The organism is Streptomyces sp. NPDC037410, assembly GCF_055602235.1.
Genome location: NZ_JBVJWR010000001.1, coordinates 156932 through 211902 on the forward strand (window position 1 = coordinate 156932; position 54971 = coordinate 211902).

55 protein-coding genes, 1 tRNA gene, 2 pseudogenes and 1 riboswitch (1 of these 59 cut by a window edge) are annotated in these 54971 nt (G+C 72.2%); of the genes and pseudogenes, 33 read left to right on the plus strand and 25 right to left on the minus strand.

Features of this window, described 5'->3' with window-relative positions; translation table 11 throughout:
- Positions 1 to 256: 256 nt before the first annotated feature.
- The 3 genes from ACZ7HT_RS00720 (at position 257) to ACZ7HT_RS00730 (ending at position 3288) form a co-directional block, all read left to right on the plus strand.
- Positions 257 to 1177, plus strand: a complete 921-nt coding sequence (locus ACZ7HT_RS00720; RefSeq protein ID WP_471158299.1) for an N-acetylmuramoyl-L-alanine amidase — start codon at positions 257 to 259, stop codon at positions 1175 to 1177.
- Between the two features lie 107 nt (positions 1178 to 1284).
- Positions 1285 to 2160, plus strand: coding sequence for a hypothetical protein (locus tag ACZ7HT_RS00725; RefSeq protein ID WP_471158301.1), 876 nt, complete (start codon positions 1285 to 1287; stop codon positions 2158 to 2160).
- Between the two features lie 117 nt (positions 2161 to 2277).
- On the plus strand, positions 2278 to 3288 hold the full coding sequence (locus tag ACZ7HT_RS00730) for an LLM class F420-dependent oxidoreductase (protein ID WP_471158303.1): 1011 nt from the start codon (positions 2278 to 2280) through the stop codon (positions 3286 to 3288).
- On the opposite strand, the gene ACZ7HT_RS00735 is transcribed toward ACZ7HT_RS00730, so the two are convergent.
- A complete protein-coding gene (locus ACZ7HT_RS00735; protein WP_471158305.1) occupies positions 3285 to 3833 on the minus strand; it encodes a hypothetical protein in 549 nt (182 codons plus the stop codon). The genes ACZ7HT_RS00730 and ACZ7HT_RS00735 overlap by 4 nt on opposite strands.
- 239 nt (positions 3834 to 4072) lie before the next feature.
- Between ACZ7HT_RS00735 and ACZ7HT_RS00740 the strand changes: the two genes are divergently transcribed.
- The 4 genes from ACZ7HT_RS00740 to ACZ7HT_RS00755 all read left to right on the plus strand — a co-directional run bounded on the left by ACZ7HT_RS00740 (position 4073) and on the right by ACZ7HT_RS00755 (position 6940).
- Complete coding sequence (locus tag ACZ7HT_RS00740) at positions 4073 to 4927, plus strand: helix-turn-helix domain-containing protein (protein ID WP_471158307.1); 855 nt, start codon at positions 4073 to 4075, stop codon at positions 4925 to 4927.
- Between the two features lie 113 nt (positions 4928 to 5040).
- Complete coding sequence (locus tag ACZ7HT_RS00745; RefSeq protein ID WP_471158309.1) at positions 5041 to 5475, plus strand: hypothetical protein; 435 nt, start codon at positions 5041 to 5043, stop codon at positions 5473 to 5475.
- An 86-nt stretch (positions 5476 to 5561) separates the two neighbouring features.
- The gene (locus tag ACZ7HT_RS00750; protein ID WP_471158311.1) at positions 5562 to 6032 is read left to right on the plus strand and encodes a hypothetical protein; all 471 of its coding nucleotides are present in this window, start codon (positions 5562 to 5564) and stop codon (positions 6030 to 6032) included.
- Entirely contained in the window at positions 6032 to 6940 is a 909-nt protein-coding gene (locus ACZ7HT_RS00755; protein WP_471158313.1) for a hypothetical protein, read from the plus strand. The genes ACZ7HT_RS00750 and ACZ7HT_RS00755 overlap by 1 nt, the downstream gene beginning before the upstream one ends.
- Here the strand turns inward: ACZ7HT_RS00755 and ACZ7HT_RS00760 are convergent.
- The 4 genes from ACZ7HT_RS00760 to ACZ7HT_RS00775 form a co-directional block, all read right to left on the minus strand.
- Positions 6906 to 7742, minus strand: a complete 837-nt coding sequence (locus ACZ7HT_RS00760) for a helix-turn-helix domain-containing protein (RefSeq protein WP_471158315.1) — start codon at positions 7740 to 7742, stop codon at positions 6906 to 6908. The genes ACZ7HT_RS00755 and ACZ7HT_RS00760 overlap by 35 nt on opposite strands.
- 133 nt (positions 7743 to 7875) lie before the next feature.
- Positions 7876 to 8964, minus strand: a complete 1089-nt coding sequence (locus ACZ7HT_RS00765) for a prenyltransferase (protein ID WP_471158317.1) — start codon at positions 8962 to 8964, stop codon at positions 7876 to 7878.
- On the minus strand, positions 8961 to 9722 hold the full coding sequence (locus ACZ7HT_RS00770; RefSeq protein ID WP_471158319.1) for a class I SAM-dependent methyltransferase: 762 nt from the start codon (positions 9720 to 9722) through the stop codon (positions 8961 to 8963). Before ACZ7HT_RS00770 ends, ACZ7HT_RS00765 begins: the two co-directional genes overlap by 4 nt.
- A 136-nt stretch (positions 9723 to 9858) precedes the next feature.
- Positions 9859 to 11178: a glycosyltransferase family 4 protein gene (locus tag ACZ7HT_RS00775; RefSeq protein WP_471158321.1), complete on the minus strand. Its 1320-nt coding sequence runs from the start codon at positions 11176 to 11178 to the stop codon at positions 9859 to 9861.
- Between the two features lie 217 nt (positions 11179 to 11395).
- Between ACZ7HT_RS00775 and ACZ7HT_RS00780 the strand changes: the two genes are divergently transcribed.
- Positions 11396 to 12028: a TetR family transcriptional regulator gene (locus tag ACZ7HT_RS00780; protein WP_471158323.1), complete on the plus strand. Its 633-nt coding sequence runs from the start codon at positions 11396 to 11398 to the stop codon at positions 12026 to 12028.
- A gap of 260 nt (positions 12029 to 12288) precedes the next feature.
- Here ACZ7HT_RS00780 and ACZ7HT_RS00785 read toward each other — a convergent pair whose 3' ends face one another.
- The 3 genes from ACZ7HT_RS00785 to ACZ7HT_RS00795 all read right to left on the minus strand — a co-directional run bounded on the left by ACZ7HT_RS00785 (position 12289) and on the right by ACZ7HT_RS00795 (position 14631).
- Entirely contained in the window at positions 12289 to 12837 is a 549-nt protein-coding gene (locus ACZ7HT_RS00785) for a hypothetical protein (RefSeq protein WP_471158325.1), read from the minus strand.
- Positions 12838 to 12937: 100 nt separating this feature from the next.
- Positions 12938 to 13171 carry a ferredoxin gene (locus ACZ7HT_RS00790; protein ID WP_189802039.1) on the minus strand — a complete coding sequence of 78 codons (234 nt, stop codon included), beginning with the start codon at positions 13169 to 13171 and terminating at the stop codon, positions 12938 to 12940.
- On the minus strand, positions 13171 to 14631 hold the full coding sequence (locus ACZ7HT_RS00795) for an aldehyde dehydrogenase (RefSeq protein WP_471158328.1): 1461 nt from the start codon (positions 14629 to 14631) through the stop codon (positions 13171 to 13173). Before ACZ7HT_RS00795 ends, ACZ7HT_RS00790 begins: the two co-directional genes overlap by 1 nt.
- 355 nt (positions 14632 to 14986) lie before the next feature.
- Between ACZ7HT_RS00795 and ACZ7HT_RS00800 the strand changes: the two genes are divergently transcribed.
- The gene (locus ACZ7HT_RS00800; RefSeq protein ID WP_471158329.1) at positions 14987 to 15859 is read left to right on the plus strand and encodes a hypothetical protein; all 873 of its coding nucleotides are present in this window, start codon (positions 14987 to 14989) and stop codon (positions 15857 to 15859) included.
- A 90-nt stretch (positions 15860 to 15949) separates the two neighbouring features.
- Here the strand turns inward: ACZ7HT_RS00800 and ACZ7HT_RS00805 are convergent, their stop codons facing one another.
- Positions 15950 to 16402: a hypothetical protein gene (locus ACZ7HT_RS00805; protein ID WP_471158331.1), complete on the minus strand. Its 453-nt coding sequence runs from the start codon at positions 16400 to 16402 to the stop codon at positions 15950 to 15952.
- A 219-nt stretch (positions 16403 to 16621) separates the two neighbouring features.
- Here ACZ7HT_RS00805 and ACZ7HT_RS00810 point away from each other — a divergent pair, with 219 nt between their 5' ends.
- From ACZ7HT_RS00810 to ACZ7HT_RS00840, 7 genes are all read left to right on the plus strand, one after another.
- Entirely contained in the window at positions 16622 to 17698 is a 1077-nt protein-coding gene (locus ACZ7HT_RS00810) for an MBL fold metallo-hydrolase (protein WP_471158333.1), read from the plus strand.
- A 212-nt stretch (positions 17699 to 17910) separates the two neighbouring features.
- Positions 17911 to 17987, plus strand: a riboswitch (cobalamin riboswitch).
- Between the two features lie 94 nt (positions 17988 to 18081).
- Complete coding sequence (locus ACZ7HT_RS00815; RefSeq protein WP_471158335.1) at positions 18082 to 19326, plus strand: prenyltransferase/squalene oxidase repeat-containing protein; 1245 nt, start codon at positions 18082 to 18084, stop codon at positions 19324 to 19326.
- On the plus strand, positions 19323 to 20000 hold the full coding sequence (locus ACZ7HT_RS00820) for an SCO2322 family protein (protein WP_471158337.1): 678 nt from the start codon (positions 19323 to 19325) through the stop codon (positions 19998 to 20000). The genes ACZ7HT_RS00815 and ACZ7HT_RS00820 overlap by 4 nt, the downstream gene beginning before the upstream one ends.
- Positions 19997 to 21127: an energy-coupling factor transporter transmembrane component T family protein gene (locus tag ACZ7HT_RS00825; protein WP_471158339.1), complete on the plus strand. Its 1131-nt coding sequence runs from the start codon at positions 19997 to 19999 to the stop codon at positions 21125 to 21127. The genes ACZ7HT_RS00820 and ACZ7HT_RS00825 overlap by 4 nt, the downstream gene beginning before the upstream one ends.
- Entirely contained in the window at positions 21124 to 22824 is a 1701-nt protein-coding gene (locus tag ACZ7HT_RS00830) for an ABC transporter ATP-binding protein (RefSeq protein ID WP_471158341.1), read from the plus strand. Before ACZ7HT_RS00825 ends, ACZ7HT_RS00830 begins: the two co-directional genes overlap by 4 nt.
- A 62-nt stretch (positions 22825 to 22886) precedes the next feature.
- Positions 22887 to 23783 carry an ECF transporter S component gene (locus tag ACZ7HT_RS00835; RefSeq protein WP_471159016.1) on the plus strand — a complete coding sequence of 299 codons (897 nt, stop codon included), beginning with the start codon at positions 22887 to 22889 and terminating at the stop codon, positions 23781 to 23783.
- Between the two features lie 298 nt (positions 23784 to 24081).
- The gene (locus ACZ7HT_RS00840; RefSeq protein WP_471159018.1) at positions 24082 to 24483 is read left to right on the plus strand and encodes an aggregation-promoting factor C-terminal-like domain-containing protein; all 402 of its coding nucleotides are present in this window, start codon (positions 24082 to 24084) and stop codon (positions 24481 to 24483) included.
- A gap of 188 nt (positions 24484 to 24671) precedes the next feature.
- On the opposite strand, the gene ACZ7HT_RS00845 is transcribed toward ACZ7HT_RS00840, so the two are convergent.
- Positions 24672 to 25841, minus strand: a complete 1170-nt coding sequence (locus tag ACZ7HT_RS00845; protein WP_471158343.1) for a steroid 3-ketoacyl-CoA thiolase — start codon at positions 25839 to 25841, stop codon at positions 24672 to 24674.
- A gap of 228 nt (positions 25842 to 26069) precedes the next feature.
- Here ACZ7HT_RS00845 and ACZ7HT_RS00850 point away from each other — a divergent pair, with 228 nt between their 5' ends.
- The 3 genes from ACZ7HT_RS00850 to ACZ7HT_RS00860 all read left to right on the plus strand — a co-directional run bounded on the left by ACZ7HT_RS00850 (position 26070) and on the right by ACZ7HT_RS00860 (position 29207).
- Positions 26070 to 27356 carry a cytochrome P450 gene (locus tag ACZ7HT_RS00850; protein ID WP_471158345.1) on the plus strand — a complete coding sequence of 429 codons (1287 nt, stop codon included), beginning with the start codon at positions 26070 to 26072 and terminating at the stop codon, positions 27354 to 27356.
- A gap of 88 nt (positions 27357 to 27444) precedes the next feature.
- Positions 27445 to 28542, plus strand: coding sequence for a DUF2330 domain-containing protein (locus tag ACZ7HT_RS00855; RefSeq protein ID WP_471158346.1), 1098 nt, complete (start codon positions 27445 to 27447; stop codon positions 28540 to 28542).
- Positions 28539 to 29207: an O-methyltransferase gene (locus tag ACZ7HT_RS00860; protein ID WP_471158347.1), complete on the plus strand. Its 669-nt coding sequence runs from the start codon at positions 28539 to 28541 to the stop codon at positions 29205 to 29207. Before ACZ7HT_RS00855 ends, ACZ7HT_RS00860 begins: the two co-directional genes overlap by 4 nt.
- A 12-nt stretch (positions 29208 to 29219) precedes the next feature.
- Here the strand turns inward: ACZ7HT_RS00860 and ACZ7HT_RS00865 are convergent, their stop codons facing one another.
- The 3 genes and pseudogenes from ACZ7HT_RS00865 to ACZ7HT_RS00875 form a co-directional block, all read right to left on the minus strand.
- Positions 29220 to 29624 carry a hypothetical protein gene (locus ACZ7HT_RS00865; RefSeq protein ID WP_471158348.1) on the minus strand — a complete coding sequence of 135 codons (405 nt, stop codon included), beginning with the start codon at positions 29622 to 29624 and terminating at the stop codon, positions 29220 to 29222.
- Between the two features lie 57 nt (positions 29625 to 29681).
- Complete coding sequence (locus ACZ7HT_RS00870) at positions 29682 to 30881, minus strand: serpin family protein (protein WP_471158349.1); 1200 nt, start codon at positions 30879 to 30881, stop codon at positions 29682 to 29684.
- Between the two features lie 43 nt (positions 30882 to 30924).
- Positions 30925 to 31871, minus strand: a pseudogene (locus ACZ7HT_RS00875) (RNA-guided endonuclease InsQ/TnpB family protein); the annotation flags it as partial.
- Between the two features lie 5 nt (positions 31872 to 31876).
- Between ACZ7HT_RS00875 and ACZ7HT_RS00880 the strand changes: the two are divergent.
- From ACZ7HT_RS00880 to ACZ7HT_RS00890, 3 genes and pseudogenes are all read left to right on the plus strand, one after another.
- Positions 31877 to 32086: pseudogene (locus ACZ7HT_RS00880) on the plus strand (NUDIX hydrolase); the annotation flags it as partial.
- A 53-nt stretch (positions 32087 to 32139) separates the two neighbouring features.
- Positions 32140 to 32454: an antibiotic biosynthesis monooxygenase family protein gene (locus ACZ7HT_RS00885; protein WP_471158350.1), complete on the plus strand. Its 315-nt coding sequence runs from the start codon at positions 32140 to 32142 to the stop codon at positions 32452 to 32454.
- Between the two features lie 54 nt (positions 32455 to 32508).
- A complete protein-coding gene (locus ACZ7HT_RS00890) occupies positions 32509 to 32994 on the plus strand; it encodes a GNAT family N-acetyltransferase (RefSeq protein ID WP_471158351.1) in 486 nt (161 codons plus the stop codon).
- A gap of 10 nt (positions 32995 to 33004) precedes the next feature.
- On the opposite strand, the gene ACZ7HT_RS00895 is transcribed toward ACZ7HT_RS00890, so the two are convergent.
- Positions 33005 to 35020: an MDR family MFS transporter gene (locus tag ACZ7HT_RS00895; RefSeq protein ID WP_471159020.1), complete on the minus strand. Its 2016-nt coding sequence runs from the start codon at positions 35018 to 35020 to the stop codon at positions 33005 to 33007.
- Between the two features lie 240 nt (positions 35021 to 35260).
- Here ACZ7HT_RS00895 and ACZ7HT_RS00900 point away from each other — a divergent pair, with 240 nt between their 5' ends.
- The 5 genes from ACZ7HT_RS00900 (at position 35261) to ACZ7HT_RS00920 (ending at position 39923) form a co-directional block, all read left to right on the plus strand.
- Positions 35261 to 36481 (plus strand): peptidoglycan-binding domain-containing protein, encoded by a 1221-nt coding sequence (locus ACZ7HT_RS00900; protein WP_471158352.1) that lies wholly within the window; start codon positions 35261 to 35263, stop codon positions 36479 to 36481.
- Between the two features lie 129 nt (positions 36482 to 36610).
- A complete protein-coding gene (locus tag ACZ7HT_RS00905) occupies positions 36611 to 37279 on the plus strand; it encodes an HAD-IA family hydrolase (RefSeq protein WP_471158353.1) in 669 nt (222 codons plus the stop codon).
- A 264-nt stretch (positions 37280 to 37543) separates the two neighbouring features.
- On the plus strand, positions 37544 to 38194 hold the full coding sequence (locus ACZ7HT_RS00910; protein WP_471158355.1) for an HNH endonuclease family protein: 651 nt from the start codon (positions 37544 to 37546) through the stop codon (positions 38192 to 38194).
- 326 nt (positions 38195 to 38520) lie between these two features.
- Complete coding sequence (locus ACZ7HT_RS00915) at positions 38521 to 38949, plus strand: DoxX family protein (RefSeq protein WP_471159022.1); 429 nt, start codon at positions 38521 to 38523, stop codon at positions 38947 to 38949.
- Between the two features lie 344 nt (positions 38950 to 39293).
- Complete coding sequence (locus ACZ7HT_RS00920) at positions 39294 to 39923, plus strand: DedA family protein (RefSeq protein ID WP_471158357.1); 630 nt, start codon at positions 39294 to 39296, stop codon at positions 39921 to 39923.
- 145 nt (positions 39924 to 40068) lie between these two features.
- Here the strand turns inward: ACZ7HT_RS00920 and ACZ7HT_RS00925 are convergent, their stop codons facing one another.
- Together ACZ7HT_RS00925 and ACZ7HT_RS00930 are read right to left on the minus strand one after the other, a co-directional pair.
- Positions 40069 to 40326, minus strand: coding sequence for a DUF2277 domain-containing protein (locus ACZ7HT_RS00925; RefSeq protein WP_471158359.1), 258 nt, complete (start codon positions 40324 to 40326; stop codon positions 40069 to 40071).
- A gap of 96 nt (positions 40327 to 40422) precedes the next feature.
- Positions 40423 to 40647: a hypothetical protein gene (locus ACZ7HT_RS00930; protein ID WP_116161233.1), complete on the minus strand. Its 225-nt coding sequence runs from the start codon at positions 40645 to 40647 to the stop codon at positions 40423 to 40425.
- A gap of 187 nt (positions 40648 to 40834) precedes the next feature.
- Here ACZ7HT_RS00930 and ACZ7HT_RS00935 point away from each other — a divergent pair, with 187 nt between their 5' ends.
- Positions 40835 to 41593, plus strand: coding sequence for a GntR family transcriptional regulator (locus ACZ7HT_RS00935; RefSeq protein ID WP_471158361.1), 759 nt, complete (start codon positions 40835 to 40837; stop codon positions 41591 to 41593).
- Between the two features lie 115 nt (positions 41594 to 41708).
- Here ACZ7HT_RS00935 and ACZ7HT_RS00940 read toward each other — a convergent pair whose 3' ends face one another.
- On the minus strand, positions 41709 to 42467 hold the full coding sequence (locus ACZ7HT_RS00940; RefSeq protein WP_471158363.1) for an MBL fold metallo-hydrolase: 759 nt from the start codon (positions 42465 to 42467) through the stop codon (positions 41709 to 41711).
- A 138-nt stretch (positions 42468 to 42605) separates the two neighbouring features.
- On the opposite strand from ACZ7HT_RS00940, the gene ACZ7HT_RS00945 reads away from it, so the two are divergent.
- Positions 42606 to 43055, plus strand: a complete 450-nt coding sequence (locus ACZ7HT_RS00945; protein WP_471158365.1) for a lamin tail domain-containing protein — start codon at positions 42606 to 42608, stop codon at positions 43053 to 43055.
- Between the two features lie 51 nt (positions 43056 to 43106).
- On the opposite strand, the gene ACZ7HT_RS00950 is transcribed toward ACZ7HT_RS00945, so the two are convergent.
- From ACZ7HT_RS00950 to ACZ7HT_RS00960, 3 genes are all read right to left on the minus strand, one after another.
- Positions 43107 to 43613, minus strand: coding sequence for a DUF4231 domain-containing protein (locus ACZ7HT_RS00950; RefSeq protein ID WP_471158366.1), 507 nt, complete (start codon positions 43611 to 43613; stop codon positions 43107 to 43109).
- Between the two features lie 85 nt (positions 43614 to 43698).
- The gene (locus ACZ7HT_RS00955) at positions 43699 to 44238 is read right to left on the minus strand and encodes a flavoprotein (protein ID WP_471158368.1); all 540 of its coding nucleotides are present in this window, start codon (positions 44236 to 44238) and stop codon (positions 43699 to 43701) included.
- A 170-nt stretch (positions 44239 to 44408) separates the two neighbouring features.
- Positions 44409 to 44483: transfer RNA gene (locus tag ACZ7HT_RS00960), tRNA-Val, on the minus strand.
- Between the two features lie 257 nt (positions 44484 to 44740).
- Here ACZ7HT_RS00960 and ACZ7HT_RS00965 point away from each other — a divergent pair.
- The 3 genes from ACZ7HT_RS00965 (at position 44741) to ACZ7HT_RS00975 (ending at position 47458) form a co-directional block, all read left to right on the plus strand.
- Positions 44741 to 45403, plus strand: a complete 663-nt coding sequence (locus ACZ7HT_RS00965) for a DUF4097 family beta strand repeat-containing protein (protein WP_471158370.1) — start codon at positions 44741 to 44743, stop codon at positions 45401 to 45403.
- Positions 45404 to 45437: 34 nt separating this feature from the next.
- Positions 45438 to 46841, plus strand: coding sequence for a hypothetical protein (locus ACZ7HT_RS00970; protein ID WP_471158372.1), 1404 nt, complete (start codon positions 45438 to 45440; stop codon positions 46839 to 46841).
- Between the two features lie 407 nt (positions 46842 to 47248).
- Positions 47249 to 47458 carry an FmdB family zinc ribbon protein gene (locus tag ACZ7HT_RS00975; protein WP_471158374.1) on the plus strand — a complete coding sequence of 70 codons (210 nt, stop codon included), beginning with the start codon at positions 47249 to 47251 and terminating at the stop codon, positions 47456 to 47458.
- Here ACZ7HT_RS00975 and ACZ7HT_RS00980 read toward each other — a convergent pair.
- From ACZ7HT_RS00980 to ACZ7HT_RS00990, 3 genes are read right to left on the minus strand one after another with little or no spacing between them, the layout of a single operon-like run.
- Complete coding sequence (locus ACZ7HT_RS00980; protein ID WP_471158376.1) at positions 47455 to 48279, minus strand: HAD family hydrolase; 825 nt, start codon at positions 48277 to 48279, stop codon at positions 47455 to 47457. The genes ACZ7HT_RS00975 and ACZ7HT_RS00980 overlap by 4 nt on opposite strands.
- The gene (locus ACZ7HT_RS00985; RefSeq protein WP_471158378.1) at positions 48276 to 50882 is read right to left on the minus strand and encodes a phosphoribosyltransferase; all 2607 of its coding nucleotides are present in this window, start codon (positions 50880 to 50882) and stop codon (positions 48276 to 48278) included. The genes ACZ7HT_RS00980 and ACZ7HT_RS00985 overlap by 4 nt, the downstream gene beginning before the upstream one ends.
- An 18-nt stretch (positions 50883 to 50900) precedes the next feature.
- On the minus strand, positions 50901 to 52085 hold the full coding sequence (locus tag ACZ7HT_RS00990; protein ID WP_471158380.1) for an HpcH/HpaI aldolase/citrate lyase family protein: 1185 nt from the start codon (positions 52083 to 52085) through the stop codon (positions 50901 to 50903).
- Between the two features lie 176 nt (positions 52086 to 52261).
- On the opposite strand from ACZ7HT_RS00990, the gene ACZ7HT_RS00995 reads away from it, so the two are divergent.
- On the plus strand, positions 52262 to 53206 hold the full coding sequence (locus tag ACZ7HT_RS00995; protein ID WP_471159024.1) for a TerD family protein: 945 nt from the start codon (positions 52262 to 52264) through the stop codon (positions 53204 to 53206).
- Between the two features lie 36 nt (positions 53207 to 53242).
- Here ACZ7HT_RS00995 and ACZ7HT_RS01000 read toward each other — a convergent pair whose 3' ends face one another.
- Positions 53243 to 53980, minus strand: a complete 738-nt coding sequence (locus ACZ7HT_RS01000; protein WP_471158382.1) for a TerD family protein — start codon at positions 53978 to 53980, stop codon at positions 53243 to 53245.
- A 118-nt stretch (positions 53981 to 54098) separates the two neighbouring features.
- Positions 54099 to 54971, minus strand: partial view of a DUF475 domain-containing protein gene (locus ACZ7HT_RS01005; protein WP_471158384.1) — the 3' portion only. Its footprint extends 270 nt past the window's final position; only the last 873 of its 1143 coding nucleotides appear in the window; the start codon falls outside the window, past its right edge; the stop codon is at positions 54099 to 54101.

The following is a 54971-nucleotide window of genomic DNA, read 5'->3' on the forward strand; positions in this document are numbered from 1 at the left end:
GGGCCCGGCGCCCCGCTCCCCTTCTCCAAGCCCCCGTCCCCCGGCGGCCTGTCGTTCGGTTCGGGACGTGCGTCGTTCGGTTCTTCCCCCACCACGGTTCCCCCTCGTGGTCCTTGCGCGGTGACTCCCCACCGCCGCCCTACTCCCCTACCCTTCACGCCCCGCCCACACGCGTCCACCGTTTCCGCGCCGCCGGTGACGAACCTGCGACGAACCCCTGCGGCATTTCGCCCCGCCCAGGGCCTAAAGTCGCGGGGTGCCGTACGACCACCGGAACACCGCCCGCCGTACCCTCGCCCTCGCCCTCGCCGCCGCGGGCTGCTGCGCCGCGCTCGCCGGGTGCGCGGCCTCACAGGCCTCGCCGCCGCCCAGCGGGAAGGCCCAGGGAGCCCAAGGAACCCGGGCGCCCGAGAGCGAGAGCGGAGCCCAGTCGCGGCCGCCGTTCGCCTCGCCCTCCGTCGCCCCCCTCCCCACCCGCTCGCCGGTCGCCGCCCAGGCAGGCCGCTCGCTCGCCGGGAAGACCGTCGTCATCGACCCCGGCCACAACTCCGGCAATTTCAGCCATTCCACTGAAATCAACCAAAAGGTCAATATCGGGACGACCCGCAAGGAGTGCGACACCACCGGCACCTCCACCAACGCCGGTTACACCGAGGCCTCCTTCACCCTCGACGTCTCCCGCCGGCTGCGGGACCTCCTCACCGCGCGCGGCGCCAAGGTGGTCTTCACCCATGACGGCGACCGCCCCTGGGGGCCCTGCATCGACGAGCGGGCCCGGATCGGGAACGCGGCGCACGCCGACGCCGTCGTCTCCGTCCACGGGGACGGTTCGGCCGCGGGCAACCGCGGCTTCCATGTGATCCTTCCCGCAAAGGTGCGCGCGGGCGCCGCCGACACCGCGGAGATCGTCGCCCCGTCCCGTACCCTCGGCGAGGGAATCGTGAAGACCTTCGCGCGCGCCACCGGCACCTCGCCCGCCAACTACATCGGCGACGGTACGGGGTTGGACGTCCGGGACGACCTCGGCGGGCTCAACCTCTCGACCGTCCCCAAGGTCTTCGTCGAGTGCGGCAACATGCGTGACCCGAAGGACGCACAGCTGTTCACGTCGTCGACGTGGCGGCAGAAGGCGGCCCAGGGGCTTGCGGACGGCATCGCCACCTACCTCAAGGGGTAGTACCGACGGGCGATAGATTCGCTCCGTACGATGGGGCCGCCCCCCGTGTCATGAACCTGAGCGCCACCCCCGATGCGACGACCGACGAACCGACGAAGGACTCTTACGTGAATATCCGCTCCCTCACCCGAGGCGATGGCGTGCTGATCGGTGCAGCGGTGGTGCTGTTCATCGCCTCGTTCCTCGACATCTCCGGCTGCGACGCCAGTGCCGACATCTGCTCCAAGGTTCCCACCGTGAACTCGTGGGAGGTCTCGTACCTCGGCTGGGGCTCCTTCTTCGTCGGCATCGCCGGCGCCGCCCTCGTCGTCGTCTCCCGCTCCCTGCCGGAGCCGCGCAAGGTGGTCGGCCTGGAGCTCGGTCAGGTCGGTGCCGCGTTCAGCATCGCGTCCGCCTGGACCCTGCTCATGTGGATCTTCGAGTCGAACAACGCCGGCGCCGGCCTGATCCTCGGCCTCATCGCCGCCCTCGCCGTGGCCGGTGCGGCCGTCGCCGGTCCGCTGGTCCCCGCCCTCAGGGCCCCGCTCGTCGCCGCGCCGAAGCCGCAGGCCCCGTCGCCGTACGGCATGCAGCACGGCCAGCCGGGCCAGCCGGGCCAGCCGGGCGTCCCCGGCGGCTACGGCTACCCGGGTGCCCAGCAGCAGCCGTTCGACCCCTCGCAGGGCGCGGGCCAGCCGTTCGGCGCGCAGGCCGCCGCCCCGCAGCCGCAGGCCGTGCACCAGCCCGAGCCGCAGGCGGCCGCCCCGGCGCCGCAGGCGGCCGCCCCGGCGCCGCAGCCGGCCGGGGACTTCACGCCGTTCTGGTTCGCGGTCCCGGTCGCCCGTCCGCTGTACGCGGAGGACGGCTCGCAGGCGCCGATCGCCGAGCTGGCCCCGGGTACCTGGTACCTCGCGGTCGAGCAGCGCGGTCCGGCCCTGGTGGCCCAGACGCAGGACGGCCGCCGCGGCGTCCTCCAGGACACCACGGGCATCCAGCGCGGCTGACACCCGCGGCACCACCCCGTACACGGCCCCCCGCCCGGAATCCCTTCCGGGCGGGGGGCCGTTGCCGTACAGTCCCGGCAACACGTATCTGACGAAGCGTCAGAAAGGATGCGGGGCATGCGACTCGGACTCGCCCTCGGCTACTGGGGCCGCGGCCCCTCCCCCGCCCACCTCGACCTCGCCCGCGAGGCCGAGCGGCTCGGCTACGACTCCGTGTGGACCGCCGAGGCCTGGGGCTCCGACGCCTTCACCGCGCTGACCTGGATCGCCGCGCACACCAGCCGCATCCGGCTCGGCACCGCCGTCGCGCAGATGGCCGCCCGCGCGCCCACCACCACCGCGATGCACGCGCTCACCCTCGACCACCTCTCCGGCGGGCGCGTGCTGCTCGGGCTCGGCCTGTCCGGGCCGCAGGTCGTCGAGGGCTGGTACGGGCGCCCCTTCCCCCGCTCCCCGCTGACCGCGACCCGCGAGTACGTGGACGTGGTCCGCCAGGTGCTGCGCCGCGAGGCCCCCGTACACCTCGACGGACGCCACCACTCCCACCCGTACACCGGCCCCGACGGCACCGGCCTCGGCAAGGCCCTCAAGCCGATCACGCACCCGCTGCGCGCGGACGTCCCCGTCCTGCTCGGCGCCGAGGGCCCCAAGAACATCGCGCAGACCCTCGCCATCGCCGACGGCTGGCTGCCCCTCTACTGGACGCCCGACCGCTGGGCGGAGGTGTACGCCCTGCCCGACACCCTCCCGGAAGGCTTCCTGGTCGCCCCCATGGTCCGGGCCCGGCTCTGTGAGGACGTGGCGGCCGGGCTCCTCCCCGTCAAGGCGATGCTCGGCTTCTACATCGGCGGCATGGGGCACGCGGCGCGGAACTTCCACGCCGACCTGATGGGACGCATGGGGTACGAGAAGGAGGCCCGCCGCATCCAGGAGCTGTTCGCGGCCGGGCGGTGCGAGGAGGCCGTGCTCGCCGTACCGGACGCCTTCGCGGACGAGATCTCGCTCGTCGGCCCCCGGAAGCGGATCGCGGAGCGCCTGGAGAAATGGCGGCGGGGCCCGGTGACGGACCTGCTGGTCACGGCACCGGACCCCGCCACACTCCGGCTGCTCGCGAAGCTCAGCTCCTAGCTTCCACCGCTCAGCTGGGACGTACTGGGCACCTGGTCCACGACCTCGGCGCCGGCGCTCTTGCCCGCGTCCTTCACGCTGTTGATGACGTTCTCGAAGGCGCCGACGTCCGCGTCGCCCACCTCGCCCTTGCGGAGCTTCGTCCCCAGGCCCTTCAGCGACTCGATGCCCGCGGTGAGCGGCGCGACGGCCTTCGAGAGCAGCGGGTCGCCCTTGGCGTTGTTCAGCGCCGCCTTGAGCCTGTTGTACGTGAACGCGCCCGCGAGGCCCGCCTTCACCAGGGCGAAGGTCCGCCCGTCCGCGCCCTTCTTGAACGTGCCCGCGCGGTACGGCTTCACGATCCACTGGTACGTGGCGCCCGCGGCCAGACCGGCGTTGGCCACGAACCGCGTCTTCGCCAGCTTCTGCTGCTCGAAGCTCGCCGAGGCCGACGGGGTCGCGGCGCCGCCGGTGCTCTTCGTGTCGTCGTTGCACGCGGCGGTGGTCAGGAGCAGGGTGCAGGAGAGCAGCAGCGCCACGACTCCACGCGAAACACCTCTGGGCACGACGGGACCTCCCTGACGACGGTCCCGCCAGCCTCACCCGGGCCCGGAACGTCCGCCACCGGTGCGGCTCCGTACGGGTTCCGCCATCCCCATCCCTCGACATCTCCGCAGGTCAAAGCCGGGGGACGTCCCTCCGTATCCCTGGGACACCGTCACCCCTGGCACCGCCCCCAGGCCCTCCGGACAGTGGATCTCCGGCCCGGGACGGATCCGGGCGCGGGAGGTCAGAGGAGTCGATGGTGAGACGCCGCGTGTGTACGGGGGGCGGCAGGTGCCAGTGGTACTACGGGAGGCCGGACGCCCGGCTGGGGCCGGGCATCGGCACCTACCGGGGGTTCCGCTCGACGGCGGGCGTACCGCAGGAGCGGCTCGTGGTGCCGAGCGGGCGGGTGTCGCTGCTCATCGGTTTCGGCAGCGAGATGCGGCTCGGCCGGACGGGTCGCGGCGAGGCGGGGGCCGCGGTGCCCTCCCACACGTCGGTCGTGTCCGGTCTGCACACCCGGGCCAGGGTGCTGGGGCACCAGGGAGACCTGCACGGGGTGGAGCTCTCCCTCGCCCCCTGGGCGGCGTACCGGCTCTTCGGCACCTCCCTGGGGGAGCTCGCGGACACCGTCACGGACCCGGCGGACGTCCTGGGCGGCCGGGTCCGTGAGCTCGGCGTGGCCCTGGAGGCGGCCCCGGGGTGGCGGGAGCGGTTCGCCCTGCTCGACGAGGCCCTGCTGCGCTGGACGACCGGGGCCGTGCCGTCCCGTGAGCCGTCCCCCGCCGTCCTGGAGGCGTGGCGGCTCCTCGGCCGTACGGCCGGTTCGCTGCCGATCGGCGAGCTGGCCGCCAGGACGGGCTGGGGCGTGCGGCACCTGGAGAACCGCTTCCGCGAACAGATCGGCCTCACCCCGAAGCGCCTGGCCCGCGTCCTGCGGCTGAACCGTGCGATCCGGCTGCTGGCCACGGGTGGCACGGCCGCCGACGTCGCCGTCGCCTGCGGGTTCTACGACCAGGCCCACCTGAGCCGCGACTTCACGGCGATGACGGGAATGCCGCCGGGCCGCTTCCTGGCGGCCAGGAGGGGGACGAGCGCGTGGCTGGCCGGTTGAACGGGCGACTGCGAGCGGTGCGTTTTTGTCCAATACGAGGCCGCGCGGCGGGTGTCAGCCTGTCTGCGCGCGCGACCCGCCGGGTCGCCCACGGCAGGAAGGTGGATCAGATCATGAGCAGCACCGCTGGGTTCCGCAAGCGGGCCGCGGCCGTCCTCGGCGCGACGGCGCTCCTCGTCGCAGGTGGCGTCGCCACGGCGGCCCCGTCCTGGGCAGGGGCCTACTGCGACCCGGGCTACCACTGCGTCTTCTACTCCGGCATGGGGCCCGACGCCTTCCGGAAGTCGTTCTTCAACAGCGACGCCGACTTCACCAATGACGTCTTCGAGGGCACCAACACCCACATCAACGACAACACCATGTCAGCCAGCAACTCCAGCAACAGCGGCTACGAGAGCCACTACTTCAAGGACATCAACTACAAGGGCGGACTGCTCTTCTGCGTCAACCCCGGCAGCCAGGTCAGCTGGGAACAGTTGGCCGACTGGCAGAAGAACCAGGCCAGCTCCCTGCAGCTCAAGCCCACGACCACCACCCCCTGCTTCTGACCCGCGACCGGCACGACTCGGGGCCCGGCGACACGGGGGTGCGCCGGGCCCCGTCCCCCTCCACCCATCCGAAAGGCAGCCCACAGATGACCAGGACCAACCGGAACACCGGACTCGGCAAGCGGATCGCCTCCGTGGCCGGCGCGACCGCACTGCTCGTGGGCGGCGCCGTCGCGACCGCGGGGCCCGCGGCCGCGGGGCCCAACTGCGCGTCCGGGTACCACTGCGCCTTCATCAGCTCCATCGAGAACAACGTCAAGCACTCGTACTTCAGCAGCGACGCCGACTTCACCGACGACACGTTCGTCGGCGCCCCGGCCGACGTGAAGGTGAACGACTACGTCCAGGCGGCCAGCAACTCCAGCAACAGCGGCTACGAGAGCCACTACTACTACGACATCAACTACGGTGGCGGGCTGGTGTTCTGCGTGAACCCCGGCAGCTCGGTCGACCTCTGGTCGCTGACGGACGACGGCTACGACGGCAACGGCAGGGGCCAGCGCAACGAGGCCAGCTCGCTGCGGGTCCGCTCGACGACCACCATCCCCTGCTTCTGATGCGCAACACGCTCGCCCTCGTGCTCGGCCTGACCGTCGGCGCGGCCACGCTCTCCGGGTGCGGCGCGGCACCGGAACCGGACCACCGGACCACCGTCGCCACCCGGATCGGCACGGCCGAGCTGCACCGGCGGCCTCCGGCCACCGCGCTCCTGTACACGCCGAACACCCGCAGCTTCGAGGCGCAGCGACAGTACGCCATCGCCTGCATGGCGAAGCGGGGGTACCGGTACGCGCCCGTCGCCGGGGCGGCGGGCGAGGCCGGCGACCAGCTGCCGCAGCCGTTCGGCCTGGAGTCGGCGACGCCGGCCCCGGAGGCCGCCCCGCCGGTGACGGAGGCGCCCCCGAAGCCGGGCAGCCCGGAGAGCACCGAGGCGTACGCGCGGGCACTGTTCGGTGACCAGAACAAGCGCGTCACCGCCAAGGGCATCCGTATGAGCGTGTCCCGGCCGGGCGAAGGCTGTCTCGCCGAGGCCGAGACACGCGTGCTCGGCGACGGCCGGATGCGGTGGCTCCAGGTGCGGATCATGCTCTTCGAGGCGCAGGAGCAGGCACGGCAGGACGTGGAGAAGGACCCTTCGTTCCAGGCCGCGACGGTGCGGTGGCGGGCCTGCATGGACCGGGCCGGGTTCACCGGGCCGGATCCCGCACGACTCCTCGGGTCGGTGCGCACCGCCGAGGCCCGCGCGGCCAGTCCCGCCCTGAAGGCGGATCTGCGCTGCAAGGACGAGACGGGCTACCTCGACACCGCCTACACCCGGCTCGCCGCCGTCCAGCAGCGGTGGCTGGACCGGAATCCCGCCGTCGCCAGGGACTGGAAGTCCCTGACCGCCCGCCAGGAGCGGGAGTCGCGCGAGGTGCTCGCGGCGCTCCCTACGGCTGCTGCGCCTTCTCCTCACTCGGAATGAAGCGGCCGGTGCAGCTGCGCGGTCCGTTCTTCGGGAGGGCCGCGCAGACCCAGACCGAGCCGTCGTCGGGCGCCGCGATCAGCGGCGTGTAGACATCCCGGTCGTAGTGCACGACATCGGCCTGCGCGGCACCGTCGGAGTTGTTGACCACGACGGTGGCACCGACCTGGGCGAAGGAGATCCGCCCCCAGGCGGCCTTGCAGGCCCGGCTGTAACGGAGCTCGATGACGAGGTCCTTGGGGATGGAGCCGGTGCGTACGGTGACGGCGTCGGCGCCGCAGTTCATCTTCTTCGGGTCACGGCCCTCGCAGCCGGTGAGGGTGCAGCCGGTGGCCGGTCCCGCGACCTTGACGACGGGCTGGGGACGAGGGGCGGCCGGCGGTTCGCCGGAGCCGGAGAGAGCGGCGTAGGAGATCACGCCCGCCACCAGGAGGACGGCGAGCACGACCGACGCCCACAGGACCCGGCCCCGCCGGAACGCCGCCGCCCGGGACTCCGCTCCGCCCTTGGGCTCCACCTCGGCGCCGGCCTCGGCTTCCGCTCCGGCCCCCGGCTCAGGCGCCGCGCGCCGGGCGTCCTCCTCGGCCCAGAGCGCGAGCAGCGGAGCCGGATCGGTCCCGCAGAGCCGGGCGAGACGCTCCACGGCGTCGCGCGGCGGGAACTGCTTGCCGTTGACCCAGCGTTCCCACGACGACTTGGCATAGTGGGTCTTCTCGCTGAGCTGGACGAAACTCGATCCCGACGCCTTCTTCAACGCGAGCAGCTCGCTCGCCAGGTCCTTGACCGACCCCGCACGGTCCATCTGTGACCGATTCTCCCTGATATGCATGTCCATGCCAGCCACGAACGTGCATATCCTAGAGCGCTGGAAGCGGTGCTCCACACAGCGAATTTGCGTGCGTCAAGCACATATCAGGCCAGGATCGGCCGTGCGGTCAGGCGCAGCAGTCGGGCTCCAGGCCCGCGGGAAGGCGCTCGCCGCCGAAGACGGCGACGGTCGCCTCCTCGCCGCCGAGGGCCGCGACCGCGAGGAGGAGCGAGCCCGCGGTCCAGGCGGTCTGCTCCTCGGGCCACACGGCCTTGTCGGCCTCCGTGGCGCCCTCGAAGACGTACCCCGTCCAGTACATGCCGTTCCCGGCGCGCAGGTGCTGGATGTCCTGGAGGATCGTCAGGGCCCGGTCGGACTCCCCCATCACCCAGAGGGCGAGGGCGAGCTCGCAGCTCTCGCCGCCGGTGACCCACGGGTTCGGGACGACGCAGCGCACCCCGAGGCCGGGGACGACGAACCGGTCCCAGTCGGCGTCGATGCGGGCCAGCGCGTCGGCCCCGGAGACCGCGCCGCCGAGGACCGGGTAGTACCAGTCCATCGAGTAGCGGGACTTGTCGAGGAAGCGCTCGGGGTGCCGGCGGATCGCGTGGCCGAGGGCCCCGGCGGCCAGCTCCCAGTCGGGCTGCGCCTCCTCGCGGACCTCGGCGACGGCGAGGGCGCAGCGCAGCGCCTGGTGGATCGAGGAGCTGCCGGTGAGCAGCGCGTCGCCCACCGGGGTGCCGTCGGGCTCGCGCTTCCAGCCGATCTGGCCGCCGGGCCGCTGGAGCCCGAGGACGAACTCGACGGCCGCGTAGACGACGGGCCACATCCGGTCGAGGAAGGCGTCGTCGCCGGTGGACAGGTAGTGGTGCCAGACGCCGACCGCGATGTACGCGACGAAGTTGGACTCGCGGCTCCGGTCGGTGACCTGCTCGGGGTCGCCGTCGTGGTAGGCCGCGTACCAGGAGCCGTCGCCGTTCTGGTGGCGGGCGAGCCACGCGTAGGCGCGGGCGGCGGCGGCGTGCTCGCCGGCCGCGTCGAGTGCCATCGCGGCCTCGATGTGGTCCCACGGGTCCAGGTGGTGGCCGCGGAACCAGGGGATGGCGCCGTCCTCGCGCTGCACCGCGAGTATCCCGGCCACGGTCTCGGCGGCCTGCTCGGCGGTGAGCACCCCGGGCAGGACGAGGTGCTCCGCGATCCGCTCGGGAGACGTCACTTGGCGGCGTCCACGGTGTCGGCCTTCGGGAGGCCGGCCTCCGGGAGGTGGGGCTTGGTCGCGTACGCCACGAAGCTCTTGCCGACGACCGGGTTGAGCAGCTGCTCGGTGACCCGGGTCAGGGCGGGCTTCTTCATGATGTCCCAGACCAGGAGCTTGTGGTACGCGCGGACCGGCAGCGCCTTGTCGTTGTCGACGCCGAAGGCGCACTTCAGCCACCAGTACGGCGAGTGCAGGGCGTGCGCGTGGTGCGTGCCGTACGGCTTGAGGCCGGCCTGCCGGATCTTCCCGAGCAGCTCGTCGGCCTTGTAGATGCGGATGTGGCCGCCCTCGACCTCGTGGTACGCGTCGGAGAGCGCCCAGCAGACCTTCTCGGGGCCGTACCGGGGCACGGTGATCGCGATCCGGCCGCCCGGCTTGAGGACGCGGACCATCTCGGCGAGCACACCCTTGTCGTCGGGGATGTGCTCCATGACCTCGGAGATGATGACGACGTCGAAGGACTCGTCGGGGAACGGCAGGTTGAGGGCGTCGCCCTCCATCGCGGTCGCCGTCGCGCCGGCGGGGGCCTCCCCGGCCTCCTTCATGGCGGCGAACCACTTGGCGACCTCGCGGATCTCCTCGCCGTTCTGGTCGAGGGCCACGACCTGGGCACCGCGCCGGTAGCACTCGAAGGCATGCCGCCCCGCACCACAGCCCAGATCGAGCACACGATCGCCGGGAGCGAGCGGGAAGCGAGTGAAGTCGACGGTCAGCACGAGGACGGCCTGCTTTCGGGGTTGGAAACTGGTTGTGGGCAGATGCCGCCGCCGTGTTGTGGGCAGGCGTTCCGCAGGGCGGAACGGGTGGGCACAACACGACCACCGGGCCGCACCCGGCATACAAGGCTGAGCGTCACCGGCGGACCCCGGCGCCCTGCCGGGCCACGGCCTCGCGGTACAGCTCGGCCGTCCCCTGCGCGGCCCGCGCCCAGGTGAAGTTGGCCAGGACCCGCTCACGGCCCGCGGCGCCGAGCCGCGCCCGCAGCTCGGAGTCGCCGAGGACCCGCCCCAGGGCGGACGCGAGCGCGCCCGCGTCACCCGTCGGCACCGCGAGGCAGGTCTCTCCGTCGGGCCCCGCGACCTCCGGGATGGCGCCGCCCGTCGTGGCGACCAGCGGCGTCCCCGTCGCCATGCCCTCGGCGGCGGGCAGCGAGAACCCCTCGTACAGCGACGGCACGCACGCGACCTGCGCGGACCGGTAGAGGTCGACGAGCTCGGCGTCGCTGATGCCCTTGACGAACTCGACGGCGCCGGCGAGCCCGTACCGCTCGATGGCCTGGGCGACCGGCCCGTCCTCGGCGCGCTTGCCGACGACGACGAGGTGCGCCTCGGGGTTCTCGGTGCGGAGCTTGGCGAGCGCCTCGATCAGGAAGACCAGGCCCTTGAGCGGGACGTCGGCGCTGGACGTGGTGACGATCCGCCCGGGGACCTCGGCGACGGACGGGTCCGGGGACCAGAGGTCGGTGTCGGCGCCGATGTGGACGACCTTGATGCGGTCCTCGCGCACGCCCAGGTGCTCGACGATCTCGTGGCGGGAGGTGCCGGAGACGGTGAGCACGGACGGCAGCCTGCGGGCGACCTTCTTCTGCATGCCGGTGAAGGCGTACCAGCGGCGGACGGAGGCGCGGCGCTTCCAGCCGTCGGCGGCGTCGAGTTCGAGCTGCCGGTCGACGGTGATGGGGTGGTGGATCGTGGTGACGAGCGGCGCGCCGATCGCGCGCGGGCCGCCGAGGAGTCCGTACCCGAGGGTCTGGTTGTCGTGGACGACGTCGAAGTCGCCGCGGCGGGCGGCGAGCATGCGCCGGGCCCGCAGGGAGAAGGTGAGCGGCTCGGGGAAGCCGCCGGTCCACATGGTGGCGACCTCGAGGGCGTCGATCCAGTCCCGGTACTCCTCGCGCTTCGGGGTCCGGAACGGGTCCGGCGAGCGGTAGAGGTCGAGGCTGGCTATCTCGGTGAGGGGCACTCCCCCGTCGAGCGTCGGGTACGGCTGGGAGCCGATGACCTCGACGGTGTGCCCGAGGCGGGCGAGCTCGCGGGACAGGTGCCGGACGTAGACGCCCTGGCCCCCGCAGAACGGGTTCCCCTTGTACGTGAGGAGAGCGATCCGCAACGGACCGTCACCGGCGGCGGTGACGCCCTGGCGGGGGCTTGCCTCTATGGCCTCAGCGGTCATGCGGGACCCCCTTCGAGCGTACGTTTCGCCGGAGCGTAACCGTTCGCGCTAATCTAGAACAAGTTACAGACTTGAGCGTTCTTGATCCTTCAAGGAGCACAGAATCTACCGGCAGGTAGCTCCGTCGCGAGAGCCGGAACAGGTGATTCGCGCCACGGCGGGCGTGCCGCCATACTGTCGCTCCCCACCGCACGGAAGACGCACGGAACGGGACCACATGACCGCAGTCGACAGAGCGGACCACAGAGCAGCGTCACCGCCCCTCACGGAACGCCAGGAGGCGCGGCGCCGCCGCATCCTGAACGCCAGCGCCCAGCTCGCCGCCAGGGGCGGCTTCGACGCCGTGCAGATGCGTGAGGTCGCCGAGGCGGCCGGGGTCGCCCTCGGCACCCTCTACCGGTACTTCCCCTCCAAGATCCACCTGCTGGTGGCGACCATGCAGGACCAGCTCCAGCACATGCACACCACGCTGCGGAAGCGGCCGCCCGCCGGCGCGGACCCGGCGCAGCGGGTCGCGGAGACGCTGATGCGCGCCTTCCGCGCGCTCCAGCGGGAGCCGCAGCTCGCCGACGCGATGGTGCGGGCGCTGACCTTCGCGGACCGCAGCGTGAGCCCCGAGGTCGACACGGTCTCCCGGCTGACGACGGCGATCATCCTGGACGCGATGGGGGCGGAGCACCCGACCCCGGGCCAGCTCTCGGCGGTCCGGGTGATCGAGCACACCTGGCACTCGGCGCTGATCACCTGGCTGTCCGGACGCGCCTCGATCGCACAGGTGAAGATCGACATCGAGACGGTCTGCCGCCTGATCGACCTGACGGCGCGGGAGGCGTCGGAGGCGCCGCACTGAGGCGCCGGGGCCAGGCGTCGCACCGAGGCGCCGGAGGCGCCGCACCGAGGCGCCGGGGCCAGGCGTCGTACCGAGGCGCCGGAGGCGCCGCACCGAAGCGCCGGGGCCAGGCGTCGTACCGAGGCGCCGGAGGCGCCGCTCTCAGGCCATGGAATCCCTGTTCAGCCGTCACGCCTGAATCCCGCGTCGACACGCATGGCCGGCCACTCCGCGCCCGGCGGCAGGTTCGTTCGCCTGCCGCGGGCGCGGGCGGTGCGGGGTCAGGAGCCCGGCTGCGCCTTGGCGTTGCTCTTGGCGAGGACCGCCGCGCACTCCGGGCTGCTGTCGACGGCCACGAACATCACCAGCTTCAGCGGGCCCGCCGAGTGGTTGCTGGCCTGGAGCTTCCAGCTGCTCTTCGACAGCGACTTGATCACCGAGCCGCCCGCCCCGGAGCTCCGCTCCTCGGTCCAGCCGGTCCCGGTCAGGGTCGCGACCGTGGCCCCGTACGACTTGGCCGGGTCGGCGGCCTTCTCGGCGTCGGCCGTCCAGCTGACCATGCAGTCCTTGGCCTCGGCCGGGATCTGCTCGCCGGAGGAGTCCTGCGTGAAGCCGGCCTCCGTCGCCGCGTCCGTCAACTCCTTGGTGACCGCGGCCGCGTCCAGCTTGTCGCTCGAACCACCCGCACCGGCACCGCCCGTGGCGGCCGAACCGGCCGAGGAGGAACCGGCCGAGGACGAACCGCCCTTGTCGGCACCGCCCTCGCTGCCACAGCCCGCGACCAGCAGAACAACACCGGCGGCCGCGGCCACCATCTTCGCCTTGCGCACAACACTCCCAAATCAGCGCACACGAAGGCCTCTTGCCCCCGTACCAAGGGGCACAGTTTTGCACAAGGGAACGACAGTGCTCCCCCTGGACCACTCCCCGTCACTCCTCCGGCGGGAACACGGGCTCGCCTCCGTCCGCCAGGGTGATCAGGATCGCCTCCACCGGGCAGCCCTCCGCCGCCGCGAGGAGGCGTTCGCCGGCGTCCGCCTCCGGCTCCACCGGGTGGGACTGGCGGGCCGTGTCGAGGCGGAAGCCGCCGGGGGCGTGGTTGACGCACATGCCGGAGCCGATGCAGACGCTCCGGTCGACCTCGACGTGCCAGCGGTCGCCCATCACGCGTCCCCGTATCCGGTCGGCAGGTGGATCATCTTGTGCTCCAGGTACTCGCCGAAGCCCTCGGGGCCGAACTCCCGCCCCACACCGGAGTTCTTGTAGCCGCCGAAGGGGCCGAGCATGTCGAGGCTGAAGGTGTTGACGTTGAAGGTGCCGGTGCGGACCCGGCGGGCGAAGTCGATGCCGTGCTCCACGTCACCGGTCCAGACGCTGCCGGACAGGCCGAAGTCGGAGTCGTTCGCGATCCGCAGGGCCTCGGCCTCGTCCCCGTACGGCAGGAGGCAGATGACCGGGCCGAAGATCTCCTCGCGGGCGATCCGCATGGAGTTGTCGACGTCGCCGAAGAGGGTCGGCTCGACGTACCAGCCGCGGTCGAGGCCCTCCGGGCGGCCGCCGCCGGTGAGGAGCTTCGCGCCCTCCGCCTGGCCGATCCCGATGTAGTCGAGGGAGCGCTGCTGCTGGCGCCGGGCGACGAGCGGGCCGACCTGGGTGGCGGGGTCGAGCGGGTCGCCGACGACGAGCGCGCCGGCCGCCGTCGCGAAGGCCTCGGCGATCTCCTCGTGCCGCGCGCGGGGCGCGAGGATCCGGGTCTGGGCCACGCACGCCTGCCCGTTGTTCATCCAGGCGGCCGGGACGATCCCGGCGACGGCGGTCTCCAGGTCGGCGTCCGGCAGGATCACGGCCGCGGACTTGCCGCCGAGTTCGAGGGTGACGCGGGTGAGGTTGCGGGAGGCGACCTCCATGACCCGCTTGCCGGCGGCGACCGAGCCGGTGAAGGACACCTTGTCGACACCGGGGTGCCCGACGAGGTACTCGCTGACCTCGCGGTCGGCGGGCAGGATCGACAGGACTCCCTCCGGGAGCCCGGCCTCCGCCGCGATCTCGCCGAGGATGTACGAGTCGAGGGGCGACTCCGGCGAGGGCTTGAGGACCACCGTGCAGCCGGCGAGCAGCGCGGGCCCCAGCTTGGCGGCGGCGGTGAACTGCGGCACGTTCCAGGGGACGACGGCCGCGACGACACCGACCGGCTCGCGCCGCACGAGCAGCGGTCCGAGGACGCCGCCGCGCCGCTCCTCGTACGGGAAGTCCCGGGCGACGGTGATCGCCGCGTCCCAGACCATCATCGCGCCGAGCGCCTGGGCGAGGACGGACCAGGAGTACGGGGAACCGTTCTGCGCGCTGATGCAGCGGCCGATCTCCTCGTACCGGACGGCGATCGCGTCCTTGATGCGGGTGACGACGGCGATCCGCTCCTCGACCGTCATCCGCGGCCAGGGCCCTTCGTCGAAGGCCCGGCGGGCGACGGCGACGGCCCGGTCGACATCGACCTCGGAGGCGTGCGGGACACGGCCGATGACCTGCTCGGTGTGCGGGGAGATCACCTCGATGACCGCTCGGCCGTGCGGGTCGGTCAACTCCCCGCCGATGAACAGCTTTCCGTGCTCCACAAGCTCGGTCATGACCGCTGCCTCCCGAGGAGAGGGGATTGCCCCTGAGTTCCCGACGATGTCGCTTGCGATGTTCCCGACGGCGTTCCTGACGGTGTTTCAGAACTGATACCAGTTCTAGTTGCACTTGGCCATACCCGGCCCGCCGAACGGAATGGGCATGACAACACCCGGTGCTAGCATCAGCCGGCTTGATCATCCGACAGGCCAGCCCAACCGATGTCAGGACATGAGAGCAATACGTACGCGCAGGCCGCTGTGGGCGGCTGGTGTGATGTTGATGGCCGCCGCGTCGATCGGCGGATGCAGCTCGGCGAACCCGGGCAGCGCCCCGACGGGGACTCCCTCCGCGCCGGGACGAGCCACGATGCCCGAACCGCCGATTCCGCCCCTCGTCGAAGAGACCGCGGGTGACGAGTCCCGGCCCGTCGACTTCAAGGGCGGCGGCGCGGTCGTCCGGCCCGACGGCTCGGTCACGCTGCCGCTGGACGCCTACGTATCGGCGGACGACGAAACCACCGTCGTCCTCGCCGAGAACGTCCTCGCGAGTAGATGCATGCGCAGCAAGGGGCTGGAGATCCCCCGCCCCCTCCTGATGACCCGCGGCCCGCAGGCCCCCCCTCCTTACCTGCTCTACGGCCTGATCGACATGGAGAACGCCAAGACCTACGGATACCGCGAGCCCTTCCCGTCGACGCCACCCGCCAAGAAGTCCCCCTCGGTGCGGGAGACCATCGACCCGGCAGCGGAGCGGGCCTACTTCGGCGATCCGAAGGAACGCAACGACGGATGCGAGGGCAAGGCGCGCACCGAGCTCGGCGGCCAGGACCCGAAGACCATGTTCATCCTGATCCAGGAGCTCAAGTCCGCATCCCTGGCCTCCACCTATCGCGACAGCCGGGTCAAGGCCGCCATCGCCAGGTGGAGCGCCTGCATGAGCGAATCCGGCTACGAGTACGCCCACCCGCTGGCACCCGGACGCGACAAGACCCTCCTCGGCCGCGGCCTCCCCGTCCCTCCGGGCGCGACCCTGCCCCCGCCCTCACCGGCCGAGATCAAGGCCGCCGTCACCGACATCACGTGCAAACGCCGCACTCGCCTCCTCCAGACCGCGACACTGGTCTCCGCCGCCTACGAACGGCAGCTCATGGACCGGCGAGCCGACGAGCTGGAGCAGGCCGAGCGCACCCAGAAGCAGAAGGTGGCGGCCGCCGAGAAGATCCTCGCCTCCGGCGGCTGAACACCCGCCGCGGCACCCGCGGCGGCGACGCCGCTTTCGGCAGAACGCGAAAGGCACCCGCCGAGTCCTTCGGCGGGCGCCTTCCCCCTGCTACTTCCAGCGCTGGTTGAGGTTGTTCCAGTCCGTCTCGTTGGCGTAGATGCCGCCGTTTCCGTCATCGTCGAGGACGTAGCCGGTCTGCCGGTTCACCAGCTTCCAACCCGTGCCGGTCGGGATCTCGTACCACCGCTGCCACCAGTTCGTGTTGTCGCGGTACTGCCAGCAGTGCTCGGTGTACACCTGCCGGTAGTACCCCGTCAGGCACGTACCCGTGTTGTCCATGTTGATCGTGCCGCTGGTCATGTTCCAGCTGGTGTCGCTGTTCTCGATCTCCCACCACTGGTACTCCCACGCCGTTCCCGGCTGGCCCCCCTTGACCTGGCCGGAGTTCTGCGAGATGCCGAAGATCAGCCAGTTGCTCGTCTTCTTGTTCTGCCAGGTCACCCAGCCGTCCGCGGATGCCGAGCCGGCCATCCCCAGGACCAGCGCGGGCACGACCGTCACGGCAACCAGAACTCTTCTGGCGAAACTGTTCACTTGAAGCCTTTCCATGCGGCCTACCTGGCCGGATCCATGATCAAACAGGCAGACGCTACCACCCACTAGATCATGGCCATGCCAAATTGCACGGGCCTGCGTCCACCTGTTCCGGCAGGTGGAAGTCTCCGCCTCACGAGCTACTCTGACGGGTAGTCAGTTTCGGACGCAGAGACGAGGACGCTCATGACCCAGGTGACCGAGCACGGCGGTGGCGTCTGGTCCCTGCGGGTGCCCATCCCGGACAATCCGCTGGGCCACACCCTGGTCCACGTCCTCGACACCGACCGCGGCCCGGTCCTCGTCGACACCGGCTGGGACGACCCGGCCTCCTGGGACGAACTCACCGGCGGGCTCGACGCGCTGGGTCTGTCCGTACGGGAGATCCACGGCGTCGTCATCACCCACCACCACCCCGACCACCACGGGCTCTCCGGCCGGGTCCGGGAGGAGTCCGGCGCGTGGATCGCCATGCACGCCGCCGACGCGGCCGTCGTCCGACGCACCCGCGCGTCCGAACCCGGCACCTGGTTCGACTACCTCGCCCGCAAGCTCACAGCCGTCGGCGCCCCCGAGGACCACATCGCCCCGCTCCGCGCCGCCCGCGCCGCCGGCCGCATGCTGACCCTGCCCGGCCTCCGCTCGGCCCTCCCCGACCGCGAGATCGTCCCCGGCGAACTCCTCGACCTCGCCGGACGCCGGCTGCGCGCCATCTGGACCCCCGGCCACACCCCCGGACACGTCTGCCTCCACCTGGAGGAGGAGCACCCCTCCGGGCTGCCCGGTCACGGCCGGCTCTTCTCCGGCGACCACCTGCTGCCCGGGATCTCCCCGCACATCGGCCTGTACGAGGACCCCGACGACTCCCCCAAGCTCTCGACCTCGTTCGAGCAGGGGGGATCCCCATCCGAGACCGACCCCCTCGGGGACTACCTCGACTCGCTCGAACGGATCGGCCGCCTCGGCGTCGCCGAGGTCCTCCCCGCCCACCAGCACGCCTTCACCGACGCCGCCGGCCGCGTCCGCGAACTCCTCGACCACCACGAGGAACGCCTCACCGGCCTCCTCGCTCTCCTCGCCACCCCGCTCACGCCCTGGCAGCTCGCCGAGCGCATGGAGTGGAACCGCCCCTGGGAGCAGATCCCGTACGGCTCCCGCAACATCGCCGTCAGCGAGGCCGAGGCCCACGTCCGCCGCCTGGTGAAGCTCGGACGTGCGGAAGCGGTGCCGGGCACGGACCCCGTCACGTACGTCACCGTGTGAGGCTTCAGGCCTTCGCCGGGCGGACGGCGGTGACGGCGATGACGGCGATGGCGGCGATGGGAGGTGTACCTGTTGTCGTGGCGGCGTCAGCACGGCACAGCGGTCCATGACCCGGCGGCCTTCTCCCCCACCCGCTGTGAGACCCCTCGCACCCCCGGAACGGCGGGGATACGGGCCGGTAGAGTGGGCCCGTCGTCATCATGCCCGTACGGGGGGAAGCCGGTGCGAAACCGGCGCTGACCTTGCAACCGTGAGCCGTCTCTCCCGAGACCGGCGAGTCGGAATGCCCCGCCCGGGACGTGACCGCCGGCACCGTCGAGGAATACGGAGCCGGAGCCTGGTGCCCCGAGGCGTGCCGGTTTCCGGCCGCAGGAGAGGGCCCCATGAACACCGTCCGCCGCGGCGCCGCCGCGCTCGCCGCCGTCGCAGTCGTGCTCGGCACCGGAGCGGCCTTCCCGGCCGCCGCCGCGCCGTCACCGACCCCCTCGACCGTCACCCTCCCGGCCGGCCTGTACGGCACGAAGGACCCGACGTACGACGGTGTCTGGCGTCAGTCGCTCGCCTTCCTCGCCCAGCGCGGCACCGGCTTCCAGCCCGCCGACCGGGCCGTGAGCTGGCTCCTGGGCCAGCAGTGCGAGGACGGCTCGTTCGCCTCGTACCGCGCGGACGTGTCGAAGCCCTGTGACGCGAAGACGATGCGGGACACCAACGCCACCGCCGTCGCCGTCCAGGCGCTCCGCGCCGTGCGCGGCCAGGCCGCCGCCCCGAGCGCGATCGACAAGGCCGTCAAGACCGGTTCGGACTGGCTGCGGACCGTGCAGAACAGGGACGGCGGCTGGGGCTACGGCGTCGGCGGCGCGAGCGACGCCAACTCCACCTCGGTCGTGGTCGGCGCGCTCGCCGCGATCGGCGTGCGGCCGGGTTCGTTCACCTCCGCCGAGGGCCGCAGCCCGTACGACGCGCTCCTGACGTTCGCCCTGCCGTGCTCGGACAAGGAGGGCGCGGGAGCGTTCGCGTACCAGCCGGACAAGACGGGCAAGCTCCTCGCCAACGCCGACGCCACCGCGGCGGCGACCCTCGCCGGGCTCGGCAAGAGCGTCGTCGCCACCAAGGCCTCCCCCCAGCAGCAGCCGGTCTGCGCCGACCTGTCGAAGCGGACCGTCGAGCGGGCCGCGCTGAACGGCGCCTCCTACCTGTCGAAGGCGCTCGCGAAGACCGGCCACCTCACCCTGCCGCCGATGCCGGGCGCCACCGACACCACCGAGCAGCCCGACTTCGGCAACACCGCCGACGCGGTCGTCGCGCTCGCCGCCGCCGGTGCCACCAAGGAGGCCGAGCCGGCCCTGACGTGGCTGGAGAAGAACGCGGCCGCCTGGGCGAAGGAGGGCGGCCCGGCCGCGTACGCGCAGCTGATCCTGGCGGCCCGCTCGACGGAGACCGACCCGCGCAGGTTCGGCACGGTGGACCTGGTCGAGCAGCTCAACGCCAGCGGCCCCGCGCCGAAGGCCCGGGACACCTCGGCCTCCTCGACCGACGACGAGTCCGGCTTCGACGTCTGGTGGATCATCGGCATCGGCACGCTCCTCGCCGTGGCCATCGGCTTCCTCGTGAGCGGCCGCAAGAAGTGAGCGCGGCGACAAGGGCGGCCGGCGCCGCGGCCGGGGCGCTCCTCACCCTGACCGCGGTCGCGGCGACCCCCGCGCAGGCGGCCGGTTACCGCTACTGGTCGTTCTGGGAGAGCGCCGTCGGGAAGCCGTGGACGTACGCCACGCAGGGCCCGGCGACCGCCCGGCCCGCCGACGGCGACGCCCTCGGTTTCCGGTTCGCGATCAGCAACGGCACGGACGACACGTCCCAGCCCTCCGTCACCCCCGACTTCTCGGGGATCTGCGAGGGAGTGGAGAAGAAGGACGGCACGAAGCGGATCGCGGTCGTCGTCGACTTCGGCGGTCCGCTGGACGCGCCGCCCGGGGAGACCCCGCCGGAGAAGCCGATCAAGGTCGGCTGTGCGCAGGTCCGCGAGGACGCGACGGGCGCGGAGGCGCTGGCCGCGGTGGCGAAGCCGCTGCGGTACGACAGCGCGGCGATGCTGTGCGGGATCGCGGGCTACCCGGCGCGGGGCTGCGGCGAGCAGGTCACGGAGAACGAGCGGGCCGCGGAGAAGCCGTCCGCCGCACCCACCGCTCCGAAGGCGAAGGCGGCCTCCGAAGGCGGCGGCCCGTCCTTCGGCGTGCTCGCCGGCGGGGCGGCCGTCCTGGCCCTCGGCGGGGCGGCGATCTGGAAGGCCCGCCGGCGCCGATGAGTGGCGCGAGTCCGGCCCGTGGCCTCCGTGTCCTGGTGGCCCCCGAGGCGAACCGGGCCAACGCCCTGCACGCGGGCGCGTGGTGGCTGTGGGCGCTCGGCCTGGCCGTCGCCGCCTCCCGGACCACGAACCCGCTGCTGCTCGGGCTGCTCGTCGGGGTGGCCGGTTATGTGGTGGCGGCCCGGCGCACGGAGGCGCCCTGGGCCCGCTCGTACGGCGCGTTCGTGAAGCTCGGCCTGTTCGTGGTGGCGCTGCGGGTGGTGTTCTCGCTGCTCCTCGGCTCCCCCATCCCCGGTACGTACACGCTGTTCACGCTCCCCGAGGTGCCGCTGCCCGACTGGGCGCAAGGGGTACGGATCGGGGGCCGGGTGACGGCCGAGCAGCTGGTGTTCGCGCTGTACGACGGGGCCAAGCTGGCGACCCTGCTGATCTGCGTGGGCGCCGCGAACGCGCTCGCCAACCCGGCGCGGCTGCTGAAGTCGCTGCCGGGCGCGCTGTACGAGGCGGGGGTCGCCGTCGTCGTGGCGATGACGTTCGCGCCGAACATGGTCGCCGACGTGGCCCGGCTGCGGACCGCCCGCCGGCTGCGCGGCCGGCCCACGGGCGGGGTGCGGGCGGTGCTCCAGATCGGCCTGCCGGTCCTGGAGGGGGCCCTGGAGCGGTCGATCGCGGTCGCCGCGTCGATGGACGCGCGCGGGTACGGGCGGACGGCGCGGGTCCCGGCGGCGGTACGGCGCACCACGAACGTCCTGACCCTGGGCGGGCTCCTCGGCGTGTGCGCCGGCTCGTACGGGCTGCTCGCGGCGGAGGGCTCGGGGTACGGGCTTCCGCTGCTCGGCGCGGGGCTCCTCGCCGCGATGGCAGGGCTCCGGCTCGGCGGCCGCAGGACCGTCCGTACCCGCTACCGGCCCGACCGCTGGGGGGCGCGGGCCTGGCTGGTCGCGGGCTCCGGGGTGGCGGTCGCGGTCCTGATGATCTGGGCGAACGCGTACGCCCCTGAGGCGCTGCACCCGGGGGTCGTCCCGCTGACGGCGCCGGAGCTGCCGCTGTGGCCGGCGGTGTCGGTCCTGGTGGGCCTGGTGCCGGCGTTCGTGGCGCCCGTACCCGTATCCAAGGAGAACGTGTGATCCGCTTCGAGAACGTCTCGATGAGGTACGAGGACGACGCCGAGCCGACCCTGCGGAACGTGAACCTCACCGTCCCCGAGGGCGAGCTGGTGCTCCTCGTGGGCCCTTCGGGCGTCGGCAAATCAACCCTCCTGGGCGCGGTCTCGGGCCTCGTCCCCCACTTCACGGGCGGCACGCTGACCGGGCGGGTGACGGTCGACGGCCGCGACACCCGCACGCATCCGCCGCGCGAGCTCGCCGACCTGGTGGGCACGGTGGGGCAGGACCCCTCCGCGCACTTCGTCACCGACACGGTCGAGGACGAGCTCGCGTACGGCATGGAGTCCCTGGGGCTCGCGCCCGGCGTGATGCGCCGCCGGGTCGAGGAGACCCTGGACCTCCTGGGCCTCGCGGAGCTCCGCGACCGCCCGATCGCCACGCTCTCCGGCGGCCAGCGGCAGCGGGTCGCGATCGGCTCCGTCCTGACCCCGCACCCCAAGGTCCTCGTCCTCGACGAACCGACCTCCGCCCTCGACCCCTCGGCGGCGGAGGACGTCCTCGCGGTCCTCCAGCGCCTGGTCCACGACCTCGGCACGACGGTCCTCCTCGCGGAGCACCGTCTGGAGCGGGTCGTCCAGTACGCGGACCAGGTCCTCCTCCTTCCGGAGGGTGTGATGGGCTCCCCCGCCGACATCATGGCGATCTCGCCGGTCCACCCGCCGGTGGTGGCGCTCGGCCGCCTGGCGGGCTGGGATCCGCTGCCGCTGACGGTGCGGGATGCGCGGCGGAGGGCGGGGGGCCTGAAGGAGCGGCTGGAGGGACGGGAAATCCAGCCCGTCCGGCGTTTGAGGACACGGCCGGAGGCCGTACGGGATCCGGGGCGGAGCCCCGGTTTCGGGAAGGGGAGCAGTGGGGGCTTCTCCCTCTTCCGACGGCGCCGCACCCAGGTCACCGCCCCCGAACCCGCCACCCCCCTGGTCCTCACCGAGCGTCTCGCCGTCCGCCGCGCCCGCGTAGAGGCCCTCCGCCGCATCGACCTCCAGGTCGAAGCCGGCGAGACCGTCGCCCTCATGGGCCGCAACGGCGCCGGCAAGTCCACCCTGCTCTCCACCCTCGTCGGCATGATCGAGCCGACCGGCGGCACGGTCCGGGTCGCGGGCCGGGCCCCGCACGCCACCGACCCCCGCGAGCTGATCCGCCAGGTCGGCCTGGTGCCGCAGGAGCCGAGGGACCTGCTGTACGCGGAGACCGTCGCCGCCGAGTGCGCGGCGGCCGACGCGGACGCGGGCGCGGCGGCGGGGACCTGCCGGGCCCTGGTGGAGGAGCTGCTGCCGGGGGTCGCGGACGACACGCACCCCCGCGACCTGTCCGAGGGCCAGCGGCTGGCGCTCGCGCTGGCCGTGGTGCTTGCGGGCCGCCCGCCGCTGCTCCTGCTCGACGAGCCGACGCGCGGCCTGGACTACGCGGCGAAGGCCCGGCTCGTGGCCCACCTGAGGACCCTCGCGGCGGACGGGCACGCGATCGTGCTCGCGACGCACGACGTGGAGCTGGCGGCGGAGCTGGCGCACCGTGTGGTGATCGTCGCGGACGGCGAGGTGGTCGCGGACGGCCCGACGGCCGAGGTGGTGGTGTCCTCGCCGGCGTTCTCGCCGCAGGTGGCGAAGATCCTGGCGCCGCAGCCGTGGCTCACGGTCGAACAGGTGGAGGCGGCCCTGTGAAGACGGCACGTCCCATCCGGCGTCGAACAGGTGGGGACGGCGCTGCGAAGACGGCACGCCCCATCCGGCGTCGAACAGGTGGAGGCGGCGCTGTGAAGACGGCACGCCCCATCCGGCTCGGCCCGCGCTCGGTGGCCGCACTCCTCCTCGTCTCCCTCGTCGGTCTGATCGGGATCGGCTGGCCGCTCTTCGCCGACGGGTCGGCGGCGGTCACGAACCACGCGGCGGACGCCCCCTGGCTCTTCGCCCTGCTCCTCCCCCTCCTCATCGCGGTCGTCGTGGCGACGATCGCGGACTGCGGGATGGACGCGAAGGCGGTGGCGATGCTGGGCGTGCTCGCCGCGGTGGGCGCGGCGCTGCGGCCGCTGGGGGCGGGGACGGCCGGTCTGGAGCCGATGTTCTTCCTGATGGTGCTGAGCGGCCGGGTCCTCGGGCCGGGCTTCGGCTTCGTCCTGGGCGCGGTGACGATGTTCGCGTCGGCGCTGCTCACGGGCGGTGTGGGGCCGTGGATGCCGACGCAGATGCTGGCGATGGGCTGGTTCGCGATGGGCGCGGGGCTGCTGCCGGGCCCGGACAGGCTGAGGGGGCGGGCCGAGCTGCTGATGCTGTCCGCGTACGGATGCGTCGCGGCGTTCGCGTACGGCACGGTCACCAACCTCTACGGCTGGGTGACGGTCGGCGGCATCGGCCAGGCGATCTCCTTCGTGCCCGGGGATCCGGTGCAGGAGAACCTGGTCCGTTTCGTGGCGTACGTGCTCGCCACCTCCCTCGGCTGGGACCTGGGCCGTGCCGCTCTGACCGTCGTCCTGACGCTCACGGTCGGCGGCACGCTCCTGAGGGCGCTGCGGCGGGCCACGCGGCGGGCGAACTTCGAGGCCCAGGTCACATTCGAGGCCCCGGAAGAGGCCTCCCCGGGTGAGGCGCCCCACAGGACGTACATCACGTACGAACCGAAATAGTAGAGGGCCAGACCTCCCCAAATCACCCCACAATCGCCCATGACCTGCGGAAACGTCGTCAACCCGCCCACCCTTCCCGACCCCCCGGGTCCGAACCTTCCTCGTACTGGGGGTCCTTGCCCAGCCGTTCCGGCCCTGCTTCTCTGGTGGACGTCGCCAGGCAGCCGGTGCTCAGGACATCTCGTCCGAGAGCGCCACGGCAGGCCGGTTCCCCCAGCTCCCGGGTCTCCCGGGCTCTGGTTCCGGCATGCCGAAAGCGCCCGGCGCGACCCTTGTCCCCGACGTTAGGTATGACGTTTTGTTCCGCTCGATCGCCACTCGTGTCAACGCCCGCAAGAAGACCTTCGCTGTTTCCGCCGCTGTGCTCGTCGGCACGTCGGCCGCGGTGCTGGGCACGACGGGTTCGGCCTCGGCCGCCTCGGAGCAGGAGATCGCCCGCCAGATCGTCCCGCCGGCGCAGTTCGCGTCGTTCAGCAAGATCGTCGAGCACGAGTCCGGCTGGAACCACACCGCCACCAACTCGTCCTCGGGCGCCTACGGCCTGGTCCAGGCCCTGCCGGCCTCGAAGATGTCCTCGGCCGGTGCCGACTGGAAGACGAACCCCGCCACCCAGATCAAGTGGGGTCTCAACTACATGAACGAGCGCTACGGCTCCCCGAACGCCGCCTGGGCGTTCTGGCAGGCCAACGGCTGGTACTAAGAAGCACCTGCCGCAACGCGCATCCGCAAGGCCCCGCCCTCCTCACGGAGGGGCGGGGCCTGCGGCGTTTTCCGCTCGCGGCCCCCGAGGAGCTCGTACCTCCGCATCCCGTGCAGAACGCGGGCGGCGGCGCGGGCGCGGGAGCCTTCGGCCGCCGCGCACCTCTCCGCCCCCCACCGAGGGCGCGGTCAGAGCCGCTGGATGATCGTCCCGGTCGCGAGCGCCCCGCCCGCGCACATGGTGATGAGCGCGAACTCCTTGTCGGTGCGTTCCAGCTCGTGCAGGGCGGTGGCGATGAGCCGGGCGCCGGTGGCGCCGACGGGGTGACCGAGGGCGATGGCGCCGCCGTTGACGTTGACCTTCTCCAGATCCTGGTCGAAGACCTGCGCCCAGCTCAGCACCACCGACGCGAAGGCCTCGTTGATCTCGACGAGGTCGATGTCCTTGAGCGACATCCCGGCCTTCCCCAGCACGGCCCGCGTCGCGTCGACCGGCCCGTCGAGGTGGAAGTGCGGGTCGGCGCCGACGAGGGCCTGGGCGACGATCCTGGCGCGCGGGCGGAGCTTGAGGGCGCGGGCCATGCGCTTGGAGGCCCACATGATGGCGGAGGCGCCGTCGGAGATCTGCGAGGAGTTCCCGGCGGTGTGGACGGCGGTGGGCATGACGGGCTTGAGGCGGCCCAGGCCCTCCATGGTGGTGTCGCGCAGGCCTTCGTCGCGGTCGACGAGCCGCCACATGCCCTGCCCGGCGGCCTGTTCGGCCTCCGTGGTGGGGACCTGGACGGCGAAGGTCTCGCGCTTGAAGCGCTCCTCGGACCAGGCGACCGCGGCCCGTTCCTGGGAGAGCAGGCCGAGGGAGTCGACGCGCTCGCGGGTGAGTCCGCGGCGGCGGGCGATGCGCTCGGCGGCCTCGAACTGGTTGGGCAGGTCGACGTTCCACTCGTCGGGGAACGGTTTGCCGGGGCCGTGCTTGGAGCCGGAGCCGAGCGGGACGCGGGACATGGCCTCGACGCCGCAGGAGATCCCGATGTCGATGACGCCCGCCGCGACCATGTTGGCGACCATGTGGCTGGCCTGCTGCGAGGAGCCGCACTGGCAGTCGACGGTGGTGGCGGCCGTCTCGTAGGGCAGGCCCATGGTGAGCCAGGCGGTGCGCGCCGGGTTCATGGACTGCTCGCCGGCATGGGTGACCGTACCGCCGACGATCTGCTCGACGCAGTCGGCGTGGATGCCGGTGCGGCCGAGGAGTTCGCGGTAGGTCTCGCCCAGGAGGTAGGCGGGGTGGAGGTTGGCGAGCGCGCCTCCGCGCTTGCCGATGGGGGTGCGTACGGCTTCGACGATGACGGGTTCCGCGGCCATGAGCTGGTCCTCTCCTCGACCGGACGGGGTGTCCCGGCACCCTGCCCGGTCGGCGTCACGGGGAACTAGTACGCGTTCTAGTTCTGAGTGCAGTCTTATGACTGCTACCGCCGGTACGCAAGGGTTCGGGACGCAACAGTTCCCGTTCCAGCCCTTGCTACTTGTAGAACTCGTTACTAACTTTCCCGGCAACTTCTGATGGTCCATCAGATATGGAGAGTGTTGCCGATGGCCTGCCCCCATCTCCCCGGAGGTCGACTCCCCGAAGGGCATCTCCCCCAGGGGCTCCCCGAGGGGTTCGACGCCACCGACCCCGATCTGCTCCGCGACCGCGTCCCCTTCCCGGAGTTCGCCGAGCTGCGGCAGACCGCGCCCGTGTGGTGGTGCCCCCAGCCCGCCGGCGTCACCGGCTTCGCGGACAGCGGGTACTGGGCGGTCACGCGCCACGCGGACGTCAAGTACGTCTCCACCCACCCCGAACTGTTCTCCTCGAACGAGAACACCGCCGTCATCCGCTTCAACGAGCACATCAGCCGCGACCAGATCGAGGTCCAGAAGCTGATCATGCTCAACATGGACCCGCCCGAGCACACCCGGGTCCGCCAGATCGTCCAGCGCGGCTTCACCCCCCGCGCGATCCGGAACCTGGAGACCGCCCTGCGCGACCGCGCCCGGGCCATCGTCGCCGAGGCGAAGCGCGACACCGACGCCGACGGCACCTTCGACTTCGTCAGCCGCGTCGCCGTCGAACTCCCCCTCCAGGCCATCGCCGAACTCATCGGCGTCCCCCAGGAGGACCGCACCCGGATCTTCGACTGGTCGAACAAGATGGTCGCGTACGACGACCCCGAGTACGCCATCACCGAGGAGATCGGCGCCGAGGCCGCCATGGAACTCATCGGCTACTCGATGAACATGGCCGCCGCCCGCAAGGAGTGCCCCGCCTCCGACATCGTCAGCCAGCTGGTCGCCGCCGAGGGCCAAGGGAACCTCTCCTCCGACGAGTTCGGCTTCTTCGTGCTCCTGCTCGCCGTCGCCGGGAACGAGACCACCCGCAACGCCATCAGCCACGGCATGCACGCCTTCCTCACCCACCCCGACCAGTGGGAACTCTTCAAGCGCGAGCGGCCCGCCACCGCCGCCGAGGAGATCGTGCGCTGGGCGACCCCCGTCGTCTCCTTCCAGCGGACCGCGACCCAGGACACCGAACTCGGCGGACAGGAGATCCGCAAGGGCGACCGGGTCGGCCTCTTCTACTCCTCCGCCAACAACGACCCCGAGGTCTTCACCGAGCCCGAACGCTTCGACATCACCCGCGACCCCAATCCCCACCTCGGCTTCGGCGGCGGCGGACCCCACTTCTGCCTCGGCAAGTCCCTCGCGATCAAGGAGATCGAGCTGATCTTCAACGCGATCGCCGACGCCCTGCCCGACCTCACCCTCGCCGGAGAACCACGCCGACTGCGGGCGGCCTGGCTGAACGGAGTGAAGGAACTCAGGGTCCGGACCACATGACCCCGCTCAACGGCGTGCGGAACTCAAGGTCCGGACCGCATGTCCCGCCCCACGGAACCGGATCTTCCCCGGCCACGTCTGAGCTCCCATGCGGGGGACACACAGCAGAATCCTGACCACCATCATCGCGCTGCTCGCGCTCCAGCTCGGCTCGCTCGTCGCACCGGCGTACGCCTGCGGCTGCGGCGCCATGATCCCGGACAAGGCCCAGCGCATCGGCGTCGACCGGGAGGAGTCGGCCGTCCGCTGGGACGGGCGCACCGAGACCGTCGTCATGCGCTTCAACGTCCACGGGAACGCCACACGCGCGGCCTGGATCATGCCGGTGCCGGGCCGCGCCGACGTCCGACTCGGCGACCCCGCGCTCTTCGACGAACTCGACGGGCTCACCGAGCCCGAGCAGCGCGACCGGTACCACTTCTGGCCGCACGAGGGCGACTGGCCGTTCGACGCCACGTACGGCGACGGGGCCGCCGCCGCCCCACCCACCCGAGGCGGCGTCGGCGTCGTCGGACGCGAACGGCTCGGCCCCTTCGACGTGGCCCGGCTCACCGCCACCGACCCCGAGGCCCTCGGCGACTGGCTGCGCACCAACGGCTTCGACCTGCCCGAGCGGCTCACCGGCGCCCTCCAGCCGTACGTCGAACGGAAATGGGAGTACGTCGCCGTCCGCCTGGCCCCGCGGGAGCAGGGCGCGACCCTCTACGGCGAACTGACCCCGCTGCGGATCGCCTTCGCCTCCCCCGAACTCGTCTACCCCATGCGCCTCTCCCGCCTCGCCCGCACACCCCAGACGCTCGGGCTCTACGTCCTCGCCGACCACCGGATGGAGCCCCGCTCCCCCATCGGCGGCGACCGCCCGGAGGTGACGTTCGCCGGCCGGATCGAGCGGCCCGAGGGCGCGGTCGCGGAGCTCGCGGGCGACCGGCCGGTCCTCCTGACCGTCCTGGAGCAGCACTTCCCGCACCCCGAGCGGATCGACGACGACCACCACCTGCGGACCGTCGCCGACACGCCGTACCGCGAGATCGAGTACACCGACCGGCTGCTGACCCTGGGCGGCGTCCCGGTCTGGCTCCTCACGGCCGGCGGCGGCCTCCTGTCGGCCGCGCTGCTCGCCGTACGAGCCGTACGGGTGAAAAGGCGGCGTCCGGCCGGGGCCCCAGGTGTACGTTCCTCGGCATGACGAACCCTCAGTGGACGGCAGTGGACCACTACTTCACCGAGACGATCGCCCCCGCCGACGCGGCGCTCACGGCGGCGCTCGCCGACTCCACGGCGGCGGGCCTGCCGGAGATCGCCGTCGCGCCCAACCAGGGCAAGCTGCTCCACCTGCTCGCCTCGATCCAGGGCGCGCGGACCATCCTGGAGATCGGCACCCTCGGCGGCTACAGCACGATCTGGCTGGCCCGCGCGCTGCCCGCCGACGGGCGGCTGATCACCCTGGAGTACTCCCCGGCGCACGCGGACGTGGCCCGCGCCAACATCGCCCGCGCCGGCCTCGACAAGCTCGTCGAGGTCCGCACGGGCGCGGCCCTGGACACCCTGCCCCAGCTGGAGACGGAGGGCGCGGGCCCCTTCGACCTGGTCTTCATCGACGCGGACAAGGTCAACAATCCGCACTACGTGGCGTGGGCGCTGAAGCTCTCCCATCCGGGCACGGTGATCATCGTCGACAACGTGGTGCGCGAGGGCCAGGTCGCCACCCCGCACCCGGACGACCCGGCGATCACCGGGACCCGCGCGATGTTCGACCTGATCGCCGCGGAACCGCGCCTCGACGCGACGGCCCTCCAGACGGTCGGCACGAAGGGCTACGACGGCCTGCTGCTGGCCCGCGTCGTCAGCTAGGACCGGCCAGGGCTACTTCCACTCCCAGACCGTGCCCGTCACCTTCCCGTTCTCCTCGGCCGCGTACTCGAACACGGCGGCTATCCCGTTGAGCCGGACGAAATCGGCGGCGGCGGTCTCGTAGAAGAGGGCGCCCCGCCAGTCCACCCCGCCGGACTCGTTGAAGCGGCCGACGCCGGTGCCGTGCCAGGTGATCGTTTCCCCGCCCTGGGTCATCGTGATCCCCTGGCCCTCACCGAAGAGGGTGCCGTCGGGCCGTGCGACCGACTCGTACGTCGCCAGGTCCTTGACGGCCACGCCGAGCAGCGTGCCCGTCGCCTGGACCGAGGCCTCCGTGACGGCGTGACCGCCGTCCGTGGACAGCACCCGTACGGCTGTCGTCTCTCCTGAAATCGTGCCGAGCTGCTCGCCGAGCATAGTGGGACTCCTCTCCGGATCCCCCTCCTTCCGGACTACGCCCACCGGCGGGCGTCGTCAAACGGAGGCGCCGGGCGCACTGGACCGCCAGCCGGCGAAGAACGGCAGCTCGCCCGCGTCGTCCAGCACCACCACCCCGAACGGCCGGTCGAAGGCGATCCGCTCCACCACCTCGTGGCGAGGCGGGGCCGCGCCACGGGTCATCGTCACCTGGGTGACGGCGGCCGCCTCGACACCCTCCTCGGAGACCTCGACCACCGCCGTCTGCGCGACCTTGCCGATGTACGAGTCGGCCGCGGAGATCCCCGAGAAGTCGGCATCGGGACTCAGGGCCCGGATGACGCCCAGCGCCGCCAGGTGTTCGCGCGCGTCGGTCGTCGTACGGAGCGAGAAGCGCGGCAGGGCGAGGTCGGCCGACTCGGCCACGAGCGGCCGCCACACCCCGGGCGCGGCCCAGGCGGCGGGCAGCACCTCGGCGGGCCCGGCACCCTCGGGCCCGAGCACGAACCGCACGCACACGCCCTGGTGGCTGGGCAGCTCGACGACGGTGACCCCGTCCACGTACCAGACCCAGGCGGCCGGGATCCGCTTGTGCATGGTCGGTACGGGCCGGGTGTCGCCGTACCCGTCGGTGAAGGGCACGTCGCGGGTGAGGTGAGCGGGGAAGGCACTCAGCCAAGAGGCCTTGAGAGACAGCGCGTTGAGCAGCACCAGATCCTCGGAGCCGTCGAGCTCGACGGGCATCCGCCGGATCAGCCCACCGGTGACCTGCCGCACCCACGCATCGACCTCCCCCTGAAAATCGGGAAGTTCACCGAAGGACAAGTCATCGGTGGCGGGGAACACCTCGTCGGGCAACGCGAACAGAGCGGCCCAGGGCAACACCCCGAACCGCACATCGGGCACCCCTCGCCGAAACCCCTCCCGCACCGGCACCGCACTCCACACCCCGGTAGCCACCCCGACCCCGTCCAAGGCCGCGACATGCCACCCCACCCGGGTCACGGCCTCGGCAGCCGCCTCCCCCTGAACCCCGAGCAGCACCCCCAACTCGTCCCCGGTCGACCCCCGAGCCCCAGCCGCCACGACCCCGAGCCCCAGCCACAACCCGACGGGCGACACGACGAAGTCCCCGTCCCCGAGGAGAGCCGGCCAACGCGCGGCCAGATTCCGTATGGCATCCGCTTCGGTCCCCGGCTCAGGGCTGTGCATGCTGTGCCTCCCGACATCGCGCTTTCGTCGTGCCTCCATGAGCATCTTGACTGCTCCCCTGCCTGGAAAGGCGAGGATTCCTGGCTCAGGAGTTCTTGTCCCGGGACCGGGACACCCCACACGCGGTGCACGTGTAGATACGCTCGGACAACGGCAGTGCGTGCTTGGTTCTCGCCCCGCAAGCTGCGCAGTCCATGGTGGTGTGAGCCGGATCGACGAGTCGAACGTCCCGGCCGTGCTTTCGCCCCATCTCGACGAGTGCCTTCTTGGTGGCACCGATCGCCGCATCAGCGGCTTTGCGAGCCATTGTGGTCTTGGTGAGGAACTTCGGCCGAAAGTCCTCGACGGCGATCGCGTCGTGATCTCGGACGTCCTTCCTGGCCCATTTACGGCTGGTGTCCTCCCGCCGACGGGCTGCCTTCTTGTAAGTCTTCGCACGCAGCCTTTGCGCCAGCTTCGCCTGGGCCTTCCGCCCGTGCTCCGCGTGCGGCAGATCGTGGTCGTCCGACGTGGTGGTGGCGATTTCACGAACGCCCCAGTCCACGCCAATCGTCCGCCCGCTCCGCGCTAACGGTTGAACCTCTGCGGGAACGACGAACGAGGCGTACCAGTGCCCGAGGCTGTCCCTGTACACACGCACACTCGAAGGGCGGGCCGGCAGGCCACGCGACCACACCACGCCCAGCACGATCCCACCCGCCAGACAAAGCCGACCGTCCCTGAGGCGGAAACCGTTCCTGGTGTAGTTGAGCGTGGGCTCGGCCTGACGCTTCTTCTTCCACCTCGGCATCCCGGCCCGGCGGTGCATCGGCAGCCGCCCCGTGATGTCCTTCTGCGCCTTGGCCCGGAGGCACCGAAGTCTCGGATGGTCTGCTGCTGAGGAACGCTGGCCCCCTCGGAGAGCCAAGGAGTCGTCCGCCTCGCCTCGGTCAACATCCTGTCGAGCTGAGCCGGACCACAGGTCGACCTGGAGTCGGGGTGGTTCCTGTTGTGCAGGTGTACGGACTTGACCTTGGCCACGCACTCGTTCCAGATCCACCGTCGGGACGTACACGGATCCCCGCCATGTCATCGCGCACAGCGACGGAGAGGTGCGCCGGCAGTTCAACATCTGTTTCACGGCCCGGATCACGGACGGCAGCCTCGCCATTTCGGAGGAGAGTACGGAGCTCCGCTTCGTGGCGCCCCAGGAACTCGACTCGCTCCCCATGCACCACACCCAGCGGCTGCGCATCTGCCACCTGGGATAGCGTCCACTGAGAGCCGGGCGCGGCGCCCGGCCCGTACGTACTGAGAGGGTCGTATGCCCAGCGTGGTGAAGATCAACGTCCTGACCGTGCCGGCCGAGCAGCGTGAGGTGCTTGAGCAGCGGTTCGCTTCTCGGGCCGGGGCCGTGGAGGGGTCCGACGGGTTCGAGTGGTTCGAGCTGCTGCGGCCCGTGGAGGGCACCGACCAGTACCTGGTGTACACGCGCTGGCGCAGCGAGGAGGACTTCCAGAACTGGATGAGCGGTTCCATGAAGGACGCCCACCAGGGTGGGGGCGAGCGGCCGAAGCCCGCTGCCACCGGCTCGACCCTGTGGTCGTTCGAGGTCGTCCAGCAGGCTTCGCCGAAGTAGCCCCGGAGCACACCGGATTTATTCGGCGGCGCGTCTCGTCGTGCGGGTCGCACAATGGCCCGCATGACCTGGACCTTCACTCCCGAGCGCGTCGACACCGCGGACGCGACCGCTCTGCGGCGCGACTACTACGGCGATGTGGCCGGCCGGTACTGGAAGCGGCCGGCGACCGAGGCGGAGATCGACGAGGGGCTGGCGAACGACGGGGTCGAGCTGTTGACCCCGCCGACCGGGCAGTTCCTGGTGGCGCGGTTCGAGGGGAAGCCGGCCGGCTGCGGCGGGGTCCTGATGCTGGACGGCGAACGCGCCGAGCTGACCCGGGTCTTCCTGCGGCACGCCTTCCGCGGTGCGGGCGGCGCGGGCGCCCTGCTGCGGCGGCTCGAGGAGGAGGCGCGTGGCCTCGGCGCGCGCCGGATGGTCCTCAACACGCGCCTCGACCTGGTCGAGGCGCGCGCCCTGTACACGCGGCACGGGTACGCGGAGATCCCCGCGTACTGCTCGGGGCCGTACATGGACATCTGGTACGGCAAGGAGCTCTGAGCCCCGTCCGTCATTCCGGGGGTTCAGAGGGGTGCTTACCGTCCGGGCCGGACAGCTCGGCCGTCAGTTCCTCCGCCAGCTGCACGAGGTCGGTGGGCCGGTCGGGTCGCCACCGGTCGCCGAGGAGTTCGGCGAGCGACTCCTCCCGGGCCCTGGCCAGTGCCGCCGCCGCTCGTACGCCGTCCTCGGTGAGGACCAGCTGGGCCCCCTCACGGGCCACCAGGCGCCGCTCCTCCACCTGCCGGGACGCCTCCGTGATCACCCGCAGGGGTACGGGGGTGACCTCGGCCAGCCGAGAGGGCTCGACGGTCCCGTGGCGGCGGACCCGCAGCAGCAGCCAGCTCGCGGCGGGCTGCAGGTCGAGCCCGGCGCGCTCGGTGATCTTCACGTAGACCTCCTTGCGGCCCTCCCTGGAGCCGAGGAGGGCCAGGGCGCGGCTGACGTGATCGTCGGGGGGCCGGCCGGCGTCGGGCGGGGTGACCGGGCCGCGCAGCCTGTCCTCCTTCAGGAGGCAGGCGAAGACGAAGGCGACGAGGACGACGGGCGCCGCGTACAGGAAGACGTCCGTGATGGACGTGGCGTACGCGTGGAGGACGGACGGCCGCAGCTCGGGCGGGAGCTGGGCGATGGCGCGCGGGTCGGCGGCGACCCGGCCGGGGCCGGTGCCGGGCGGGAGCTGCGTACCGGCGCCCGCGAACACCGTGGCGAGTTCGTCGGTGAGCCGGCTGGTGAAGATCGTGCCGAAGACGGCGACGCCGAAGGATGCTCCGATCGAGCGGAAGAAGGTGACTCCGGAGGTGGCGACGCCGAGGTCCCCGTACGAGACGGCGTTCTGCACGACCAGGACGAGGACCTGGATGACGAGGCCGAGTCCGGCGCCGAAGACGAAGAAGCAGAGGCTCATCGACCAGGTCGAGCTGGTCTCCGTCAGCCTGTGGAGGAGGAGCAGGCCGAGGCAGGTGAGGGCGGTGCCGGCGACGGGGAAGGCCTTCCAGCGGCCGGTGCGCGAGACGACCTGGCCGGAGGCGGTCGAGGTGATCAGGACGCCGAGCACCATGGGCAGCATGTGGACGCCGGACATGGTCGGCGTGACGCCCTGGACCACCTGGAGGAACGTCGGCAGGAAGGTCATCGCGCCGAACATCGCGAAGCCGACGACGAAGCTGATGACCGAGACGAGACTGAACGTCCGGATCCGGAACAGCTTGAGCGGCAGCACGGGTTCCGCCGCGCGCCGCTCGACGTACAGGAACCAGACGAGGAGTACGGCTCCGAGGGCGGCGAGCCCGATGATCTGCGGCGAGCCCCACGCCCAGGTCGTGCCGCCGAGCGAGGCCACCAGGACCAGACAGGTGGCGACCGAGGCGATGAGGAAGGTTCCGAGGTAGTCGATCGTGTGCCGGGTGGAGCGGACCGGGATGTGCAGCACGGTGGCGATCACGAAGAGGGCGACGACGCCGATCGGCAGGTTGATGTAGAAGACCCAGCGCCAGGACAGGTGCTCGGTGAAGAGCCCGCCGAGCAGCGGGCCGAGGACGCTGGTGCCGCCGAAGACGGCGCCGAAGAGGCCCTGGTACCTGCCGCGCTCCCGGGGCGAGACGAGGTCGCCGACGATCGCCATCGACAGGACCATGAGGCCGCCGCCGCCGAGGCCCTGGACGGCGCGGAAGGCGATGAGCTGCGGCATGTTCTGGGCGGTGCCGCAGAGGGCGGAGCCGACGAGGAAGAGGACGATGGCGCCCTGGAACAGCTTCTTGCGCCCGTACTGGTCGCCGAGCTTGCCCCAGAGGGGGGTCCCGGCCGTCGACGCGAGCAGGTACGCGGTGACCACCCAGGAGAGGTGCTCCAGGCCGCCGAGCTCGCTGACGATGGTCGGCAGAGCGGTGGAGACGATGGTCTGATCGAGTGCGGCGAGCAGCATGCCGAGCAGCAGCGCGCCGATCGCGACGAGGACGGTGCGGCGGCTCTGCCCCTCCCCGGGCACGGGGGCGTCGCCTAGCTGGGACGGGCTGGTGTCCTGGGCCATGGGGTCTCCGTCTCGGTCTCCCGCCTCGGTCTCCGCCTCGGTGTCCGGCGCGGTCTCGGCCTTGGAATCCGGCTCGGTCTCCGGCTCGGTCTCGGCCTCGGCCTCCGGCTCCGTGGGCGGCGGCTCCTCCATCCTGATCGGAATGTCCGGTTATGGCCTGCGGAAGGGCACGGTCGTTCGCCTGCCATACAGGGGCAGGCTGCATAATCCCTCGCAGTGGTATCGGGGAGGGGACCCATCATGACCGGACACGTCTGTCCTGAATGCGGTGTACACAGACCTGGCTGCGCCTGCGCCAGGGCGGCGGAGACGGCGCGCGCCGAGGACTTCGACCCGCTGCGGATCAGGCCGTACGTCACCCTGGACGCGCCCGAGGGGCCGGACGGGCGGTACGGGGCGGGGCCGGACCCGCAGTACGGGGCGGGGGCGGACCCGCAGTACGGGGCGGGGGCCGGGGTGGCCGGGCCTGGACCCGACGGGCAGCCGACCGCCCACCTGCCGGCGTACGGGACGGGGCCCGGGCCCGACGCGCAGCCGACCGCCCATCTGCCGGCGTACTCGACCGAGGACCCGCCGACCGCCCAGCTGGCGGCGATCCGCCCGGGCGACCCCACGGCACCGATACCGGCGACGTACGCGGGCGCCGCTGGCCCGGAGACGCACCCGGGCGCCGCGGGCTCGGAGCCGCACCCGGGCCCCGCGCGTTCGGAGCCGTACCCGGCCGGCCCCGGCTCGGAGCCGTACCCCGGACCCGTCCACCCCGGCGCCTCGGGCGACCCCTCCGAGACGATGCCTCTGCTGCTGCGCGGCATCGGTGACGTACCGCCCGGGCACGGTCAGGAGCGGGCGCGGGCCCGGCGTCGCAGGCGCGGCGTCGTGGCCGCGGCGGTGACCGCCGTCGCCGTGGCGGGCACCGCGGCCCTGGCGGCGGTGGTCCTCGGGGGCGCGGACGACACCGGCGACCGGGCGGCGGTGCCGGAGGTGACCACGAGCGCGTCCCTGAACGTCGCCGTGTCGGAGGCGCCGTCCCCCTCCTCCGAGACCCCGGAGCCGACCACGTCCTCCCCGACCCCGGAGCGGACGTCCGCGTCGCCGTCCCCGACCCCGAGCCGGACCACGGCGAGCCCGAGCGCATCGACGAGCGAGGCCGCCCCTCCGGCCGCCGCCCCCTCCGCGGCTCCGACGACCGCGGCGCCGACGACGGCCACGCCGTCCCCGCGGCCGACCGAGGAGACGGCGGTCACGCTGCAGATCGGCTCGCGGGGCGACGAGGTGGTCGAACTCCAGATGCGACTGACGCTGGCGGGGGCGTACCACGACAGGATCGACGGGACGTACGACCAGGACGTCTGGCGCGCGGTGAAGAACTACCAGTCCTGGATGTACATCGAGGGCGACCCGAAGGGCGTGTACGGCCCGAACACGCGTGAGGCCCTGGAGCGGAGCACCTCGCTGCAGTGAGGGTGGTGGACCGGTTGGCCAAGACGGCCCCCGGTTTTGTATCGTAGAAGAACAAAGTGGCCCCGCCCGCACTCCCTGACCGGTGGGCGGGACCACTTCGTTCTCCGCGCCACCCCCTCTGGAGACCCGATGCCCGCCACCACCCCGGCAACGCTCACCGCCCGCGCCCTCCTCCTCGACATGGACGGCACCCTCGTCAACTCGGACGCCGTCGTCGAACGCTGCTGGCGCCGCTGGGCGGACCGGCAGGGGCTCGACGCGGGCGAGGTGCTCCGGGTGGTCCACGGCCGCCAGGGGTTCGCGACGATGGCCGTCCTCCTCCCGGACCGCCCGATGGAGGAGAACCACGCGGACAACCGGGTGATGCTGGCCGAGGAGACCGCCGACCTCGACGGGGTCGTGCCCGTCCCCGGCGCCCCCGCCTTCATGGCCGCGATCGCCGACCTCCCGCACGCCCTGGTGACCTCGGCGGACGAGGCGCTGGCGCAGGCCCGGATGGACACGGCGGCGCTCCGGATGCCGGAGACCCGGATCACCGCGGAGAGCGTCGGCGCCAGCAAGCCGGACCCCGAGGGCTTCCTGAAGGGCGCGGCGGCGCTGGGCTTCGACCCGGCGGACTGCGTGGTCTTCGAGGACTCCGAGGCGGGCATCCAGGCGGGCCGCGCGGCCGGCATGCGCGTCGTGGGCGTGGGCCCGCGCGCGGCGGCCTTCGCGCCGGACGTGCGCATCGCCGACCTGACCCGGCTGCGGGTGGAGCCCGCGGCGGACGGCTCGATCACGCTGACCGTCCTGACGTAACCCCACCCCCCTCCTTTCTGCTCGCGCGCGGCCGGACCTTCCGGCCGCGCGCGAGGCGTTTGTACGGAATCTCCGCCCACCCGGCGGAATCTGTCACTCCATCAGAAGTGCCGCACCCCTTGATGTGACGTGCCCATGTCGCCACCCTGTTACCTGGCGCACGCCCCACGGAAACCTGGCGCCGCCACGATGACCGGGCCCGACCGCCCGGCACCCAGCGGGGACGACGACAGGCCAAAGTCCCCCCACATCAAGGGAGTTCACATGCCCTCCGGCATGATCTACGCGCGTCGACTCGCCGTTCTCGCCACCTCCGCCGCCCTCACCGTCACCGGCCTCCTCGCCACCGCCCCGGCGGCGCAGGCCGCCATGCCGACCCCGGTCAGCGCCGCGACCGCCCGCACCTACCTGGCCGCGCTCACGGTCAAGGCGGCGGGCTCCACCACGGGGTACAGCAGGGACCTCTTCCCGCACTGGATCACCCAGTCCGGCACCTGCAACACGCGCGAGACGGTCCTCAAGCGCGACGGCGTGAACGTCGTCACCGACGCCAACTGCGCCGCGACCAGCGGCAGCTGGTACTCCGAGTACGACGGCGCCACCTGGACCCTCGCCTCCGACCTCGACATCGACCACATGGTCCCGCTCGCCGAGGCCTGGCGCTCGGGCGCGAACTCCTGGACCACCGCGCAGCGCCAGTCCTTCGCGAACGACCTCACGCGGCCGCAGCTCATAGCCGTCACCGACAACGTCAACCAGTCCAAGGGCGACAAGGACCCGGCGACGTGGCTGCCCCCGCGGACGGCCTACCGCTGCACGTACGCCAGGGCGTGGGTGCAGGTGAAGTACTACTGGAACCTCAGCATCGACTCCGCCGAGAAGAGCGCCCTCCAGTCCGTCCTCAACGGCTGCTGACCGCCCTCCCCCTGAGCTCGCGTCAGCGACGGCCGCCGGGGAGTGAGCCTCGCCACAGACTCCCCGGTGGCCGAATGTTGAACTTGCAAGCACAAGTGAGGGGTGCCTAACCTTACGGCCTCGTCGGTTTCCGTCCCCCCGCGCCCCGTTCCCCACGAACGAGGCCAGACCGAAGGAGTCCCGCCCCCATGACCGACCCGAACACCACCAGGGCCGAGAACGCACCCGGCGCCCTGGATACCCCTGGAACCCCCGCCACCACCGGCACCTTTGGCACCCCGGGCTCCCCGGGCTCCCCGGGCTCCCCCACGAGCCTCACCGCCCGCCTGAACCAGGCCCAGCCCTACGCGCTCGGCCTCTTCCGCATCGTCGTCGGCCTGCTCTTCGCCTGCCACGGCGTCGCCTCCCTCTTCGGGCTCCTCGGCGGTACGGCGGTACCGGCCGGCACCTGGCCGGGCTGGTACGCGGCCGTCATCCAGCTCGGCGCCGGCATCCTGGTCCTGGCCGGGCTCGGCACCCGCAGCGCCGCGTTCCTCGCCTCGGGCTCGATGGCGTACGCGTACTTCAAGGTCCACCAGCCGGAGTCGCTCTTCCCGCTCCAGAACGGCGGCGAGAACGCGGCCATGTTCTGCTGGGCCTTCGCCCTGCTCGTGTTCACGGGCCCGGGCGCCCTGGCTCTCGACCGGCTCTTCGGCGCCGGTGAGGCGACGGACGCGAAGGCCCGGGAGGAGCGGGGCGCACCGGTCCCGGCCTGACCGCACGGCGTACGTACCGGGCCGGCGCCCGACCGGATGGGCGCACCTACCGGATCGGCGCCCAACCGGATCGGCGCACTTACCGGAAGAGGCCGGAAACCGCACCACGGTTTCCGGCCCTTCTCATGAGCCGTGGGCCCTTATGAGCCCACGGCTCTTCCGGGCCCGCGGCTCTCATGAGCCCGCGGCTGCTACAAGCCCACAGCCCGTAGACGCCCGCGGTCCGTATCCCCTATCAACCCCCGGCTCCTATGCACCCGCACCACCCGTCTCACCGCACCACCCGTCTCGCCGCATCGCACCCACCGGCGGTCCGGCGCCCGCCCCCGCGTAGGCTCTGGCCTGTGAATCTGCTCGACAGCCTGGGCTCGCTGCGGTCGCTCACCGCCGGCCCATGGATCTACCCGGTGGTGGCGACGTCGATCCTGCTCGACGTCTTCCTCCCCGTGCTGCCGAGCGGCTTCCTGGTGATCACCGCGGCCACGGCGGCGGCGACGGGCACGGGGGCCTCCTCGGGCGTACCGTCGCTCCTCCCCCTGCTCCTCTGCGCGGCCGGCGCCTCGGTGCTGGGCGACTTCCTCGCGTACCGCCTGGCACGGCGCGGAGGGGCCCGGCTGGACCGGGCGATCGGACGCTCGCGCCGCCTCTCGCTGGCGCAGGAACGTCTCGGCACCGCGCTCGCGCGGGGCGGCGGACTGCTCGTGGTCCTCGCGCGCTTCGCCCCGGCCGGCCGCTCTGTGGTCTCGCTGGGAGCGGGCGCGGCGAAGCGCCGCGCCGAGGAGTTCCTGCCGTGGTCGGCGCTGGCGGGCGTCACCTGGGCCTCGTACAGCGTGGGGCTCGGCTGGCTGGGCGGTCAGTGGCTGGGCGCGACCTGGTTCAGCGCGGGGGTGTCGACCCTCGCACTGTTCCTCGCGGGCGGTCTCGCCGCGTACCTCATACGGCGTCCGGCTGCGGCTCCCGCACCCGCGTCCTGACGGCGGCGGTCTGAGGCTCCCGCGTCCTGACGGCGTCCGGCTGCGACTCGCGCGTCCTGGCCGCGGCGGGCCGAGGCTCCCGCGTTCTCACGGCGTCCGGCTGCGACTCGCGCGTCCTGACGGCGGCGGGCCGAGGCTCCCGCGCTCACACGGGCGCCGACTGCGGCTCCCGCGTCCTGGCGGCGGCGGGGTGGGCGCCGCGCACCTCCAGGCCGTCGAGGAGTCTCGCGGTCGCGTCGGCGATCTCGTCGACGGCCCGCTCGAAGACCTCGCGGTTGTGGGCGGCGGGCGCGCGGAAGCCGGAGACCTTGCGGACGTACTGCAGGGCGGCGGCGCGGATGTCGTCCTCGGTCGCCTCTTCGGGCAGGGCGGGCGGGCGGAGCGTCTTGATGCTGCGGCACATGCCTCCAGTGTGGCGCGCCCCACTGACAACCGCTCCGAGCACGCCGCCGGCACCCACGCAGGGGGCCACCGAGGCACCCTCAAAGCGGCGGGTCGGTCACCCGCCCAGCCCGCGTCTGCTCCGCGCGTTGATCTCGGCGGTACGGGCCCGCAGCTCGTGCAGAGGCGTGGCGGGCTGGACGTCGACGGGCTCGGCCTCCCACTCGCCGCCGCCGTGGACGGCGCGGATCAGAAAGCGCCCGGAGACGCTCTCCACATAGAAACCGACCCGCCCCGTGGCGGTGTCGCGGACGAGGTCACCGACCTCGGGCAGTGGCTGCACGCATCCCCTCCGTCCCGAATCCTGAAGCCTGGGGACACTCAGGGAAGCGCGGCGACTCCGCCCTGTCAACGTATCTCTAGAGATGTCCCCCGATGGATGGATCGACCGGGCGGGGCGGCGTACAGGCGTGCCCCCGGGCCGAGGAGCGCGCCGTAGGGTGTCCCGCAACGAAGGGAGTGGTCCACCCGTGACTGACCAGGACAGCGCTCGTCGGCCCAAGTACCAGCGCATCGCCGACGAGTTGAGAACCGCGATCCAGTCGGGCGCCTTCGCGCCGGGCGACCGGCTCCCCGGCGAGAACGACCTCATGACGACGTACGACGTGGCCCGCATGACCGCCCGCCAGGCCCTGGCCGTGCTGCGTACGGAGGGACTCGCCGAGGCGCGCAAGGGCGCCGGGGTCTTCGTCCGGGTCTTCCGTCCGCTGCGCCGCCGGGGCATCCCGCGCCTGGCCGGGGACCAGTGGGGCAGCGGCCGTTCGGTCTGGTCGGCGGACGTGGAGGACCGGGACCTCGTCGTCGACCAGATCGAGGTGGGCGAGACGGAGGCCGGCGACCGGGTCGCGGGGGCGCTGAACCTGGCTCCGGGGGCGCCGGTCTGCGTCCGGAGCCGCCGCTTCGTCCTCGACGCGAAGCCGGTGCTGCTCTCGGTGTCGTACCTCTCGGCCGAGCTCGTACGGGGGACGCCGATCACCGAGCCGGACACGGGCCCGGGAGGCACGTACGCGCGACTGACGGAGCTGGGTCACCGGCCGGTGCGGTTCCGGGAGGAGATCCGCTGCCGGATGCCGACGGCGGAGGAGTCGGACCGGCTGTCGCTGGAATTCGGGACGCCGGTGGTGCTGATCGGACGGACGGCGTTCACGGGGCCGGGGATGGCGGTGGAGCTCAACGAGATGACACTGGACTCGTCGTCGTACGTACTGGAGTACGACTTCGACGCGTAAGCGAGACGGCGCTACCGCAAGACCCAGGCCCCGCCCTAGGCCCCGCCCCCGGCTCAGGCCCCGGTTAAAACTCGGCCCCCGCCCCCCATCCCCATCCCCATCCCCAACTCTCCATCTATCCGGCCTGGAACCGAAGCCCGGGATCGGCGTGGACGACGTCTCCGGAGAACTCGGCGGCGGCGAGGGCGACGGCGTCGGCAGGGGAGGTCCCCGGCCCGACGTGGGTCAGGACGAGCCGCCGGGCACGGGCGGCGACGGCGCTCTGCCCGGCCTGCGCGGCGGAGTGGTGCCCGGGCACGAGACCATCGGCCTCGCAGACGAACAGATCGCATTCAAGGGCGAGTTCGACGAGACCGGGACAGGGTTCACAGTCCCCGGAGTACACGAGCGAGTGTCCGCCCGCATCCTCCACGCGCAGGGCGAAGGCGGGCAGCCCGCCGTGCTCGACGGCACGGGAGCGGAGGGTGAGGCCACCGACGCGGCCGAGATGCCCGTCGTACAACTCCTGTACGGCGAAGGCCTTTTCCACCGGGCTGCGGTCGGGTCCGTTCGTGAGGAAGGCGGCGAGCCGGTCGGCGATGCCGGGCGGACCGAAGAGGGGGACGGGCAGCGGCAGGTCGAGCCCGGCGTACAACAGCGCGTAGAAGGCGGTCAGCAGATCGGCACTGTGGTCGGCGTGGAGATGGGAGATCCAGACGGCGTCGACCTCGCCGAGCGAGACGTACCGCTGGAGCTCGGCGAGGGTGCCGGTCCCGGCGTCCACCCAGACGCGCACGCCGCCGCCCTCGACGAGGTAGCCGGAGCAGGCGTTGCCCGGCCGGGGGAAGGGGGTGGCGGACCCGAGGACGGTGATCCGCAGCGGCGCGCTGCTCATACGGCGAGTCTAGGACGACTGGTAGGACGACTGACCGGAACTGGCCGGAACTCGCGTGGAACCCGTGAAGGATGTGCATATTCTGTGGGCTCGCCGGGCCCCATCGGCGGGTGCCCGGCAGAGAACTGAGGGACTTTCATGCTTCGCGTACGCACGCTCGCGGCCGTGACCGCGGCCGCCGCCTCCGGCATCCTGCTGCTGCCTTCGCAGGCGCAGGCGGCCGGCTCGGTCCACCTGTACAAGATCTACTACGACAGCCCGGGCACGGACAACCGGTCCAACACCAGCCTCAACGGCGAGTACGTCCAGATACGCAACACGACCGCCGGCGCGGTCAGCCTGCGGGGCTGGACGGTCACGGACGCGGCGGGCCACAAGTACACCTTCGGCGGCTTCACGCTCGGCGCGGGCAAGATCGTGACGGTCCGCACGGGCCGCGGCACGAACACGTCCGCGAACGTCTACCAGAACCGTGCCGCGTACGTCTGGAACAACGACAAGGACACGGCGACGCTGCGGAAGTCGAACGGCGCGTGGGTCGACAACTGCTCGTACAACTCGACGCGGGTCGACTACAAGTGGTGCTGACGCCCATGCCGAACTGACCCCCGTGGGCCCCGACGCACCGGGGCCCACACCCTAAGCGGCCCCCTGTTCCGCCTCCTCCGGCTCCGACCCCTTACGGGCAGCGGGAACCCCCTGCGACTGCACATCGGAGTTGACCTGCCCGCCGAGGGTCATGACGTTCAGGGTGGCGGAGTTCTCGTTGGCGATGGCCTTCTCGACGCGGGCGACGAGGACGGAGAACGCGTCGCGTCTGGCCAGGTCGTGATACGGCCCGACCTTGGTCTCGAAGTAGACGCGCTCGTGCCCGAGCAGCTGCTCCGTCGAGCGGTAGTTCTTCCACTGCTCGCGGTAGCGGTAGACGCTCTCCAGCGAGACGGCGGCGACGACGACCACGCTCAGCACGGTGGCGGTGATCCGCGCGAACTCCAGGTCCAGGTTCACGAACACGGGCACCAGCGCACCGCCGACGACGGACACGGTCCGCATCCGCAGGTGCATCGCCTTCATCCGGGTCGCCTTGGCGTCGTACCAGCCCTGGTACTGCACGAGCCTGGTCTCGATGTACCGCTGCGGCGTCATCTCGCCACTCTGCGCCCCTGCTTCGGGCGCGTCCCCCACACCAGTCATGCCCGGAGTACACCGACCAGGACGCGTCCACGTCAACTCAGCCGGCCACGACCGCCTCACGCACGGCTTCGAGGGCATGCCGCCACCGAAAGAGCCCGCCCTCCCGCTCCCCCGGCTGATGGGGTACGAACCCGTCCTCGCCGTACAACACCGAGACCCCGGCACCGCGCAGCGTCTCCACGGAGCGCTCGAACTGCGGGTGCTGGGCGTAGGCCGCGTTCAGGCACGGAACGGCGACCATCGGAATCCCCTTGCCGATGCCCTCGGCGACGACACCGACGACGAAGGTGTCCGTGATGCCGAGCGCCCAGCGGTTGACCGTGTTGAACGTAGCGGGCGCGACAAGAACGGCCGAGGCGGCCGGCCACACATCCGGCTCACCGGGAAGCCGGTAGTCCCACCGCACGGGATGCCCGGTGAGCACGGCGAGCCCATCGAGCGACCCGGCAAGCCAGCGGGCCGCCGTAGGGGTGAGCCCGAGGCAGACGTCCCAGCCGTCGGCCTGCGCGTCCTCGATGACACGGGCAATATCGAAAACGGGCTCGGCGGCGCTGGCGAACAAGTACAGGGTGCTCATCCCCTCATCCGACCACACCCCCTCCCACCAGCACGGAAGCGGGCAGCCACGAAACACCGCCGACGTCCCGTGCGGTCACCAACCAACCCACGAACCGAACACCGGCCCACCCCTCCGCCACCCACGAACGCCAAAGGCCCCGGACCGAGATCGGTCCGGGGCCTTTGCACTGGTGGGCGCGGACGGTTTCGAACCGCCGACATCTGCTTTGTAAGAGCAGCGCTCTACCCCTGAGCTACGCACCCGTGGAAGAAGCAACAGCCTACATGGCCGGTGGGTGGGTGCCGCAAATGGAGGGGGCGGGGGGATAGCCCCACCCCCGGGGCGGTGGGTCGCCGGATCGTGGTGGGGGGTCGTGGGGTTCTAGGTTCGGGGGGATCTTAGGTGTCGCTTCTGGGGGTTCGTCGTCATGGCCGTACGCCGCACGTCTCGTGCGCTGCTCGCTTCCTGTGTCGTCTTGCTCGCGCTCGCGGGGTGTGCGGCCGAGCCCGAGGACGCGCCCGTGGAGCGGAAGACGTTCGCGTTCGACGGGGACGCGCTCACCGTCGACTCGGACGACTCCCGGCTTGTGATCACGCCCGCCGACGTCGACGACGTGCGGGTGGAGCGGCAGGTCGACGGGTGGGTGTTCATGGGGTCCGGGCCCGAGGCCAGCTGGAAGCTGGTCGACGGGCGGCTCACCCTGCGGGTGGATTGCGACGCCGTCGCGGCCAGCTGTTCGGCCGTGCACCGGATCCAGGTGCCCCGCGGGGTCTCCGTCACCGTCGAGGACGGCAACGGGGACGTGACCGCCGACGGGTTCACCACGCCTCTGAAGGTGCGCTCCGACAACGGGGACGTGCGGGTACGGAACGCGCGCGGCGTGCTCGATCTCGGGAGTGGGAACGGGGATGTGAGTGTCGAGGGGTCCGTGACCTCGCCCGAGGTCTCCGTGCGGTCCGACAACGGGGGCGTGGACATCACCCTCGGCGCCGTCCCCCGCAAGGTCGACGTCGTCACCGACAACGGCGACATCACCGTGACCGTGCCGAAGGCCGAGTACGCCGCTTCCGGCGCCAGCGACAACGGCGACGTACGTGTTGATGTGCCTCTGCGTGACGGGAGTGGGCACGTCGTGAACCTGCGCAGTGACAACGGGGACGTCGCCGTTCGTGCGGTGAACTGATACGGCCGTGTGTTCGTCATTACCGGGTGGGAGAATGAAGCCTGACCGGGCACGGCGGACACAGCACGGGGAGCGGTACGTGGCGGAGAGCGACGCTAGGGGCACATCGGCGCCCAGGGGTTCCTCCGCGTTCCGGCTGGCACTCGCGCTGCCTCTGTTGGTAGGAGCGCTGTTGCCGCAGGCCTTCGCCGGCGGCGGGACACGTCGCTGGTTCGGTGGGCGCGGGGAGGGGCAGCGGGCCGAGGCCCAGGCCGCCAAGGACGCCGCCGCGGCCTCCTTCTACGAGCTCGACACCGCCCAGCGCGGGCTCCGCATCTCCATCGAGACGATCACCGCCGTGGACAGCTCCCCCGAGGCGCGTCGCGCCGTCGACGGGTTCGAGGCCCTCGGGCGGCGGATCGACGAGGTCAGTCATGTGTACATCAGTGCTGTGGATGCGACCGATCTCGATCGGGACGAGTTGGACGCCGCCACCGCCTCGCGCGCCCGTGCCGAGCTGATCCGCGCCAAGGACGAGCTCGACCGCGTCAAGGGTGAGTTGGACCGGTTCGAGGAGGGTCTCGCCCCGCTCCTCGGGCGCGCCGAGACCCAGCTCGCCCGCCTCGCGCCCGCCGTCGAGCGCGCCCGGCAGGCGCTGCGTGGTGCGAGCGGTGCCCTCGATGCCGTACGGGAGCGTGGGCTGCGAGCCGATGACCTCGCCGCGCGGCTCGCCGCGCTCGGGCCCGAGCTGACCCGCCTCAACGAGGGCGCCGGGCGGCACGGCGTCGCCGAGACGCTCCAGCGCGCCGACCGGGTGCTGCGGGACGCCGAGGCCGTACGGGCCGAGGCCGAGCGGCTGCCCGAACGGGCCGCCGAGATCGACAAGCGCCTCGTGTCGCTGCGTACCCGCGCCGAGGCCCTCGGCACCCGCGCCGGAGGTGTCGAGCCCGTCCTCTCCGAGCTGCGCCGGCGCTACTCCGCCGCCTGCTGGCAGGACCTCCAGCACGTGCCCGAGCAGGCCGTCGTGAGCCTCCGCCAGGCCGGGGAGCGGCTCGCCGAGGCCGGGAACGCACGGGCCGAGCAGCGCTGGCCCGACGCGACCTCGCTGCTCTCCACGGCCCGCGCGCTCCTCGACTCGACCGACGAGGCCGTCTCCGCCGCCGGCGACCGGCTGCGCCGCCTGGACGCCGTCGCGAAGGACCCCACGGCGGAGATCGACCGCACGCGGTTCGCCGTACGGGACGCCCAGCGGCTCGCGATGGCCGGGCGGAACACGCCCGAACCGCGCCACGCCCGGCCCCTCGACGAGGCCGTCGCCCGGCTCGACCGGGCCGTCGGCTCCCTGGAGGGCCGCCATCCCGATTACTGGCACTTCCTGACCGAACTGGAGGCCGTCCGCGCCTCGGCCGCCCACGTCGTCAGCCAGATTCGGGAGGAGCGGGGCGGCCCCGGTCACTGACGGCGAGCCCGAGACGGGATGGGGGCTGGCCGAGGCGGGATGGGGGCTGGCCGAGGCGGGCTGAGGGCGGGGCGATGCGGGATGGGGACTGGCCGATGCTGGCTGAGGGCCGGGCGAGGCGGGCTGAGGGCTGGCCGATGCTGGCTGAGGGCCGGGCGAGGCGGGCTGAGGGCCGGGCGAGGCGGGCTGAGGGCTGGCCGATGCTGGCTGAGGGCCGGGCGAGGCGGGCTGAGGGCTGGCCGATGCTGGCTGAGGGCCGGGCGAGGCGGGCTGAGGGCTGGGGCGTGACCGGGGCCGTGGCAGGAGACCGTGACCAATCCCGTCGCAGGGGCCGTGGCCGGTCCCCGTGGTCCGGCGGCCCCGCGCCGACCCCGCTGGCCCGCTCCTCCCGCCGCTAGCCTGTTCCCATGCCTCGTTACGAATACCGCTGCCGCACCTGTGGTGACACCTTCGAGCTCAGCCGTCCCATGGCCGAGTCCTCCGCTCCCGCCTCCTGCCCCGCCGGGCACGACGACACCGTGAAGCTGCTGTCCGCCGTCGCCGTCGGCGGAAGCAGCACCGCCGCCCCCGCGCAGGGCGGTGGCGGCGGCTGCTGCGGTGGGGGCTGCTGCCGCTAGGACGCTGCCGCCGCCCGGAAGCGGCGGAGGATCTCCTCCCCCGCCGCCACCCCGCGCTCCGCGAGGACGTCGAGGTGGGGTGCCGTCCAGTCGCTGTCGGCGAGCTCGCCGTGGCCCGGGCGCCAGGCCCTGTCCGCGGCGAGCAGCAGGTCGGCGTCGAGGAGGGAGTCCCCGGCGGCCAGGGTGAGCGTGGCGCCGGTGCGGCGGGCCACCTCGCGGACGGCCGCGCTCTTGGTGAGCGGCTTCGGCACGGCGTACACCTTGCGGCCCTGGAGCGAGACGGTCCAGCCGCGCTCGTCCGCCCAGCCGCCGAAGCGGTCCAGCCAGTCCTGCGGGAGACGCTCCCGCTCGACGACGAGGTACGCGAAGAGGTCCTCCGCCACCCGGTGCTTGCGCACCCAGGACAGGTCCGTGGTGGCGGTGAGGTAGGCGCGGATCTCGGAGAGCGGGGCGCATTCGTCGTCGAGTCTGCGCAGGACGGACTTGTGCCAGTCGCCGTCGGAGACGCCGTCGACGAGGATGTGCCCGCCGTTGGCGCAGATCGCGTACGCCGGTGCGGTGCCCGGGAGCTGGATGCGCTGGTACTGCTTGCGCGTCCGTGTCGTCGTCGGCACGAAGACCGTTTCGGCGGTCAGCCGCGCCAGGAGCTCGGCCGCGTCCTCGGTCATGTAGGAGAGCGGCTTGGACTCGTGGACCTCGACGCACAGCAGCCGGGGCGCCTGGGCGTCCGGCATGCCGAGGGCGAGGGCCGCGGTCGAGTAGATGAGGGTGCGGTCGAGGTCGCTCGCGACCAGGGTCTTCGTATCCGTGGACGTGCTCACTGGGACACCACCGCCTTTCCGTCCGCGCCCGTCGCACCCCTCGTGTACTGAGGGTGGATCAGACCAACGCAGCTGTACGGGAGTTCGTCGACCACCTCGACCGGTACGCCGCGCTGCTCGGCGAGCAGCCGGACGTGCGCGAGGTCGGCCTCGGCGCCCCGCTTGGCGAGGATCTTCCAGGGTACGCGGCGGAGCAGGACGCGCGTGGTCTCGCCGACGCCCGGCTTCACCAGGTTGACGTCGTGGATGCCGTACTCCTCACTGATCCGCTCGACGGCCGCCCAGCCCTCCCAGGTGGGGGTGCGGTCGGCGGCGAGGAGCTCCTTGACGTCGGCGTCGACCGTCGCGGCGACCTCGTCGAAGCGGGCCGCCACGGCGTCGAGGAAGGCCACGGAGACGTCGGCCCCGGCCAGTTCGCGGTAGAACTTGGCGCCGTGGAAGTCCTGCGGTCCGACGAGGTCGGAGCGCAGGACCGTGCGCGATATCAGGCCGGAGACCGTGGAGTTGAGGCACGCGGAGGGGATGAGGAAGTCCTCGCGGGTGCCGTAGGTGCGGACGCAGGAGCCAGGGTCGGCGAGCACCGCGATCTCCGGGTCGAAGCCGTCGAACTCCTTGACCGCTTCCGCGAGTTCGCGGGTGATGGCGCCCTTGCCCGTCCAGCCGTCGACGAACACGACGTCGGCCGGGTCGTGGTGGGCGGCGAGCCAGCGCAGCGCGTTGGCGTCGATGCCGCGGCCGCGCACGATGGAGACGGCGTAGTGCGGGAGGTCGAGGCCGTGGCGGGCCTGCGCCCAGCGGCGCATGAGGACGCCGACCGGGGTGCCGGCGCGGGCCAGGGAGACCAGGACCGGGCGGGCGGAGCGCTCGGCGAGGACGGTCTCGGTGACCGTGCCGACGGCGCGCGCCATCCGGGCGGCGGAGCTGTCCAGGGCGGCCTGGAAGAGCTCCTGGTAGCGCTCGCTGGGCTGGTACTCGACGGGGAGCGACTCGGCGTAGTGCGCGCCGCCGCTCTGGATGGCCTCCTCCCGTTCCTCGGTGGGGGCCTCGAGTTCGACGTCCGAGAGGTCCTGGAGCAGCCAGCCGACCTCTTCGGGTGCGTACGAGGAGAAGGCGGGGCCGCGGAGGGGCTCGGGCAGCATGGAGCTCCTTTCGGGAGCTTCGGGAGCGTCGGTGACGGAGACCTTGGGGGTGGCCTTGGGGGTGACCTCAGGGTTGACCGCGGAGGTGCCCTCGGGGGTGTACGACGGGATCACCGCCAGCACGACGCGCGGGATGTGCGCGGCGAGCTGGGCGAGCAGGCCGGCCGGGGCGTGCAGGGCCGGGGTGTCGGCGGCTGAGTCGACGACGAGGACGACGGCGTCGAAGCCGGCGCCCGCGACGTTGTACGCGTAGCGCTCGCCGGGTCCGTCGGCGGGGTCGTCGTGGGACGGGAAGACGAGCCGGGTGCGGATGGCGTAGCCGGGGTCGTCGACGGCGAGGACGGGCGAGCGGGTGGTCGTGGAGTAGCGGACGTCGTGTCCTGCGTCCTCCAGGGCGGTGCCGAGGCGCAGCGGCGCGTACATCAGCTCCTCGAAGCCGAGGACGAGGACGCGGGGCCGGGGCCGGGGCCCTGCGGGCAGCGGCGGTGTGGCGGGACGGCCCGGGGCCTGCTCGGCCCGCTGGGCCCCACCCTGCGCCGTGGGCGTTTCCCGGCCCGCCTCGGGCCGTCCCGGCGCGCCGGGACTACCCAGGTCTCCCAGCGCCTCCGCGAGCCTGCCCGCCATCCCCGGCAGGGTCGCCTCCAGGTGGTCCCGGTGGTCGGGCGTGAAGCCGTGGCGGCCGCCGTCGGGGAGTTCCGCGGGCCAGCCGAGTTCCACCCGTACGGGTGCCTCCCGGGGTGCGCGGGGGTACGGCACGGGGGTCGCGCCCTCGTGTTCCGCCACCAGGGCCTGGCCCTTCTCCAGGACGCCGTCCGGGAGGCGGACCGTGCCGGCGGCGCCGGCGATGAGGTCGACGCGGGCGCCGATCTCCGTCGCGAAGGCGTCCAGGCGGCCGAGGTCGGCGGCGGAGCGCATGTCGACGAGGGCCACGACGACGTACCGCTCGCGCGGGTAGCGCTCGTGCAGGGCGCGAATGGTGTTGAGGACCGTGTTGCCCGTGGAGAACTCGTCGTCGACGAGGACGAGCGGGCCGTCGCCCGCGAGGAGCCCCGGGTCCTCGGGCAGCAGGAGGTGCGAGGTGGCATGGGAGTGGGACTCCTCGAAGCCGCCGGCGCGGGCGACGCCGGCCACGGGGCGCCGGGTGGAGTGGAGGTACGGGGCGAGGCCGAGGCCGTCGGCGACGGCGTGCCCGAGGGCGGTGGCGGTCTCCGCGTAGCCGAGGACGACGGACCGGGCGGCCTCCTCGTCGCCGAGGAGCTCGCGGACGCGCCGGCCGAGCGTGAGGCCGGAGCCGTACACGACGGCCGGGCGCTGCGGCACGTGCTTGCCGAGCACGCTGGAGACCAGCAGGTGCGCGCGCTTGGGGTTGCGGCGCAGTGCGAGGCCCAGCAGGGCCGGCAGCGCCTCGTCGCCGATCAGTTCGACGCCCAGTCGCTCCGCGACCCACGTTCCGGTCCACACCACGTCGTCGACGTCCCTTCGTCAGCCGGCCAGGCCGGCGGTGAGCAGATCCACGAAGCCGACGTCCTCCTTGGCGACGCCGAAGACCTCGGCGCGCAGGAGGATGCGCTCGGCCCACGCGCGATGCGGCTTCACCTCGTTCATCTTGTTCGTGTAGGCGGAGCGGAGGACTCCGCCGCCGTCCCGCTCGGGCCGCAGGATGTCCTGGGCGTCGCTCCACTCCTCGTGGCTGACGACGGAGAGGGCGTGCACCGGCACCACGTGGGTGGGGTGGATGCAGGTCTTGCCGAGCAGGCCGTTGGCCCGGTCGAGTTCGATCTCGCGGAGCAGGCCGTCGAGGTCGTGCTCGATGAGGGCGGTGCGCAGGTCCTCGGCGCGGCCTTCGAGGAAGGGGCTGCGGCGCAGCTGTGGCTTGAACATGCGCTCGCCCTGCCGGAAGTACTCCCAGACGGGTCCGGTGATGGTGAAGCCGGTGCCGTCGGAGCGGCTGAGGACGTTGACGACGTCGGCGATGACGTTCGCGACGATCTTGATGTCGTACGCGGTCATGTCGGGCGAGCGGCGCAGCCCGTAGGCGGAGCAGAAGTCGGTGACGCCGAGGCGGAGGGCGAGGACGCGGTCGCGGTACTTGTCGGTGATCGAGGCGATCCCGGCGAGGGTCTCGGCCCGGGTCTCCAGGTGGAGGAGCTCGGGGGACTCGAGGACGGGCATGGCGAAGAGGCGCCTGCCGCTCGTCCGCTCGGCCTGGGTGAGCGCTTCGAGGAAGGCACGGCCGCGGGTCTCGGTGAACTTGGGGAGTACGAATCCGGACAGCAGGGCGACGGTCGCGCCGAGGCGGTCGACGAGGTCGGTGATCTGGCGCGGTTCGCGGACCCGGATGAAGAGCAGGGGCAGGTCCGTGGCGGTGTCGGCGTCCGTCACGGTCCCGGCGGCGAGCTCGGCGAAGGTCTGGACGAGGTTGGCCTCGCCCGCCCCGACCTCGGCGTCGCTGATGGAATCCTCCAGGCAGAGCACCATGGAGACCACTCCGCGCCTGGCCTGTTTGCGTACGGCGTCGGCCAGCCGGGGGCGGGTGGCCGGGCTGTAGAGCGTGGCGCCCAGGGCCACGGCGAGCGTGCGGGCGGGCGAGTCGGCCGTGAACTCGGCCGGCTCCCGGTGGAACAGCCCGGCCTGCACCTCGGCCGGGATGTGCCCGAAATGACGCATGTGAGTCCCCCGTCTGCCTCTCCGGCCGTGATGACATGTGGCCGGTAATAGTACGTATGTATGGGTGTCCTTAGTTCCCTCGGCGCATGAAATTCAGGTAACTCGACGGCATCCCTCACTCCGTTCCGGTATCGGTGGTGCCCCCGCGTTGTCCGCGGGTCGGGCGGGAGGGCAGGATTGCGGTCATGACGCACGCGATGCTGAAGGGCTCCAACGTCCCTCTCGACACCGCGGCCGTACGGGCCGTGCTCCGCTGGACCCCGGGCCCCGGGGTCCCCGACGTGGATGCCTCCGCCCTGCTCCTGGGGCCGTCCGGGCGCGTGCGGTCCGACGAGGACTTCGTCTTCTACAACCAGCCGCGCCACCCCTCGGGCCTGGTGCGGCGGCTGCCGAAGAAGCGGGTCGCCGAGGGTCTGACGGACACCGTGGAGGCCGATCTCGCCGGGCTGGACGTCTCCGTCGACCGGGTGGTGATCGCGGCCTCCTCGGACGGCGGCACCTTCCGGTCCGTCTCCGACCTGCGGATCCTGCTGTACGACGCGGTGGCCGGGGCGGAGCGCGAGCCGCTGGCCCTGTTCGACGTGACGGCGGAGACCGGCGAGGAGACGGCGGTCATCTGCGGCGAGCTGTACCGGCGCGGGGACGGCTGGAAGTTCCGCGCGGTGGGCCAGGGCTACCCGACGGGGCTCGTCGGCCTCGCCACGGACTTCGGCATCTCGGTCGACGAGGACGCCGCGGAGGGCCGGGACGGACGGGACGGTCTGGACGCTCTGGACGGCCAGGGCCTCCAGGGCGGGGCGCCGACGGCCTCCACCGGCTCCCTCCAGGGCGGCGCGCCGACGGACTCCACCGGCTCCCACGACCCCGACCTCGACCGGACCGTGGTCCACACGCCGGTGCCGCCTCAGCCGACCGTGCCGCCCATGCCGGACCGCGCGCCCGCCTACGGCTACCCGCAGCAGCCGGTGAACACGCCTGCCCCGGCGTACGGCTACCCGCAGCAGCCCGTGAACGCCCCGGCCCCCTCGTACGGCTACCCGCAGCCGGTGACCGCCCCCGAGCAGAACCCGGCGCCGGAGTTCCGCATGCCGCCGATGGGACCCCAGTTCATCCAGCAGTGACGCCGGGGCCCCTGACGCCGGGCCCCGGGGCAGGGCTCACGCCTTGGTCTTGTAGCCGCGGCCCCACTGGAGCCCCCAGCCGTACAGCCGGTCCAGTTCGGCCTGGAAGCCGTACACGAACCGCACCTCGCGGCGGACGGTCAGCTCGCCCTTGACGTTCTCCATGGAGAAGACGGCGCAGGAGCGGGCCTGCGGGGCGCGCTCGTCGAGCTCGATCTCGATCCGGGGGCCGTTGCTCGGGTAGAGCGTGACCTTGGCGTGCGTACGGTCGAAGGCCGGCGTCTGGTCGTAGATGTACGCGAAGAACAGCAGCCGCTTGAAGTCGTCCCGGTGGTCCAGGTTGACGAAGATCGTCTCGCCCGAGGAGCCGCCGAAGCGGTCGTCGCCGCTCAGCTTCACGTACGGGGCGGCGTTGAGGTCGCCGAAGAAGCCGCCGAGCGGCTGCACGACGCCCTTGCTGCCGTCGGCGAGCTCGTAGAGGCAGCCCAGGTCGAGGTCGACGTTGACCATGCCCTGGGTGTGGGCCTGGACGACCTCGGGCTTGAAGAGCTGCGCGGGGTTCCGCAGCAGCCGTCCGCTCTGGCGGGAGCGGCCCTCTATGTCGGAGGTGCGCATCCGCCAGGAGAGGTTCACCCGGAGGTTGCCGCTGGCGGCGCCCTGCTGGGTGAGCGAGACGGTCGGGCGCCGTTTCGTCAGATCGATCGCGTTCGACGCGGCGCTGCCCGAGTCGAACTGCGCCGCCCTCCCCGGAAACAGGTTGTCCCAGAAGGCCATGTCGCCTTCACCCCCCACTGGTCGTCAACACCGCGGCCGTCGGCGCCGCGCACATGCCCGCGGGGCGGCCGGATGCACCGGCCGCCCCGCAGGGAAGCATTCCTCACCGCCGGGGGTGTCACACCCCGGACGGCACCTCGGTCTTGTCGTTCGCGGAGCCGCCCTCGGCCGCCGCGAGCCGCTGGTTGCGCCGGACGGAGGACCAGAAGGACCAGCCGATGAGCGCGACGCCGATGCCGCCGGTGACGATCTCGGGGATCTCGTACTGGATGGTGATCATGAGGACCACGGCCAGGGCGCCGATCGCGTAGTGGGCGCCGTGCTCCAGGTAGACGTAGTCGTCGAGGGTGCCCTGGCGGACCAGGTAGACCGTCAGCGAACGGACGTACATGGCGCCGACGCCCAGGCCGAGCGCCATCAGGACGATGTCGTTGGTGATGGCGAAGGCGCCGATGACACCGTCGAAGGAGAAGGAGGCGTCGAGGACCTCCAGGTAGAGGAACATGAAGAAGGCGGCCTTGCCGGCGAGCTGGACCACGGAGACCTTCTTGCCCGTGCGCTTGGCCTCTTCCTCGGCCTCCTGCTCGGCCTCCTCTTCCTCCTCCAGCTTGTTCTCGAAGTAGCCGGAGAGACCGCCGACGACGAGGTACGTGATGAGGCCGGCGATGCCGGAGATCAGGACCGTCTGCGCCTTGTCGACGTGCGCGCCGCCGTGCTGGTGGGCGTGGGTCGCGAAGGTCATCGAGGTGATGAGCAGGACGACGAGGGCGATGCAGACCGACAGCATGTCGACCTTGCCGAGCTTGGCCAGCGGGCGCTCGATCCAGCGCAGCCACTGGATGTCACGCTCCTCGAAGATGAAGTCGAGGAAGATCATCAGCAGGAACATGCCACCGAAGGCGGCGATCGACGGGTGCGCGTCGGTGACCAGCTGCTGGTAGCGGTCGGCGTCGTTCAGCGCGAGATCGACGGCTTCGATGGGCCCGATCTT

Coding starts and splice junctions, on each gene's coding strand:
- ACZ7HT_RS00730 (WP_471158303.1), top strand. CDS start 2,278: ATGCGACTCGGACTCGCCCTCGGCTACTGGGGCCGCGGCCCCTCCCCC.
- ACZ7HT_RS00745 (WP_471158309.1), top strand. CDS start 5,041: ATGAGCAGCACCGCTGGGTTCCGCAAGCGGGCCGCGGCCGTCCTCGGC.
- ACZ7HT_RS00750 (WP_471158311.1), top strand. CDS start 5,562: ATGACCAGGACCAACCGGAACACCGGACTCGGCAAGCGGATCGCCTCC.
- ACZ7HT_RS00755 (WP_471158313.1), top strand. CDS start 6,032: ATGCGCAACACGCTCGCCCTCGTGCTCGGCCTGACCGTCGGCGCGGCC.
- ACZ7HT_RS00760 (WP_471158315.1), bottom strand. CDS start 7,742: ATGGACCGTGCGGGGTCGGTCAAGGACCTGGCGAGCGAGCTGCTCGCG.
- ACZ7HT_RS00775 (WP_471158321.1), bottom strand. CDS start 11,178: ATGACCGCTGAGGCCATAGAGGCAAGCCCCCGCCAGGGCGTCACCGCC.
- ACZ7HT_RS00780 (WP_471158323.1), top strand. CDS start 11,396: ATGACCGCAGTCGACAGAGCGGACCACAGAGCAGCGTCACCGCCCCTC.
- ACZ7HT_RS00790 (WP_189802039.1), bottom strand. CDS start 13,171: ATGGGCGACCGCTGGCACGTCGAGGTCGACCGGAGCGTCTGCATCGGC.
- ACZ7HT_RS00795 (WP_471158328.1), bottom strand. CDS start 14,631: ATGACCGAGCTTGTGGAGCACGGAAAGCTGTTCATCGGCGGGGAGTTG.
- ACZ7HT_RS00800 (WP_471158329.1), top strand. CDS start 14,987: ATGCCCGAACCGCCGATTCCGCCCCTCGTCGAAGAGACCGCGGGTGAC.
- ACZ7HT_RS00810 (WP_471158333.1), top strand. CDS start 16,622: ATGACCCAGGTGACCGAGCACGGCGGTGGCGTCTGGTCCCTGCGGGTG.
- ACZ7HT_RS00815 (WP_471158335.1), top strand. CDS start 18,082: ATGAACACCGTCCGCCGCGGCGCCGCCGCGCTCGCCGCCGTCGCAGTC.
- ACZ7HT_RS00825 (WP_471158339.1), top strand. CDS start 19,997: ATGAGTGGCGCGAGTCCGGCCCGTGGCCTCCGTGTCCTGGTGGCCCCC.
- ACZ7HT_RS00845 (WP_471158343.1), bottom strand. CDS start 25,841: ATGGCCGCGGAACCCGTCATCGTCGAAGCCGTACGCACCCCCATCGGC.
- ACZ7HT_RS00850 (WP_471158345.1), top strand. CDS start 26,070: ATGGCCTGCCCCCATCTCCCCGGAGGTCGACTCCCCGAAGGGCATCTC.
- ACZ7HT_RS00855 (WP_471158346.1), top strand. CDS start 27,445: ATGCGGGGGACACACAGCAGAATCCTGACCACCATCATCGCGCTGCTC.
- ACZ7HT_RS00860 (WP_471158347.1), top strand. CDS start 28,539: ATGACGAACCCTCAGTGGACGGCAGTGGACCACTACTTCACCGAGACG.
- ACZ7HT_RS00865 (WP_471158348.1), bottom strand. CDS start 29,624: ATGCTCGGCGAGCAGCTCGGCACGATTTCAGGAGAGACGACAGCCGTA.
- ACZ7HT_RS00870 (WP_471158349.1), bottom strand. CDS start 30,881: ATGCTCATGGAGGCACGACGAAAGCGCGATGTCGGGAGGCACAGCATG.
- ACZ7HT_RS00885 (WP_471158350.1), top strand. CDS start 32,140: ATGCCCAGCGTGGTGAAGATCAACGTCCTGACCGTGCCGGCCGAGCAG.
- ACZ7HT_RS00890 (WP_471158351.1), top strand. CDS start 32,509: ATGGCCCGCATGACCTGGACCTTCACTCCCGAGCGCGTCGACACCGCG.
- ACZ7HT_RS00895 (WP_471159020.1), bottom strand. CDS start 35,020: ATGGCCCAGGACACCAGCCCGTCCCAGCTAGGCGACGCCCCCGTGCCC.
- ACZ7HT_RS00900 (WP_471158352.1), top strand. CDS start 35,261: ATGACCGGACACGTCTGTCCTGAATGCGGTGTACACAGACCTGGCTGC.
- ACZ7HT_RS00905 (WP_471158353.1), top strand. CDS start 36,611: ATGCCCGCCACCACCCCGGCAACGCTCACCGCCCGCGCCCTCCTCCTC.
- ACZ7HT_RS00910 (WP_471158355.1), top strand. CDS start 37,544: ATGCCCTCCGGCATGATCTACGCGCGTCGACTCGCCGTTCTCGCCACC.
- ACZ7HT_RS00925 (WP_471158359.1), bottom strand. CDS start 40,326: ATGTGCCGCAGCATCAAGACGCTCCGCCCGCCCGCCCTGCCCGAAGAG.
- ACZ7HT_RS00940 (WP_471158363.1), bottom strand. CDS start 42,467: ATGAGCAGCGCGCCGCTGCGGATCACCGTCCTCGGGTCCGCCACCCCC.
- ACZ7HT_RS00945 (WP_471158365.1), top strand. CDS start 42,606: ATGCTTCGCGTACGCACGCTCGCGGCCGTGACCGCGGCCGCCGCCTCC.
- ACZ7HT_RS00950 (WP_471158366.1), bottom strand. CDS start 43,613: ATGACGCCGCAGCGGTACATCGAGACCAGGCTCGTGCAGTACCAGGGC.
- ACZ7HT_RS00955 (WP_471158368.1), bottom strand. CDS start 44,238: ATGAGCACCCTGTACTTGTTCGCCAGCGCCGCCGAGCCCGTTTTCGAT.
- ACZ7HT_RS00970 (WP_471158372.1), top strand. CDS start 45,438: ATGAAGCCTGACCGGGCACGGCGGACACAGCACGGGGAGCGGTACGTG.
- ACZ7HT_RS00975 (WP_471158374.1), top strand. CDS start 47,249: ATGCCTCGTTACGAATACCGCTGCCGCACCTGTGGTGACACCTTCGAG.
- ACZ7HT_RS00990 (WP_471158380.1), bottom strand. CDS start 52,085: ATGCGTCATTTCGGGCACATCCCGGCCGAGGTGCAGGCCGGGCTGTTC.
- ACZ7HT_RS01000 (WP_471158382.1), bottom strand. CDS start 53,980: ATGGCCTTCTGGGACAACCTGTTTCCGGGGAGGGCGGCGCAGTTCGAC.